Annotated in this window: 58 protein-coding genes and 1 tRNA gene (2 of these 59 cut by a window edge); 42 read left to right on the top strand and 17 right to left on the bottom strand. The window is 72.2% G+C overall.

Going from position 1 to position 55,785, the window contains the following annotated elements:
• From pstC to Q5722_RS10585, 19 genes are all read left to right on the top strand, one after another.
• Window positions 1-387 carry the 3' end of a phosphate ABC transporter permease subunit PstC gene (pstC, locus tag Q5722_RS10495; RefSeq protein WP_305028362.1) on the top strand. The gene continues 660 nt to the left of window position 1, outside the view, so 387 of the gene's 1,047 nt are visible here — the last part of the coding sequence; its start codon lies beyond the left edge, outside the window; the stop codon is at window positions 385-387.
• Entirely contained in the window at window positions 387-1,610 is a 1,224-nt protein-coding gene (gene pstA / locus Q5722_RS10500) for a phosphate ABC transporter permease PstA (RefSeq protein ID WP_305028155.1), read from the top strand. Before pstC ends, pstA begins: the two co-directional genes overlap by 1 nt.
• Window positions 1,607-3,193 carry a phosphate ABC transporter substrate-binding protein PstS gene (locus tag Q5722_RS10505; protein ID WP_305028156.1) on the top strand — a complete coding sequence of 529 codons (1,587 nt, stop codon included), beginning with the start codon at window positions 1,607-1,609 and terminating at the stop codon, window positions 3,191-3,193. The genes pstA and Q5722_RS10505 overlap by 4 nt, the downstream gene beginning before the upstream one ends.
• Entirely contained in the window at window positions 3,193-5,634 is a 2,442-nt protein-coding gene (locus Q5722_RS10510) for a hypothetical protein (protein WP_305028157.1), read from the top strand. The genes Q5722_RS10505 and Q5722_RS10510 overlap by 1 nt, the downstream gene beginning before the upstream one ends.
• Entirely contained in the window at window positions 5,631-6,614 is a 984-nt protein-coding gene (locus Q5722_RS10515) for a class E sortase (protein ID WP_305028158.1), read from the top strand. Before Q5722_RS10510 ends, Q5722_RS10515 begins: the two co-directional genes overlap by 4 nt.
• Window positions 6,615-6,673: 59 nt before the next feature.
• Complete coding sequence (locus Q5722_RS10520; RefSeq protein ID WP_305028159.1) at window positions 6,674-8,584, top strand: Ig-like domain repeat protein; 1,911 nt, start codon at window positions 6,674-6,676, stop codon at window positions 8,582-8,584.
• A 74-nt stretch (window positions 8,585-8,658) separates the two neighbouring features.
• Window positions 8,659-9,597 (top strand): phosphate ABC transporter ATP-binding protein, encoded by a 939-nt coding sequence (locus Q5722_RS10525; protein WP_439652488.1) that lies wholly within the window; start codon window positions 8,659-8,661, stop codon window positions 9,595-9,597.
• A gap of 9 nt (window positions 9,598-9,606) precedes the next feature.
• Complete coding sequence (locus tag Q5722_RS10530; RefSeq protein ID WP_305028160.1) at window positions 9,607-10,365, top strand: lytic murein transglycosylase; 759 nt, start codon at window positions 9,607-9,609, stop codon at window positions 10,363-10,365.
• 93 nt (window positions 10,366-10,458) lie between these two features.
• Complete coding sequence (mfd, locus tag Q5722_RS10535) at window positions 10,459-13,959, top strand: transcription-repair coupling factor (protein WP_305028161.1); 3,501 nt, start codon at window positions 10,459-10,461, stop codon at window positions 13,957-13,959.
• 135 nt (window positions 13,960-14,094) lie between these two features.
• Window positions 14,095-15,660 (top strand): helix-turn-helix domain-containing protein, encoded by a 1,566-nt coding sequence (locus Q5722_RS10540; protein ID WP_305028162.1) that lies wholly within the window; start codon window positions 14,095-14,097, stop codon window positions 15,658-15,660.
• A 118-nt stretch (window positions 15,661-15,778) separates the two neighbouring features.
• Window positions 15,779-16,288 carry a hypothetical protein gene (locus tag Q5722_RS10545; RefSeq protein WP_305028163.1) on the top strand — a complete coding sequence of 170 codons (510 nt, stop codon included), beginning with the start codon at window positions 15,779-15,781 and terminating at the stop codon, window positions 16,286-16,288.
• Window positions 16,289-16,345: 57 nt separating this feature from the next.
• The gene (locus tag Q5722_RS10550) at window positions 16,346-17,014 is read left to right on the top strand and encodes a hypothetical protein (protein ID WP_305028164.1); all 669 of its coding nucleotides are present in this window, start codon (window positions 16,346-16,348) and stop codon (window positions 17,012-17,014) included.
• Window positions 17,011-17,439 carry a MazG nucleotide pyrophosphohydrolase domain-containing protein gene (locus Q5722_RS10555; protein ID WP_305028165.1) on the top strand — a complete coding sequence of 143 codons (429 nt, stop codon included), beginning with the start codon at window positions 17,011-17,013 and terminating at the stop codon, window positions 17,437-17,439. Before Q5722_RS10550 ends, Q5722_RS10555 begins: the two co-directional genes overlap by 4 nt.
• Window positions 17,440-17,584: 145 nt before the next feature.
• Complete coding sequence (eno, locus tag Q5722_RS10560; protein WP_305028167.1) at window positions 17,585-18,862, top strand: phosphopyruvate hydratase; 1,278 nt, start codon at window positions 17,585-17,587, stop codon at window positions 18,860-18,862.
• 7 nt (window positions 18,863-18,869) lie between these two features.
• Complete coding sequence (locus tag Q5722_RS10565) at window positions 18,870-19,400, top strand: FtsB family cell division protein (protein ID WP_305028168.1); 531 nt, start codon at window positions 18,870-18,872, stop codon at window positions 19,398-19,400.
• Window positions 19,397-19,930 (top strand): DUF501 domain-containing protein, encoded by a 534-nt coding sequence (locus Q5722_RS10570; RefSeq protein ID WP_305028169.1) that lies wholly within the window; start codon window positions 19,397-19,399, stop codon window positions 19,928-19,930. The genes Q5722_RS10565 and Q5722_RS10570 overlap by 4 nt, the downstream gene beginning before the upstream one ends.
• Window positions 19,927-20,856, top strand: a complete 930-nt coding sequence (locus Q5722_RS10575; protein ID WP_305028170.1) for a Ppx/GppA phosphatase family protein — start codon at window positions 19,927-19,929, stop codon at window positions 20,854-20,856. Before Q5722_RS10570 ends, Q5722_RS10575 begins: the two co-directional genes overlap by 4 nt.
• Window positions 20,857-20,937: 81 nt before the next feature.
• Window positions 20,938-21,288 (top strand): hypothetical protein, encoded by a 351-nt coding sequence (locus Q5722_RS10580; RefSeq protein ID WP_305028171.1) that lies wholly within the window; start codon window positions 20,938-20,940, stop codon window positions 21,286-21,288.
• A 55-nt stretch (window positions 21,289-21,343) separates the two neighbouring features.
• Entirely contained in the window at window positions 21,344-22,174 is an 831-nt protein-coding gene (locus tag Q5722_RS10585; protein ID WP_305028172.1) for a uracil-DNA glycosylase, read from the top strand.
• Here Q5722_RS10585 and Q5722_RS10590 read toward each other — a convergent pair whose 3' ends face one another.
• Window positions 22,175-22,972, bottom strand: a complete 798-nt coding sequence (locus tag Q5722_RS10590) for an alpha/beta fold hydrolase (RefSeq protein WP_305028173.1) — start codon at window positions 22,970-22,972, stop codon at window positions 22,175-22,177.
• Between the two features lie 67 nt (window positions 22,973-23,039).
• Here Q5722_RS10590 and Q5722_RS10595 point away from each other — a divergent pair.
• Window positions 23,040-23,113: transfer RNA gene (locus Q5722_RS10595), tRNA-Leu, on the top strand.
• Between the two features lie 19 nt (window positions 23,114-23,132).
• Here Q5722_RS10595 and Q5722_RS10600 read toward each other — a convergent pair.
• Both Q5722_RS10600 and Q5722_RS10605 read right to left on the bottom strand, forming a co-directional pair.
• Window positions 23,133-23,444, bottom strand: a complete 312-nt coding sequence (locus Q5722_RS10600) for a GNAT family N-acetyltransferase (RefSeq protein WP_305028174.1) — start codon at window positions 23,442-23,444, stop codon at window positions 23,133-23,135.
• A gap of 32 nt (window positions 23,445-23,476) precedes the next feature.
• Window positions 23,477-24,040 (bottom strand): YceI family protein, encoded by a 564-nt coding sequence (locus Q5722_RS10605; protein WP_305028175.1) that lies wholly within the window; start codon window positions 24,038-24,040, stop codon window positions 23,477-23,479.
• Window positions 24,041-24,152: 112 nt separating this feature from the next.
• Between Q5722_RS10605 and Q5722_RS10610 the strand changes: the two genes are divergently transcribed.
• Both Q5722_RS10610 and Q5722_RS10615 read left to right on the top strand, forming a co-directional pair.
• Window positions 24,153-24,605: a MarR family winged helix-turn-helix transcriptional regulator gene (locus tag Q5722_RS10610; protein ID WP_305028176.1), complete on the top strand. Its 453-nt coding sequence runs from the start codon at window positions 24,153-24,155 to the stop codon at window positions 24,603-24,605.
• Between the two features lie 145 nt (window positions 24,606-24,750).
• A complete protein-coding gene (locus Q5722_RS10615; RefSeq protein ID WP_305028177.1) occupies window positions 24,751-25,587 on the top strand; it encodes a Bax inhibitor-1/YccA family protein in 837 nt (278 codons plus the stop codon).
• A gap of 115 nt (window positions 25,588-25,702) precedes the next feature.
• Here the strand turns inward: Q5722_RS10615 and Q5722_RS10620 are convergent, their stop codons facing one another.
• On the bottom strand, window positions 25,703-26,716 hold the full coding sequence (locus Q5722_RS10620; RefSeq protein WP_305028178.1) for an SGNH/GDSL hydrolase family protein: 1,014 nt from the start codon (window positions 26,714-26,716) through the stop codon (window positions 25,703-25,705).
• A gap of 80 nt (window positions 26,717-26,796) precedes the next feature.
• Here Q5722_RS10620 and Q5722_RS10625 point away from each other — a divergent pair, with 80 nt between their 5' ends.
• Both Q5722_RS10625 and Q5722_RS10630 read left to right on the top strand, forming a co-directional pair.
• On the top strand, window positions 26,797-28,194 hold the full coding sequence (locus tag Q5722_RS10625) for a cystathionine beta-synthase (protein ID WP_305028179.1): 1,398 nt from the start codon (window positions 26,797-26,799) through the stop codon (window positions 28,192-28,194).
• Window position 28,195: 1 nt separating this feature from the next.
• Window positions 28,196-29,146 carry a hypothetical protein gene (locus tag Q5722_RS10630; protein WP_305028180.1) on the top strand — a complete coding sequence of 317 codons (951 nt, stop codon included), beginning with the start codon at window positions 28,196-28,198 and terminating at the stop codon, window positions 29,144-29,146.
• Window positions 29,147-29,148: 2 nt separating this feature from the next.
• On the opposite strand, the gene Q5722_RS10635 is transcribed toward Q5722_RS10630, so the two are convergent.
• Window positions 29,149-29,373, bottom strand: a complete 225-nt coding sequence (locus Q5722_RS10635) for a DUF167 domain-containing protein (protein WP_305028181.1) — start codon at window positions 29,371-29,373, stop codon at window positions 29,149-29,151.
• A 3-nt stretch (window positions 29,374-29,376) separates the two neighbouring features.
• Complete coding sequence (locus tag Q5722_RS10640; protein ID WP_305028364.1) at window positions 29,377-29,853, bottom strand: YchJ family protein; 477 nt, start codon at window positions 29,851-29,853, stop codon at window positions 29,377-29,379.
• 67 nt (window positions 29,854-29,920) lie between these two features.
• Here Q5722_RS10640 and Q5722_RS10645 point away from each other — a divergent pair, with 67 nt between their 5' ends.
• Window positions 29,921-30,832, top strand: coding sequence for an alpha/beta hydrolase (locus tag Q5722_RS10645; RefSeq protein WP_305028182.1), 912 nt, complete (start codon window positions 29,921-29,923; stop codon window positions 30,830-30,832).
• A gap of 156 nt (window positions 30,833-30,988) precedes the next feature.
• Here the strand turns inward: Q5722_RS10645 and Q5722_RS10650 are convergent, their stop codons facing one another.
• The 3 genes from Q5722_RS10650 to msrA all read right to left on the bottom strand — a co-directional run bounded on the left by Q5722_RS10650 (window position 30,989) and on the right by msrA (window position 32,111).
• A complete protein-coding gene (locus Q5722_RS10650; RefSeq protein WP_305028183.1) occupies window positions 30,989-31,126 on the bottom strand; it encodes a hypothetical protein in 138 nt (45 codons plus the stop codon).
• 91 nt (window positions 31,127-31,217) lie between these two features.
• The gene (locus Q5722_RS10655) at window positions 31,218-31,373 is read right to left on the bottom strand and encodes a DUF6131 family protein (RefSeq protein ID WP_305028184.1); all 156 of its coding nucleotides are present in this window, start codon (window positions 31,371-31,373) and stop codon (window positions 31,218-31,220) included.
• A gap of 99 nt (window positions 31,374-31,472) precedes the next feature.
• Window positions 31,473-32,111 carry a peptide-methionine (S)-S-oxide reductase MsrA gene (msrA, locus tag Q5722_RS10660; protein ID WP_305028185.1) on the bottom strand — a complete coding sequence of 213 codons (639 nt, stop codon included), beginning with the start codon at window positions 32,109-32,111 and terminating at the stop codon, window positions 31,473-31,475.
• Window positions 32,112-32,182: 71 nt separating this feature from the next.
• Here msrA and Q5722_RS10665 point away from each other — a divergent pair, with 71 nt between their 5' ends.
• From Q5722_RS10665 to ilvA, 4 genes are read left to right on the top strand one after another with little or no spacing between them, the layout of a single operon-like run.
• On the top strand, window positions 32,183-33,343 hold the full coding sequence (locus Q5722_RS10665) for a cystathionine gamma-synthase (protein ID WP_305028186.1): 1,161 nt from the start codon (window positions 32,183-32,185) through the stop codon (window positions 33,341-33,343).
• Entirely contained in the window at window positions 33,336-33,677 is a 342-nt protein-coding gene (locus tag Q5722_RS10670; protein ID WP_305028187.1) for a YidH family protein, read from the top strand. Before Q5722_RS10665 ends, Q5722_RS10670 begins: the two co-directional genes overlap by 8 nt.
• Before the next feature lie 10 nt (window positions 33,678-33,687).
• Window positions 33,688-34,998, top strand: coding sequence for an AI-2E family transporter (locus Q5722_RS10675; protein WP_305028188.1), 1,311 nt, complete (start codon window positions 33,688-33,690; stop codon window positions 34,996-34,998).
• A complete protein-coding gene (ilvA, locus tag Q5722_RS10680; protein WP_369415020.1) occupies window positions 34,995-36,194 on the top strand; it encodes a threonine ammonia-lyase in 1,200 nt (399 codons plus the stop codon). The genes Q5722_RS10675 and ilvA overlap by 4 nt, the downstream gene beginning before the upstream one ends.
• Window positions 36,195-36,309: 115 nt before the next feature.
• On the opposite strand, the gene greA is transcribed toward ilvA, so the two are convergent.
• Both greA and Q5722_RS10690 read right to left on the bottom strand, forming a co-directional pair.
• Complete coding sequence (greA, locus tag Q5722_RS10685) at window positions 36,310-36,804, bottom strand: transcription elongation factor GreA (RefSeq protein WP_305028189.1); 495 nt, start codon at window positions 36,802-36,804, stop codon at window positions 36,310-36,312.
• A 100-nt stretch (window positions 36,805-36,904) separates the two neighbouring features.
• A complete protein-coding gene (locus Q5722_RS10690; RefSeq protein WP_305028190.1) occupies window positions 36,905-37,300 on the bottom strand; it encodes a DUF4307 domain-containing protein in 396 nt (131 codons plus the stop codon).
• A 41-nt stretch (window positions 37,301-37,341) separates the two neighbouring features.
• Here Q5722_RS10690 and mca point away from each other — a divergent pair, with 41 nt between their 5' ends.
• Complete coding sequence (gene mca, locus Q5722_RS10695; protein WP_305028191.1) at window positions 37,342-38,223, top strand: mycothiol conjugate amidase Mca; 882 nt, start codon at window positions 37,342-37,344, stop codon at window positions 38,221-38,223.
• A 14-nt stretch (window positions 38,224-38,237) separates the two neighbouring features.
• Window positions 38,238-38,459, top strand: a complete 222-nt coding sequence (locus tag Q5722_RS10700; protein ID WP_305028192.1) for a hypothetical protein — start codon at window positions 38,238-38,240, stop codon at window positions 38,457-38,459.
• Between the two features lie 13 nt (window positions 38,460-38,472).
• Here the strand turns inward: Q5722_RS10700 and trxA are convergent, their stop codons facing one another.
• Window positions 38,473-38,844, bottom strand: a complete 372-nt coding sequence (trxA, locus tag Q5722_RS10705) for a thioredoxin (protein ID WP_305028193.1) — start codon at window positions 38,842-38,844, stop codon at window positions 38,473-38,475.
• 108 nt (window positions 38,845-38,952) lie between these two features.
• Here trxA and Q5722_RS10710 point away from each other — a divergent pair, with 108 nt between their 5' ends.
• The 6 genes from Q5722_RS10710 (at window position 38,953) to Q5722_RS10735 (ending at window position 44,396) form a co-directional block, all read left to right on the top strand.
• Window positions 38,953-39,681 (top strand): response regulator transcription factor, encoded by a 729-nt coding sequence (locus Q5722_RS10710; protein ID WP_305028194.1) that lies wholly within the window; start codon window positions 38,953-38,955, stop codon window positions 39,679-39,681.
• A complete protein-coding gene (locus Q5722_RS10715) occupies window positions 39,678-41,129 on the top strand; it encodes a sensor histidine kinase (RefSeq protein ID WP_305028195.1) in 1,452 nt (483 codons plus the stop codon). Before Q5722_RS10710 ends, Q5722_RS10715 begins: the two co-directional genes overlap by 4 nt.
• 111 nt (window positions 41,130-41,240) lie before the next feature.
• Window positions 41,241-41,813 (top strand): hypothetical protein, encoded by a 573-nt coding sequence (locus tag Q5722_RS10720; RefSeq protein ID WP_305028196.1) that lies wholly within the window; start codon window positions 41,241-41,243, stop codon window positions 41,811-41,813.
• A complete protein-coding gene (locus Q5722_RS10725; RefSeq protein WP_305028197.1) occupies window positions 41,810-43,147 on the top strand; it encodes a ferredoxin reductase family protein in 1,338 nt (445 codons plus the stop codon). Before Q5722_RS10720 ends, Q5722_RS10725 begins: the two co-directional genes overlap by 4 nt.
• A 5-nt stretch (window positions 43,148-43,152) precedes the next feature.
• Window positions 43,153-43,635, top strand: a complete 483-nt coding sequence (locus Q5722_RS10730) for an FMN-binding protein (RefSeq protein ID WP_305028366.1) — start codon at window positions 43,153-43,155, stop codon at window positions 43,633-43,635.
• Window positions 43,632-44,396: an FAD:protein FMN transferase gene (locus tag Q5722_RS10735; RefSeq protein ID WP_305028198.1), complete on the top strand. Its 765-nt coding sequence runs from the start codon at window positions 43,632-43,634 to the stop codon at window positions 44,394-44,396. Before Q5722_RS10730 ends, Q5722_RS10735 begins: the two co-directional genes overlap by 4 nt.
• Before the next feature lie 277 nt (window positions 44,397-44,673).
• Here the strand turns inward: Q5722_RS10735 and Q5722_RS10740 are convergent, their stop codons facing one another.
• Window positions 44,674-46,716, bottom strand: a complete 2,043-nt coding sequence (locus Q5722_RS10740) for a DUF2207 domain-containing protein (protein ID WP_305028199.1) — start codon at window positions 46,714-46,716, stop codon at window positions 44,674-44,676.
• A 57-nt stretch (window positions 46,717-46,773) separates the two neighbouring features.
• On the opposite strand from Q5722_RS10740, the gene Q5722_RS10745 reads away from it, so the two are divergent.
• Together Q5722_RS10745 and Q5722_RS10750 are read left to right on the top strand one after the other, a co-directional pair.
• The gene (locus Q5722_RS10745; RefSeq protein WP_305028200.1) at window positions 46,774-48,798 is read left to right on the top strand and encodes a thioredoxin domain-containing protein; all 2,025 of its coding nucleotides are present in this window, start codon (window positions 46,774-46,776) and stop codon (window positions 48,796-48,798) included.
• A gap of 42 nt (window positions 48,799-48,840) precedes the next feature.
• A complete protein-coding gene (locus Q5722_RS10750; RefSeq protein ID WP_305028367.1) occupies window positions 48,841-49,866 on the top strand; it encodes an Atu2307/SP_0267 family LLM class monooxygenase in 1,026 nt (341 codons plus the stop codon).
• Window positions 49,867-49,869: 3 nt separating this feature from the next.
• Here Q5722_RS10750 and Q5722_RS10755 read toward each other — a convergent pair whose 3' ends face one another.
• From Q5722_RS10755 to Q5722_RS10765, 3 genes are all read right to left on the bottom strand, one after another.
• Window positions 49,870-50,496: a TetR/AcrR family transcriptional regulator gene (locus Q5722_RS10755; RefSeq protein WP_305028201.1), complete on the bottom strand. Its 627-nt coding sequence runs from the start codon at window positions 50,494-50,496 to the stop codon at window positions 49,870-49,872.
• A 13-nt stretch (window positions 50,497-50,509) separates the two neighbouring features.
• Entirely contained in the window at window positions 50,510-51,751 is a 1,242-nt protein-coding gene (locus Q5722_RS10760; protein ID WP_305028202.1) for a serine hydrolase domain-containing protein, read from the bottom strand.
• 83 nt (window positions 51,752-51,834) lie between these two features.
• Window positions 51,835-52,683 carry a hypothetical protein gene (locus tag Q5722_RS10765; protein WP_305028203.1) on the bottom strand — a complete coding sequence of 283 codons (849 nt, stop codon included), beginning with the start codon at window positions 52,681-52,683 and terminating at the stop codon, window positions 51,835-51,837.
• Between the two features lie 103 nt (window positions 52,684-52,786).
• Between Q5722_RS10765 and Q5722_RS10770 the strand changes: the two genes are divergently transcribed.
• Complete coding sequence (locus Q5722_RS10770; protein ID WP_305028204.1) at window positions 52,787-53,656, top strand: DUF1353 domain-containing protein; 870 nt, start codon at window positions 52,787-52,789, stop codon at window positions 53,654-53,656.
• Here the strand turns inward: Q5722_RS10770 and trhA are convergent.
• Window positions 53,641-54,468 (bottom strand): PAQR family membrane homeostasis protein TrhA, encoded by an 828-nt coding sequence (gene trhA, locus Q5722_RS10775; protein ID WP_305028205.1) that lies wholly within the window; start codon window positions 54,466-54,468, stop codon window positions 53,641-53,643. The two genes, Q5722_RS10770 and trhA, sit on opposite strands and share 16 nt — an antisense overlap.
• Before the next feature lie 36 nt (window positions 54,469-54,504).
• Between trhA and Q5722_RS10780 the strand changes: the two genes are divergently transcribed.
• A complete protein-coding gene (locus tag Q5722_RS10780; protein WP_305028206.1) occupies window positions 54,505-55,305 on the top strand; it encodes an isoprenyl transferase in 801 nt (266 codons plus the stop codon).
• Window positions 55,306-55,704: 399 nt separating this feature from the next.
• On the top strand, window positions 55,705-55,785 hold the 5' portion of the coding sequence (gene phoH2 / locus Q5722_RS10785; protein ID WP_305028368.1) for an RNA 5'-3' helicase PhoH2. The gene runs 1,200 nt beyond the window's last position; only the first 81 of its 1,281 coding nucleotides appear in the window; the start codon lies at window positions 55,705-55,707; the stop codon falls past the right edge of the window.

Raw genomic sequence — 55,785 nt, forward strand, 5'->3', positions numbered from 1 at the left:
GTCTTCTCGCAGACTCCTCCGGGGGAGAAGGAGGCCGCACTCGCGCTGGGTTCCACCCACTGGGGCATGATCCGGGCCGTCGTCCTGCCCTTCGGTCGCGGCGGCATCATCGGCGGAACCATGCTCGGCCTCGGTCGCGCGCTCGGTGAGACGATCGCCGTCGTCCTGATCGTGTCGCCAGCCTTCGACGTGAAGCCCCGGATCCTCGAGATCGGCACGGCCACCGTGTCGTCGCTCATCGCGGCGCGCTTCGGCGAGGCGACCGCCGCGCAGCTCTCGGCGCTGCTCGCGGCCGGCCTGGTCCTCTTCCTGCTCACGTTCGTCGTCAACACGCTCGCCGCGCTGATCGTCGCGCGAAGCCGCTCCGGAGCGGGGGCCGACGCCTGATGACCGCCTTCGCACAGGTCGAGCTCACCACGGGCTCCACCCACCTCCCCGTCCGTGACCCGCACGCGCCCGCCCCGCGCCCGCTGGCGACGCTGGGCAGGCCCACCGCCGAGGACACGTTCCGCAGCTGGGGCTCGCTCGCCGGATCTGCTGCTCTGGCCTGGCTGGTCTGCGAGCGTCTGCTCCCGCTGCCCGGAGTCGCCTGGTTCCTCGTCGTCTGGTTCGTCCTCAGCGTCGGCCTGGGCGCCCTCGTCGCGCTCATGCGCGGCGGGGTGCCGGACATGGTCGACATGGTGGCCCGCCGCGTCATCCTCTGGGCCTTCCTGCTGATCGTCGGCGCGCTCGTCAGCGTGATCGGCTTCGTCATCGTGCGTGGCTGGCACCCGCTGATGCACCTGAACTTCTGGACCGACGACATGGCCGGCGTCGGGCCGAAGGACGGCATGGACAAGGGTGGCGTGCTGCACGCCATCGTGGGCTCGCTCATCGAGCTCGGCATCGGCCTGGCCATCACCGTGCCGCTGGGCATCGGCACCGCCGTGTTCATGAACGAGATCGGTGGCCGCTTCGCCGCCGTCGTCCGCACGGTCGTCGAGGCGATGACCGCCCTCCCGTCGATCGTCGCCGGCCTGTTCGTCTACACCGTGTGGCTGCTCGCCCTCGGACAGCAGCGGTCCGGCCTCGCCGCCTCCCTGGCGATCGCCGTGATGATGCTGCCGATCATCGCGCGCGCCTCGGACGTCGTGCTGCGCGTCGTGCCGGGCAGCCTGCGGGAGGCATCCCTCGCGCTCGGGTCGAGCCGGTGGAAGACCGTCTGGCACGTCGTCCTGCCCACGGCGAGGCCGGGCCTGGCCACCGCGGTCATCCTCGGCCTCGCGCGCGGCGTCGGTGAGACCAGCCCGGTGCTGCTCACCTCCGGTGCCGCCAACGCCCTCACCGCCGACCCGCTGAAGCTGATGAGCTCGCTCCCGCTCTACATCTTCACCCTCGTGCGCTCGGGCGAACCTGCGTCGATCGACCGGGGCTTCGCCGGCGCTGCCGCCCTGCTGCTGCTCGTCCTGACCCTGTTCGTCGCGGCGCGCCTCATTGCGCGGCCGCAGAGCGCCAAGCCGCGCCGTCGCCCCGTCCGGGCGCTCGTCCGCCTCACCACCCGGCCCTTCACCCTCCTGCGCCGCACGCAGGTCTCGGGCGAGGCCGACCTGAACCAGGAGACCACCCGATGAACCGCCGTACGCCGCTGCTGGCAGCCGTCCTCGCGCTGCTGGCCGTCTTCACGCTGAACCCCGGCGCCCAGGCAGTCACCTACTCCGCGATCGCCGGCACCGGCTCGTCGTGGTCGTACAACATCGTCCGCCAGTGGATGTCGGACGTGAACGCCAACGGCATCACCGTCGACTACACCCCCAACGGCTCCACCCAGGGCCGCAAGGACTTCGCGAACTACACCAACGACTTCGCGATCTCCGAGATCCCGTACCAGGGCGTCGATGAGTCCGGCCAGGTCGACAAGTCGGACCGTCCGTACGCCTACCTGCCGATCGTCGCGGGCGGAACCGCCTTCACCTACCAGCTCAAGATCGGCAACACGATGGTGCGCAACCTGCGCCTGTCGGGCGAGACGCTTACCAAGATCTTCACGAACCAGATCACCAACTGGAACGACCCGCAGATCAAGAAGGAGAACGGCGGCCGCACCTTCCCGAACCTCGCCATCACGCCTGTGGTGCGCGCCGACGGCTCGGGTACGACGGCCCAGTTCACCGCCTGGATGGCGGACCAGTACGGCTCTCTGTGGAAGGCCTACTCCGGCCGCTCCGGCCTGACCTCGTTCTATCCGAAGAAGGGGCGAATGCTCGGAGCAGCGGGCTCCGACCAGGTCATGAACCAGATCGCGGCCTCGACCGGCAACGGCACGATCGGCTACATCGAGTACTCGTACCCGCTCAACAAGACCGCGGCGGACGGCAAGCCGTTCCCTGTCGTGAAGGTTCTCAACAAGGGCGGCTACTACGTCGAGCCCACCGAGTACAACGTCGCCGTCGCCCTGACCAAGGCGCGGATCCGCACGGACCTCCCGCAGACGGACCCGATGTACCTGACCCAGGACCTCCGCGGGGTGTACACCTTCGACGACCCGCGGGCGTACCCGATCTCGTCGTACTCGTACATGATCATCCCGGTCTCGGGGACCGACCGCACGATGACGACGGCCAAGCGCCAGGCGCTCTCCGACTTCCTCTTCTACGGCCTCTGCTCCGGCCAGTCGAAGGCCGGCCCCTACGGCTACTCGCCGCTCCCGCTCAACCTCGTGCAGGCCGGCTTCGACCAGGTCAAGCGCCTCGCGACGGCGGACCCGAAGGTCGACCTCACCAACAAGGATGTCCGGTCCTGCGGCAACCCGACCTTCGACGGCAAGAACCCGAACCGCAACGTGCTCGCTGCCAAGGCGCCCATGCCGGCCGCCTGCGACAAGGCCACCGCTGCGCCGTGCGGCACCGACACCGGTACCAACACGCCGTCCACGGATGACAAGAACGCTCCGACCGCGGGTGGCGCGTCGACGGCTCCCGCTGCCGGTGCCGCGGCTCCGGTCGCCGGCGCGGTCGATCCCGAGACAGGCGCCGTCGCGGCGGCCGCGGGGGCGAGCTCAGGCGAGCCGGTCACGGCTGCCGCCACCCAGCTCTCCTCCGACCGCCCGGGCGAGAAGCTCCCGTTCGCCGTCGTGGCCTCGGGCGAGCTGATCGCTCTGGTCGCCGCCCCCGGCCTGTTCGCCGCGTACCTCCGTCGCCGGAAGGGTGCCCTCTGATGCGGACCTTCGTCAGGATCCTCCTTGCCTGCATCGCGCTCGCCGCGACGGCCCTCCTCGGGCTCGCCCCTGCGTCGGACGCCGCCGGCACAGATGCCTTCACGGCGACGAAGACCGTCTCGCGGGTGGTCGACGGCCGGACCACGGCGAACGACGTCACGGTGAGGGTCGACCACACGCTCAACCTGCGCGGACGCGAGCGACTCCAGATCTCGTGGAGCGGTGCGGTCGGCACCAGCGCACAGGCGACGAACCCCTACGGGGCTACGGGCCTGACGCAGGAGTACCCGATGGTCATCATGGAGTGTCGGGGCGCCCCGGCCACCGTTCGTCCCGAGACCTGCTACACCTCGAGCATCGCCCAGCGGTCCGCCGGCACGTTCGACGACGACTCCGCGATCTGGCGACGGGACCCGGCCTGGGCCGGTGGCACCGCGCCGACGGATCCGTGCGGGACGCCGGACAACTACACGGTTCCGTTCATCGCCGCCAACGGCACGAAGTTCGACTACTGCACCGACGAGCACATCGCCCCCGAGTCGCTTCTCCCTGCCGAGCTCCTCGGCTACACCGCGAAGGACGGCACCGGTGCGGCGAGCTTCGAGGTGCGCACGGACGTCGAGAACGAGTCGCTCGGCTGCAGCCACACGACGGCGTGCTCGCTGGTCGTCGTCCCGATCATGGGCACGAGCTGCGATGCGCGCCACGGCGACGACCTGCAGTTCGCCTACTGCTCGGCGAACCGCACCTACCCCGCCGGGACCGCATATGGAGAGTTCGAGGGCACGCCGGCGGTCAAGGGCAACTACTGGTGGACCGCGTCGCAGTGGAAGAACCGGATCACGGTTCCGCTGACCTTCGCGCTTCCCGCCAACACCTGTGACCTCCTCGACAAGCGTCCGCCGGTCGGCTTCTACGGCTCGGAACTGCTCGCCCAGGCCTCGTTGCAGTGGTCGCCGGCGTACTGCCTCGACGAAAAGCGCTTCAAGTACCAGCACAACCAGATGGGCGACGCCTCCGGCTTCGACCTGATGCTGCACGACCAGGCCGCCGGTGCCCTCGTCTCCTCGGCGCACGACGCCGGTGCCGAGCACGTCGGCTACGCGCCGACCGCAGTCACTGGCTTCGGGATCGGCTACGTCATCGACCGCCCGGCGTACGACGAGAACGGCAACCCGCAGGTGGGCGGCGAGATCCACACGCTCAAGCTCGACGCCCGCCTCCTCGCGAAGCTGCTCACGCAGTCCTACACGGGCAACGCCGTGGGCGCGCAGCACCCCGGGATCGAGGACAACCCGGTGTCGATCAACGCCGACCCGGAGTTCCAGAAGCTGAACCCCGACGCCCCGCGTGTCGGTCGGATCGAGGGCGCCACGCTGCTCAGCCTCTCCGAGGCGTCGGACACGGTCGCGCAGCTCACGGACTACATCGCCCACGACAAGGACGCGATGGCGTTCATCGCCGGCGCCAAGGACCCCTACGGCATGGTCGTGAACCCCAGCTACAAGGGCTACCGAGTGCCGACCTCGACGTGGGAGCTCAAGGACTCCTTCGTCGGCAACACCGACTGCTGGAAGGCGAACCCCTCGCCGTTCTTCTCGCTGATGGCAGCCCCGGTGAGCCGGATGTATGCCATCACCCAGGCCCTGATCGACGCCCAGCCGAACATCCAGACGCGCTGCGAGGAGCAGGTCAACGCCGCCACCAAGTGGAAGCTCGGCAAGATCGACCGTCAGGGCTACGGCAACCGCTTCATGCTCGGTCTGGTCAGCCTCGGCGACGCCGAGCGCTACGGCATCGACGTCGCCAGGCTGGAGACCACCGACGGCACGTTCGTCGGCCCGGACCGGGCATCGGAGTCCGCCGCCGTCTCGCTCATGAAGCAGAAGGCGCCGCAGCAGCCGTTCACCCTGGACCAGGCCGCGGTGAAGCGCTCCGGCACGGCCTACCCGGGCACGATGGTCGTCTACACAGCCGCCAAGACGTGCGACCTGAAGGTCGACGTCGCCCACGACGTCGCCAGCTTCGTACGGATCGCGACGACCGAGGGTCAGGTCCCCGGCTCCGGCAACGGGCGCCTGCCCGACGGCTTCCTGCCGATCGCGAAGACCGGTGCCACGGCACCGTTGTTCAAGGCCGCGCAGGTGACGGCATCCGCCGTCGAGGCCCAGAAGTGCGGCAACCGTGCTGCCGCAGTCCCCGCGGCAGGTACCTCCACGCCTGCTGCGGCTGCGCCCGCCGCTGCTGCGCCGCCGGCTTCGGCAACGGCGGACAAGGCTGCAGCGGTTGCTCCGACGGCCACCACGCCGGTGTCCATGGGCACGACCAAGGCACCGTCTGCCGCCGTCGGGTTCGTCCTGCTGCCGGTGCTCTTCGCGCTCGCGCTCGCCGGTGCGCTCGCGTCGCTCGTGGCCCGCTTCCTCGTCGCGAGCCGCGCATGAGCACCGTGGTCAGCGGCCGCCGTATCGCCGAGCCGGCCTCCGTGCGTCGACGCCGCTTCCGCCTTCCCGCGCGCAAGCCCCGCGCTCCGCGCCAGTCGCGACCCCGGGTGCCGCTCACACGGGAGCAGGAGCGGCTCGTCCTCATGTCGTCGGTGCTGACGATGGTCGCCATCGTCTGCCTCTGGTCCCTCGCGCAGATGTTGCTGCTGGGGCGTCTCTCCGAGGACCGCGCACAGGGCCTCCTCTACCCGGAGTTCCGCCACGAGCTGGCCGCCCAGACAGCACCGACAGGGCCGACCACCGTGGACGCCGACGGCGCGACCGTCGCCGTGGCGCCCGGAGAGCCCGTGGCCGTCGTCTCTGCCCCCGCCATCGGCCTGTCACAGGTCGTCGTGGAGGGCACCGCCTCCGGTGACCTCCTGGCCGGTCCCGGGCACCGCCGCGACACCGTCCTCCCCGGTCAGGAGGGCACGTCCCTCGTCTACGGCCGGGCGACCACGTACGGCGGCCCGTTCGGCAAGCTCGAGGACCTCCGCGCCGGTGACCACGTCTATGTGGTGGTCGGACAGGGTCGCCTTGACTTCACGGTCCTCGGCGTCCGGTACGACGGCGACCCGCTGCCGCCGGCCCCCGCAGCGGGGAAGGCGCGCCTGGTGCTGACCACGGCCGAGCGCGTGCGGTGGGGGATGAGCCCCGGCCGTGCCGTCTACGTCGATGCGGAGGCGCCTAAGGCGTTCCCCGCCCCCTCCGGGCGGCCCGCCGCCGTCCCCGAGCCCGAGCTGGCGATGCAGACCGACACCGGGGCGTTGCCGCTCCTGGTCCTCTGCCTCGCCGGACTCGTGGCGGTGACCATCGGGGTCATCGCCGCCCGTCAACGTTGGTCGACCGCGCTGGTCTGGGTGGTCGCCACCCCGATCGTGATCGCGCTGTCGTGGGGGACCACGGATGTGGTGATGAGGCTGCTGCCCAACCTGATCTGACGTTCGACACCCGTTGTTACACCGCCCTGCAACAACATCCCTTCACCAGGAGAACAGCAATGTCCATCCGCACCACCTTTGCGGGTATCGCCACGGTCGCGGCCAGCGCCACCGTGCTCTCCATCGCCGCTCCGGCGATGGCCGACTACACCGCGGCTCCGAACGACTCGGTCCAGGGTCAGGCCGCCAGCGCCGACGTCGTGGGCTTCGGCTCCGACACCACGGAGATCTCCGTGTTCAAGGTCGCCGACGCCTGGAACACGCAGGCGACGCCGCCGGCGTTCCGCATCGCGACGTACCAGGCCGGCGCCCAGCCGGCCGCCCCCGCGCCGGCCAACACGGTCACGCTGCCGGACGGCACCGTCATCAACCGCCCCAACGGCTCCGGCCAGGGCAAGGCCGTGCTCTTCGGCGCCAGCAACCAGGCCGAGGCCGACTTCGCGCGCTCCTCCAGCCAGCTGAGCACGGGCACGGGCTCCGAGCAGGCCGCTGGCCTCCTCCAGATCCCGTTCGCCGTCGACACCCTCGCGATGGGCGTCTCCTCGGCGGCGACGAACGCTCCGGCGTCCCTGACGATCGACCAGATCTACAAGATCTACTCCGGCCAGGTGACCGACTGGTCGCAGGTCGGCGGCAAGGCCGGGACCATTCACGCGTCGGCCCTCCAGGGTGGCTCGGGCACCGGCAAGTTCTTCAAGGAGCAGCTGACCACCTACGCCCAGGCCCGGGGCACGACGTTCTCCTTCGGCCCGTCGATCGACACGACGTGGCAGGAGCACTCCGACACCAACGTGAAGAACGACCCGAACGCGATCGCGCCGTTCTCGGTCGGTCGCGCCGGCCTGCTGGGCGGCACGATCCACATCGAGTCGGGCTGGTCCAAGAAGCGAGCGGTCTACAACGTCGTCCGTGGCTCGCAGAGCACGGATGCCGGCATCAAGTGGGGCGCGGACAACAACGTGCTCGAGTCGCTCTTCGGCACCGACGGCTACTTCTGCGACCCGGCCAACGCCGCCGCGATCGCGGCCGGCGGGCTCCAGCAGATGCTGAAGCCGGCGGATGGCGGCGCGTGTGGCCAGGCCATGACCACGGCCCCGGCCGCGTCGCAGCTCGTGTCGGACAAGGTCGCCACCACGACCAGCGTTGCGGACACCGGTGACACCGCGGGCACCCTCGGTGTCACGGCAACCGTCGTCGGTGACGGCGTGAACGCCCCGGCCGGCACGGTCGACTTCTTCGTCGACGGCTCGTCGACCGCTGCCGTGTCCAACGTGACCGTGACCGACGGCAAGGCCGTCGCCGCGATCGACGGCCTCGCTGCTGGAGCGCACCAGGTCGTCGCGAAGTTCACGAAGTCCTACGGAACCGCGTTCGTGAACTCGCAGTCCGGCTCCACCGCGGCCACCGTCCGCACCGCCTCCTCCGTGGCCCTGGCCGTGTCCCCGTCGACCGGCAAGTACGGTACGGCGCGCACGCTCACCGCCACGGTCACCGGTGCCACCGACGGCACGGTCGCGTTCAAGGTCGGCTCCGCGGCTGCGGTCAACGTGGCCGTCACCAACGGCGTCGCTACCTACACCGTGTCCTCCTCGAAGTCGGCCGGCACGTACGCCGTCTCGGCGACCTACCTGCGCACGGCCACGGTCGCCAGCTCGGCGGCGACGGGCAGCCTGGTCATCGCCAAGGCCTCGCCGGTCATCTCCGAGACCTTCCCGAGCGCGACCCTCGCCGGCGCCGCCGGCAAGGGCTACGTCAAGGTCGCGATCGCGAACTCGACGGTGAAGCCGACCGGCACGGTGCGCATCTACAAGGGCACCACCCTGCTCCGCAGCGCCACGCTGTCGAGCGGCCAGGCGCTCATCACCCTGCCCAAGTTCACCAAGGGCTCCACCGTGACGCTGACGATCAAGTACCTCGGCTCGGCGAACGTCCTCGCCGGCTCGAAGTCCTTCACCATCACGCAGCGCTGATCCACCTCCGTTCCCGCCGGGGCCCCGGCCCCGGCGGGAACGGACGCCCATCTTCCGCAGAGAAACGCAGGCCCATGACCAACGAGACGCTCGACGACGACCGCCCCACCACGACCATCCCGGCTGTCGCCGGCTTCGCCCCGGACAGCACCCTCGCCCCGGCCGTCGCTGCCCCGATCCTCGCCGGCTCGCTCCCCGCACCGGCAGCCGACCGCACGGTGGCTCCCGCGCCGGTCGGCCTGGCCGAGTTGGAGGCCCGCGACATCACGGCCTGGTTCGGCAACCGGATGGTCCTCGACCGCGTCTCCCTGACCATGCCCGCGGGCGGCATCACCGCCCTCATCGGCCCCTCCGGCTGCGGCAAGTCGACGTTCCTCCGCATCCTCAACCGGATGCACGAGCTGGTGCCGTCGGCCCAGCTCGCCGGGCAGGTCCTGCTCGACGGCGCCGACATCTACGACCCGCAGATGCGGCTCATGGACGCCCGGCGCTCGATCGGCATGGTCTTCCAGAAGCCGAACCCGTTCCCGGCGATGTCCATCCGGGAGAACGTCCTGGCCGGCCTCAGGCTGACCGGCACCAAGGCGTCGAAGGCCGACAAGGACGACCTGGTCCAGTCCTGCCTCGAGAAGGGCGGCCTCTGGAACGAGGTCAAGGACCGGCTCGACGCACCCGGCGGCGGCCTGTCCGGTGGTCAGCAGCAGCGTCTCTGCATCGCCCGCTCGCTCGCGATCAAGCCGCGCGTGCTGCTCATGGACGAGCCCTGCTCGGCCCTGGACCCGACCTCGACGCGCGTCATCGAGGAGACCATGCTCGAGCTCGCCAACGAGGTCACCATCGTCATCGTCACCCACAACATGCAGCAGGCCGCCCGCGTCTCCGACACGTGCGCCTTCTTCCTCGCATCGCAGGGCACTCCGGGTGTCATCGTCGAGCACGGTGACACCAACGCGATGTTCACGAACCCCCAGGACGAGCGGACCGCGGACTACGTCAACGGTCGGTTCGGCTGACGGGCACCGATGCGCACCTGGCTGACTGTCGCCGTGACGGGTGGCATCGGGATGCTGGCGGCCCCTGCTCTGGTTGCAGGGGCCGCCAGTGACACCGTCGTCGACCCGGTGGTCAGCACGCGCACGCCGGTCTACGTGACCGCACCGGTGGCGCACGCCAGTGCCGCGCCCGGACCGCGCACCGCGACCGTCCGGGGTCGTGTCGACGTCGATGCGACCTGGGCCAGCGACGCCGCCGTGCGCGCCGGCGTTCCGGTGGTGGCCGTCCGTGCCTATGCGCGCGCCGAGCTGATGGTGCGCGCCGAGGACCCGTCCTGCGGCCTCGGGTGGACGACCCTCGCCGGGCTCGGGTACGTCGAGTCGCAGCACGGCACCATCGGCGGCAGGTCGCTCCTGTCCGACGGGCACTCCTCGGCGCCGATCCTCGGCCCCGCGCTCGACGGCTCCGGTGACTTCGCGGCGATCGCGGCCTCGCCCGCCTCCACGCAGTGGCACGACGACCCGCGGTGGGACCATGCGGTCGGTCCGCTGCAGTTCATGCCGTCCACCTGGGCGCGGTGGAGCTCCGACGGAGACGGGGACGGGGTCGGCGACCCCAATGACATCGACGACGCGGCGTACGCCGCCGGCCGCTACCTGTGTGCGGGTGGACGCGACCTGACCTCGGGGACGGGCTGGGGCGCTGCCGTCTTCAGCTACAACCACTCCGCGTCGTACGTCGACCAGGTCTACTCAGCCGCCTCGGCGTACTCGTCACGCACGCGGTGACGCCGAGGGCTGTCAGCGGGCGCCCGTAGAATCCGGGTACACCCCGACTCCCGCTGGAGATCGGGCTTTCGTGCTTGTCCCCAGGAGCTCCACGTGGCCCAGCTGACCGCCCTGACCGACGCCGTCCTCGCCGAGCCGCACCTCGCGCGTGCGCTCAGCGAGGCCGGTGACACGACCGCGCTCGAGATCACCGGTCCGGCGGCGCTGCGCCCGTTCACGGTGGCCGGCCTGGCGCGCGCCGGTCGCACCGTGCTCGCCGTGACCGCGACCAGCCGTGAGGCCGAGGACCTCGTCGCCGAGCTCGGCTCCCTGATGAAGCCCGAGCGGGTCGCCTACTACCCCAGCTGGGAGACCCTCCCGCACGAGCGGCTCAGCCCGCGCAGCGACACCGTCGGCCGCCGCCTCGCGGTGCTGCGGCGCCTGGTCCACCCCGAGGGAGACGACAAGGTCACCGTCGTCGTCGCGCCCGTGCGCTCGGTCCTCCAGCCCCAGGTCACGGGCCTGGGAGACCTGGTCCCGGTCGAGCTGCGTGCGGGGGAGAGCCACGACGTGGACGACGTCGCGCGCCAGCTGGCCGACGCCGCGTACACGCGGGTCGACCTGGTCGAGAAGCGCGGTGAGTACGCCGTGCGCGGCGGCATCGTCGACGTCTTCCCGCCGACCGAGGAGCACCCGGTCCGCGTCGAGTTCTGGGGCGACGACGTCGAGGAGATCCGGTCCTTCTCCGTCGCCGACCAGCGCACCCTGGAGAAGGTCGAGCGGCTCTGGGCCCCGCCGTGTCGCGAGCTGCTGCTGACGCCGGAGGTGCGGGCGCGGGCAGCCGCGCTCGGTGACGCGCACCCCCAGCTGCGCGAGCTCACCGAGAAGCTCGCCGAGGGCATCGCGGTCGAGGGCATGGAGTCGCTCACCCCTGCGCTCGTCGACGACATGGAGCTGCTGGTCGACCTGCTCCCGCAGCAGAGCACGGTGCTGGTCCTCGACCCCGAGCGCGTGCGTGCCCGCGCCCACGACCTGGTCGCGACGGCTGACGAGTTCCTCGCCGCGAGCTGGGCCGCTGCAGCGAGCGGCGGTGAGAGCCCGATCGACCTCGGCAAGGCGTCGTACCGCGAGATCAGCGAGGTGCGTGACGCCGTCCTCGGCCGGGGCAAGGCCTGGTGGACGCTCAGCCCCTTCGGCATCGCGGGGGAGGGCGACGACCTCGAGGGCGACATCGTCGTCCCGGCGCAGCCGGCCACGGCGTACCGCGGCGACATCGAGGCGGCGGTCCGCGACATCCGCGGCTGGCTCGACTCCGGCTGGACGGTGGCCGTCGTGCACACCGGCCACGGTCCTGCCCAGCGCATCGTCGAGGTGCTCGCCGAGCACGACGTCGCCGCGGTGCTCGGCGAGCCCAAGCCCGGCGTCGTCGGCAGCCTCACCGGCTGCCTCGACCACGGCCTGGTCCACGCCGGCAGCAAGCTGGCCATCCTCACCGGCGACGACCTGACCGGACAGAAGTCCTCCACGCGGGACATGCGGAAGATGCCCGCGCGCCGCAAGAAGCAGATCGACCCGCTGGAGCTGAAGGCCGGCGACTTCGTCGTGCACGAGCAGCACGGTGTCGGCAAGTTCATCGAGATGAAGCAGCGCGAGGTCGGCGGCGCCACCCGCGAGTACCTCGTGCTCGAGTACGGCGCCTCGAAGAAGGGCCAGCCCGCCGACCGGCTCTACGTCCCCGCGGATGCCCTCGACCAGGTCACCCGGTACGTCGGCGGCGAGGCGCCGAGCCTGGACCGGCTGGGCGGTGCCGACTGGACCAAGCGCAAGGCCCGCGCGCGCAAGGCGGTCCGCGAGATCGCCGCCGAGCTGATCAAGCTCTACGCCGCGCGCCAGGCGACCAAGGGCCACGCGTTCGGCCCCGACACCCCGTGGCAGCGTGAGCTCGAGGACGCGTTCCCGTTCCAGGAGACGCCCGACCAGCTGAGCACGGTCGACGAGGTCAAGGCCGACATGCGCAGCGTCGTCCCGATGGACCGGCTGGTCTGCGGCGACGTCGGCTACGGCAAGACCGAGATCGCGGTGCGGGCGGCGTTCAAGGCGGTGCAGGACGGCAAGCAGGTCGCGGTGCTGGTGCCGACGACGCTGCTCGTCACGCAGCACCACTCGACGTTCGCCGAGCGGATGTCGGGCTTCCCGGTGAGGCTCGCGCAGCTGTCCCGCTTCCAGACCGACAAGGAGGCCAAGGAGGTCCTCGAGGGGCTGGAGAACGGCTCGATCGACATCGTCCTCGGCACCCACCGCCTCCTCGGCAGCGAGGTGCGGTTCAAGGACCTCGGCCTGATCATCGTCGACGAGGAGCAGCGCTTCGGTGTCGAGCACAAGGAGCAGATGAAGCGCCTGCGCACCTCCGTCGACGTTCTCGCCATGTCCGCCACCCCGATCCCCCGCACGCTCGAGATGGCGATCACCGGCATCCGCGAGATGTCGACGATCCAGACCCCGCCGGAGGAGCGCCACCCGGTCCTCACCTACGTCGGTGCCTACGAGGACCGCCAGGTCATCGCCGCCGTACGCCGCGAGCTGCTGCGCGAGGGCCAGGTCTTCTACATCCACAACCGGGTGCAGTCGATCGAGAAGGCGGCGGCACGCATCCGCGACCTCGTGCCCGAGGCGCGCGTCGCCACCGCGCACGGCCAGATGAACGAGAAGCAGCTCGAGCAGGTCATGCTCGACTTCTGGGAGAAGCGCTTCGACGTGCTCGTCTGCACCACGCTCGTCGAGTCCGGCCTCGACGTCTCCAACGCCAACACCATGATCATCGAGCGGGCCGACATGCTCGGCCTCAGCCAGCTGCACCAGCTGCGTGGCCGCGTCGGCCGCTCCCGCGAGCGGGCCTACGCCTACTTCCTCTACCCGGGGGAGAAGCCGCTCACCGAGACTGCCCACGAGCGCCTCGCGACGCTCGCCCAGCACTCCGACCTGGGTGGCGGCATGGCGATCGCCATGAAGGACCTCGAGATCCGCGGTGCGGGCAACCTGCTCGGCGGCGAGCAGTCCGGCCACATCGCCGACGTCGGCTTCGACCTCTACGTGCGCCTCGTGGGCGAGGCCGTCGCGGAGTTCAAGGCCGACGGCGCGCAGCCCGACGTCCTCGAGGAGGTGCGCATCGAGCTGCCCGTCGACGCCCACCTGCCCCAGGACTACATCCCGACCGAGCGGCTCCGCCTGGAGATGTACAAGCGCCTCGCCGAGGTGCGCAGTGACGAGGACGTCGTCGCCATCTCCGAGGAGATGCTGGACCGCTACGGCAACCCGCCGACGTCGGTGACCAGCCTGCTGCAGGTCGCCCGCTTCCGGGCCCGCGCGCGCCAGGCCGGCATCTCCGAGGTGACCATCGCGGGCAAGCACGTGCGCTTCGCACCGGTCGACCTGCCGGACTCGAAGGTGGTCCGCCTCAACCGGATCTACAAGGGTTCGCTGGTCAAGCCGGCGACCTCGACCGTGCTGGTGCCGCGTCCGCTCACCAAGCCGATCGGCGGCCAGCCGATCCGTGACCTCGAGCTCCTCGAGTGGGCCCGGCTGGTGATCGACACGGTGCTCGACGCCAGGGACTGACGCCAGGGACTGACGCCAGCCGCGGCGCGGCACGTCCCCGGGGGCAATGGCCCATCGGTACCGGACAGTGCTGGTGACCGTGGCTGGTGACCCTGCCGGGGGTCGGACCTCCGCCGGCAGGCCTACCGTGGGCGCATGGACCCTCGGCCGGGCCAGGACTCCGAGCTCCAGCGCCTGTGGGCGGAGATGGAGAGCGGCCGCATGGAGGAGGCCGCGACGACGGCAGCGCGGCTCCTCGTCGGTACGCCGGACCGGGCCGTCCGCGCGGAGGTCGAGGGCGTCATCGGCCTGATGCTGCTGCGTACGGGCAGGCTGGCGGAGTCTGCCGCCCGGATGCGTGTCGCGGCCGACCTGGCCACCGCGCCCGCGGTGAAGGGGCTCTGCCTCGCTCGTGCCGCGTCGGCGAACTTCCTCAGCGGTGACGTGGACACGTGCCACCTGCTCGCGGCCCAGGCACGGATCCTCGGCGAGCGCGGCCACGACCCGAACGTGGTCGCGGAAGCGCTTGCCGCCGAGGCGGCGGTCGTCCACGCGCGGGGCGACCCGGTGACGGCGGCCCGGCTCGCGCACCGGGCACGGGACGCCGCCGGCCGGGAGGGGCCCGGAGCGGTGTCGCACGCGGTCACGGCGATCATGCTCTCCGCCGCCTGGCTCGACGCGGACCGCGTCGCCGACGCGGAGAAGGCCCTCGACGACGCGATCGAGGTGGGCCGTCTCGCCGGCATCGACCTCGCGCTGCCGTGGCTGCTCGGCTTCCGCGCCGTCACCCGTTTCGTGGCGGGTGACTGGGGTGGTGCGGAGCGCGACTGCAGCCAGCTGGTCACGCTCGCCGAGGCGACCGGCAACCTCGTCGCCAGCCCGATCGGCTGGGGAGTCGCCGCGCTGGTCGCAGCCGGCAGGGGCGACTCGGTCTCCGCCCGCCAGCTGGTCGCGACCGCGGGATCCCACCGGCTGAGCGCCGTCGGCTCGTACGGCGAGGACTGGCTGCTCCTCGGGCGCGCTGTCGCGGCCGCGTCCGCTGCCGAGGGGCACCGGCACCTGGTCGGCGCCTGGTACTGCAGCCGCCAGCGTCCGTGGTTCCTGATGTGGCGGCTGATCGCCCCCACGCTGGTCCGGTCCGCGCTCCGGTTCGGCGACCTGCAGCTGGCGCAGGACGTGGCGCGGGTCGCCGCGGACGGGGCGGCCCTGGCCCACGGTGTCCCCGGAGCGCAGGCCTGCGCCGACCAGTGCGCCGGGCTCGTCGGCGACGACCCCGACCGTCTGGCCCGCGCGGTCGCGGCGTACGCCGTTGCGGACCGCCCCTACTGGAAGGGCAAGGCGCTGCTCGACCTCGCGCGCTGCTGGACCGGTCGCGGCGAGGCCTCGCGCGCCCTGCCGCTGCTGCGCGAGGCGACCGACATCTTCCACGACCTCACCGCGACCCGGGCTGCGGCGCAGGCCGGCCTGCTGCTGGCGCACGCGAGCGACGCCCCGGCCCGGCGCGCGCCGGCAGCCGACCCCCTCGCCCGCCTCACCCGTGCCGAGCGCGCCGTGGCGGCCCGTGCGGGTCGGGGGATGACGAACCCCCAGATCGCGGAGGAGCTGTGCCTGTCCACACGCACCGTCCAGGCGCACCTCTCCAGCGTCTACACGAAGCTGGCGATCGGCTCGCGGGTGCAGCTCGCCGCGCTCGTCGCCGCGGCCGAGGGCCTCGGGGGCTGACCCCAGTGCCGGGGACCCCCGGCGGGACTGGGGGGGGCGGCAGTTACGCCATCCGGCGGATGCCGGCCAGCCTGCGCGAAGAGGACGGTGGGACCACGCCCCGACGAGGAGACCCCCGATGCCCCACGAGATCCCGACCTATGTCGCCACCGCCACGACCGGCTCCGGTCCGCTCGCCCCGCCCGCTGCGGCGACCGTCATCTCGCCCCGCCAGCCGGCCGACGCGGTCGCCGACGAGCGGCCGCTGCGGACCCTGCACCAGCGGTGGGTCACCGTGGTCGACGGCTGCTTCGAGACCGAGATGGAGTGTGGCGACGGCGAGCCGGTCGACGCACTGCGGACGGCCTGGGCGCACGCCCTCCGGCACTCCGCCGAGATCAAGCGCGAGCTCGACACGTGGATCGGCAACCCGCTGCACGACCACCTGACCGAGCACCACCTGCTGCGGCTGGCGCAGGCGACGGGGATCCTCCGCCCCGGTCACTCGATGCACGAGGCGCTCGACGAGATCGAGGGGCTGCTGCGGTCCGTGACGGCGGCGGCCGAGGAGCGCACCACCTGGCTCGGTCGGCGGCGCCGCGCTGCCGAGGAGCGTCGGCTGATCTTCGCCTCGATGCGCCCGTCCTGACGGACGCGCCGACGCGGATCGCGTGCACTTCGTGGGCGCACCGGGTTTGATGGCACGGTGACCCACGTACGCCGGGCGGCGCTCGCCGCCGTCGCCCTCGCCGTCAGCGCCACCTCCGCCTGCTCCGGCGGACCGGCCCTCCATCCCGGAGACGCCGCGGTGGTCGACGGCCACGCGATCCGCCTGTCGGCCGTCGACGACCTGGCCGCGGACTTCTGCGAGCTGGAGGAGCCCGGGCTCGCCCAGCAGGGCGCCGTCCTCCCGATGGCGCTGCTCCGCAGCGCCGCGGTCGAGACGCTCGTGACCGCCCGGCTGCTGCCGGTGTTCGCGAAGGAGGCGGGCATCGACATGGCCAAGGTCCGTGCCGGCGTCCGCCAGGAGGCGGCCAAGACGGTGGCCACGGCGCCGGACGAGATCCGCACCGTGCTCTCCGAGCGGCTCGAGCTCGAGGGCACGCGCCAGGCGGTGCTCCAGCTGGTCGGGCGCGCCTCGGCCCAGTCGCCGCAGCAGGCGGTCGCGCTGGGCGCGCAGGTGTTCAAGGCCTGGCGTGCCAAGCACGACGTCGACATCGACCCGCGGTTCGGCACCGTCGACCTCGACGCGGTCACCTGGAACGGTGCGAACGGCTCGCTCTCGGTCCCCGCCGACGACGCCGCCGCGCCGCTCGACCAGAAGGCGGCTGCCGCGCTCCCCGCCGACCAGCGCTGCGGCTCGCTGCCGGGATGAGCGGGGCAGTCGGCGCGCCCGGGCCGGCCGGGGGAGAGGGGCTGGTCGAGTTCCTCGCGCTGATGCGCACCATGCGCGAGCGCTGTGCCTGGAAGGGCGCGCAGACCCACGAGAGCCTCGCGCCGTACCTCCGTGAGGAGGCCGACGAGGTGCTCGAGGCGATCGCGGAGGGCGATCCGCACCACCTCTGCGACGAGCTGGGCGACCTGCTGCTGCAGATCTACTTCCACGCCGCGATCGCCGAGGAGGCCGGCGCCTTCACGATGGACGACGTGGTCGCGGGCCTGACCGCCAAGATGCGTCGCCGCAACCCTCACGTCTTCGGTCCCGAGGCGGAGTCGGGGCGTACGTTCACCCTCGAGGAGATCGAGGAGATGTGGCAGGCCGCCAAGGCGGCCGAGCGCGCGGAGCGCGGCGACCCGTAGCCGGGGTCCACGCGCCCGGATGCTGCGCATGCGCCGCCGGCGTGGCGTGGGGCGCCGTCCCACCCGCGCGCGTGCCTCCCGAAGCCGGCCCGGTACGCCGATAGGCTGGCCTCGACATCATCCCTGTCGTAACCCAGGAGCAAGAGTGGCTTCCATCGCTGCCGTCGGCGCCCGCGAGATCCTCGACTCGCGTGGCAACCCCACCGTCGAGGTCGAGATCCAGCTGGAGGACGGCGCGTTCGGTCGCGCCGCGGTCCCGTCCGGCGCCTCCACCGGTGCCTTCGAGGCCGTCGAGCTCCGTGACGGCGGCGACCGCTACGTCGGGAAGGGCGTCGTCAACGCGGTCAAGGCCGTCGTCGACGTCATCGCCGACGCGATCATCGGCCTCGAGGCCGAGGACCAGCGCCTCATCGACCAGACGATGCTCGACCTGGACGGCACCGCCAACAAGGGCAAGCTCGGCGCCAACGCGATCCTGGGCGTCTCGCTCGCCGTCGCGCACGCCGCTGCCGACTCGGCCGGCCTCCCGCTCTTCAAGTACGTCGGCGGCTCCAACGCCCACGTGCTCCCGGTCCCGATGATGAACATCCTCAACGGCGGTGCCCACGCGGACACCAACGTCGACATCCAGGAGTTCATGATCGCGCCGATCGGCGCCCCGTCGTTCGCCGAGGCCCTCCGCGTCGGTGCCGAGGTCTACCACACGCTCAAGGGCGTCCTGAAGGAGAAGGGCCTGGCCACGGCCGTCGGCGACGAGGGTGGCTTCGCGCCGAACCTCGAGTCCAACCGGGCCGCCCTCGACCTCATCGCCGAGGCGATCGCCAAGGCCGGCTACGAGCTCGGCAAGGACGTCGTCCTCGCGCTCGACGTCGCCGCCACGGAGTTCTGCGAGGACGGCGTCTACACGTTCGAGGGTCAGTCCAAGACCAGCGCCGAGATGATCGCGTACTACGCCGACCTCGTCGCCAACTACCCGATCGTCTCGATCGAGGACCCCCTCGACGAGGAGGACTGGGACGGCTGGAAGCAGATCACCGACGAGCTCGGCTCGAAGACCCAGCTGGTGGGCGACGACCTCTTCGTCACCAACACCGAGCGCCTCGTCCGCGGCGTCACCGGCGGCCAGGCCAACGCCATGCTGGTCAAGGTCAACCAGATCGGCTCGCTCACGGAGACCCTCGACGCCGTCGAGTACGCCCACCGTGCCGGCTACCGGAACATGATGTCGCACCGCTCCGGTGAGACCGAGGACGTCACGATCGCCGACCTCGCCGTCGCCACGAACTGCGGCCAGATCAAGACCGGCGCCCCGGCCCGCTCCGAGCGCGTCGCGAAGTACAACCAGCTCCTGCGCATCGAGGACCAGCTCGGCGACGCCGCCCGCTACGCCGGCGCCTCGGCGTTCCCGCGCTACCAGGGCTGATCGAGCAGTGGCTGCGCAGCGTCGTACGCCGGCCCGCGGTGTGAACCGCGGGCAGGCCGGACCGGGCCGAGGCCTGGCCGCCGGCCGTACGACGCTGCGCAACGCCGCCGCCGCGGCAGCCGCAGGAGCGCGTGAGACGCCGCGGATCACCAGCCGCGCCGTCGTCCTCCTGCTCGTGCTCGCCGTGCTGGCGGTCTCCTGGGCCTCCAGCTTCCGCGCGTGGTTCCAGCAGCGCGCCGAGATGGACCAGCTGCGCACGCAGATCACGCAGACCCAGGCCCAGATCGACAAGCTCCAGGACGAGAAGAAGCGCTTCAAGGACGACGCGTACGTCCGGCAGCAGGCGCGGCTCCGGTTCGGCTACGTGATGCCGGGCGAGGACAGCCTGATCGCCCTCGACGAGAACGGCCAGCCGATCGGCTCGGTCGAGAAGCTCGCCGACCCCGCCGACGCCCCCGGCACCGACCCGGTCGCGTGGTACTCCACCGTCTGGGACTCCGTGGAGGCCGCCGGCAACCCCGAGGAGAAGCAGCAGTGAGCCCCGAACCCCTGGCGCCCCAGGACGTGAAGGCCGTCGAGGCCCAGCTCGGGCGCCTGCCGCGGTCCATCCACGAGATCGGCCACCGGTGCCCGTGCGGCAACCCCGACGTGGTGACGACGCCTCCGCGCCTGGAGGACGGCACGCCGTTCCCGACGACGTACTACCTGACCTGCCCGCGCGCTGCGTCCCGCATCGGCACCCTCGAGGCCGATGGCCTGATGAAGGAGATGCAGGAGCGCCTGGCGACCGACGCGGAGCTGGCCGAGCGCTATCGCGCGGCCCACGAGGACTACATCGCCGCCCGCACCGAGATCGGCGAGATCGCCGGCTGCGACGTCCCCGAGATCGCGGGGATCTCGGCCGGCGGCATGCCGGACCGCGTCAAGTGCCTGCACGTCCTCGCCGGTCACTCGCTGGCCCGCGGTCGCGGCGTGAACCCCCTCGGGGACGAGGTGCTCGACATCCTCGGTGAGTGGTGGACGTCCGGCCCCTGCGTCGGCCCCGGCACCGAGAAGCCACTGTCGTGAGCAGGGTCGTCGCGGCGGTCGACTGCGGCACCAACACGATCAAGCTGATGATCGCCACCCTCTCCCCGGAGGGCGGCGCCGACGTCCACGTGCGCACCTCGCGGATGGTCCGTCTCGGCCAGGGCGTGGACCGCACCGGCGAGCTCGCCGACGAGGCGATGGACCGCGCGTTCGCCGCCATCGACGAGTACGCCGACCTGATCCGGCAGTCCGCGGCCGATGGACGCCCGGTGGAGGCGATCCGGTTCTGCGCGACCTCCGCCACGCGTGACGCCTCCAACGGCCACGTCTTCGCCGCCGGCGTGAAGCAGCGCCTCGGCATCGAGCCCGAGGTCGTCGCCGGCCACGAGGAGGCGCGCCTCTCCTTCGACGGCGCGGTCCGCAACCTGCGCTCGGTCCCTGCCTCGCCGGTCCTCGTGCTCGACATCGGCGGAGGCTCGACCGAGATGATCCTGGGCGACACCGCGCCGGAGGCCGAGGACTCCATGGACATCGGGTCGGTCCGGATGCACGAGCGCCACCTGCACACCGATCCGCCGACCGAGGCCGAGATCGCGGCCGCGGTCGCTGACATCGACGCCCACCTCGACGCCTGCCCGGTCGACCCGTCCCTGGCGCAGACCGTGGTGGGCGTCGCGGGCACGATCATCACCGTGGCCGCGGGGGTCCTCGAGCTGACCTCCTATGACCGTGACGCGATCGACCAGGCCGTGCTGGAGCGGGCCGACGTGCACGCCTTCGCCGAGCGCCTGCTCGCGATGAGCGTCGAGGAGCGGCTCGCGCTGCCGTTCATGCACCCCGGCCGGGCCGACGTCATCGGGGCGGGTGCGCTGATCCTCGACCGCATCCTGCGGCGTACCTCCGCGGAGAGCATCGTGGTCTCCGAGGCCGACATCCTCGACGGGATCGCCTGGTCGATGGCCTGAGATCTCTCTCGTGTTCGCACCGTTTGCCCCGCGCCTGAGGGGGCAAGGGGTAGGAGACGGACGCAACGAAGGGAGATCGTCATGCGCTTGCACCGAATGAGCATGCTCGCCGCCGGCGGGGTCGGCTACGTCCTGGGGGCGAAGGCCGGCCGCGGCCGCTACGAGCAGATCCGCCACGTGATGAAAGAGGCGCCGCACGCCACCGAGGTGGCCCGGGAGAAGGTGATGGCGACGGCCGACAAGGCCCGCCACCTGATGCACAAGGACGACGAGACCGGGCGTGACCCGTTCGCCGTCGACCCGATGGAGCCGGAGTCGTACGACGCTCCGCGGCTCGCCGACGCGGAGGCCGCTGCGATGCCGCAGCGTGGCCCGGCGGCGCCGACCTTCACCGAGACCTGGAAGGACGACGACCCCGCGACGCGACTCTGAGCCGCGACTCTGAGCCGCGTCCCAGGCTGCCCGGGCGGCGTAGCAGGATGTGCGGGTGGCTTCCGAGTTTCCCCACCCGCTGACCGGCGAGCTCTTCCCGTCGCCGGTGCCGCCCGGGACGGGGTGGCCGGACGACCCCTTCCTGCGCAAGACGGTCCCGGCCACCTCCGCTGTCGGCGTCCGTGAGGGCGCGGGCGTCGGCAGCCTTCCCCTCCTGGACTCCGCCGTCTCGGTCTGTGCCGCGTGCCCGCGCCTCGTCGCGTGGCGCGAGAAGGTCGCGGTCGAGAAGCGGGCGTCCTTCTCCGACCAGCCCTACTGGGGCCGGCCGATCGCGGGGTGGGGGAGCGAGACACCGCGTGTCCTGATCGTCGGCCTCGCGCCGGCCGCGCACGGCGGCAACCGCACCGGCCGGATCTTCACGGGTGACCGGTCCGGTGACTGGCTGTTCGCCGCGCTGCACCGCGTCGGCCTCGCCGCGCAGGCGACCAGTGAGCACGCGGGTGACGGCCAGCGACTCCTCGATGCGCGGATGGTGGCGGCAGTCCGCTGTGCTCCGCCGGACAACAAGCCGACCACAGAGGAGCGCGACACCTGCGCCCCGTGGATCGAGGCCGAGATCGTGCTCGTGGCCCCGCACGTCCGGGCGGTCGTCGCACTGGGCTCCTTCGGCTGGGAGGCCGCCCTGCGCGCCTTCAAGGCCGCGGGCTTCGGCGTGCCCCGCCCCAAGCCCCGTTTCGGTCACGGCGCCCGCGCGGTGCTGACCGCGCCCGACGGCCGTGAGGTGGTGCTGCTCGGCAGCTACCACCCCAGCCAGCAGAACACCTTCACCGGCAGGCTGACCGAGGAGATGCTCGACGCCGTGCTCGGCGAGGCCGCGCGCGCCTGATCAGGCCGAGGTGTGCGCCAGCACCACCTCCGCCGAGCGGGAGGGTGCTTCCCAGAAGAACATGTGGCCGACGCCCTCGAGCAGGGCGAGCCCGGCGTCGGGCACGAGGTCGGCGATGCGCTGGCCGGCCTCGACCTTGATCACGTCGTCGACGGTGCCGTGGACGACGAGCGTGGGCAGAGCCAGCCCGGTGAGCCGGTCGCTGGCGTGGTGGGCGATCGCCGCGCCCATCTGCATGAGGATCACCGGACCCGGCACCTTCACCGCAGCGGCGTCCTCGCAGAAGGCCTCGAACCGCCCCGGCACCGCCGCGCACGCGGGGGAGACGTTCGCCTCGAACATGAGGCGGGCCGAGGACAGGGCATCTCCGGCGTTCGCCGCGTCGGCGAGCTTCGTGACCCCCGGCGCCCACGCGTCGTCGCCGTCGGGCCACGTGCAGCCCAGGACCAGCGTGCGCACGCGGCCCGGGTGGGTGAGTGCGACGACCTGGGCGATCGCGCCGCCCATCGAGATGCCCATGAGATGTGCGGTCTCCCAGCCCAGGTGGTCGAGCACGGCGACCGCGTCGGCGGCGAGGTCGTCGAGCGTGAAGCCGGGCTCGGCGCGGAAGCTCTGCCCGATGCCGCGGTTGTCGAATGCCACGACGTCGTGCTCCTCCGCCAGGGCGTCGAGGAACTCCTCTGACCACATCCGGTGGTGGCCGGCCACGCCCATCACGAGGAGCAGCGGTGAGCCGCTGCCGCGGCGGACGTAGGCGAGGTCGCCGGCGGGCGTGGGCGCGAACTGGATCTCGGGCATGTCCGCACGCTACCGGGGCAGGAACGGGCTACGGGGGCGGCGCCCGCCTGTCACTAGGCTGGGCGCCGCCCCCGTGGCCCAATCGGCAGAGGCAGCCGCCTTAAAAGCGGCACAGTGTGGGTTCGAGCCCCACCGGGGGCACCGCTCGGGTGACGGCGGATCAGGCCAGGTCGAACCGCGCCCGCTGGTCGGCCGGGACCAGGTCGACGTAGTCGGCGTTCTTCTGGATGAAGCCGCGCACGAACGGGCAGAACGGCAGCACCGCGAGGCCGCGGCTGCGCACGTCGTCGAGCGTGGTGCGGATCAGGATCTTTGCGAGGCCCTGACCGGCGTACGCCTCGTCGATCTCGGTGTGGACGAAGGCGAGCAGGCCGTCGCCGGGCTCGTAGACGGTGAAGCCGGCCAGGCTGCCGTCGACGTGGATCTCGTAGCGGTGCTCGCTCGGGTTCTCCCGGACGACGATCTCGCTCATCTTCGCTTCCTTCGCTGCTGGTCGGTGATCGGTCAGGCGGCCTTGACCGCGGAGACCTCGAACTCGAGGACGATCTTGTCGCTGACGAGGACGCCACCGGTCTCCAGGGCTGCGTTCCACGTGATGCCGTAGTCGCTGCGCTGGATCGCGATCGAGCCCTCGAAGCCGGCGCGGACGTTACCGAACGGGTCCAGTGCGGCGCCGTCGAACTCGAACGGGATGGTGACCGACTTCGTGACGTCCTTGATGGTCAGGTCGCCCGTGACCTCGAGCGTCTCACCGGCGGCCTTGACCGACGTGGAGTGGAAGGTGATCGTGGGGAACTTCTCGGCGGCGAGGAAGTCGCCGGTCTTCAGGTGCCCGTCGCGGTCGGCGTTGCGGGTGTCGATGGAGGCGACCTGGATCGTGAGGTCGATCTGGGCGGAGTCGATGCCGCCGTCGCCGACGACCGCGCTCCCCTCGAACTCGTTGAACGCGCCGCGGACCTTCGTGACCATCGCGTGGCGGGCGACGAAGCCGACGCGGGAGTGCGCGGTGTCGAGGGTCCAGGAGCCGGTCAGCTCGGCGAGCGAGGCGGGAACGGTGGTGGTGCTCATGACTATCTCCTCTTGTTGGTGGGGCGCTCACCCGATTGAGTGACGCATCAACTACTTTCACCATACTCCCGCTTTAAAGGTGATGTGTCAACCAACGTTGTATGATGGGTCCATGACGACCCCGTGGCTCTCCGACGAGCAGCAGCGCATCTGGCGCAACTGGCTGCGCCTCAACCGCGAGCTCACCGCGACGCTCGCCCGCGACATGTCCGCGAGCTCCGACCTGTCGATGGCGGACTTCGGGGTCCTCGTGCAGCTCACCGACGTACCCGACGGGCGCGTCCGCATCTCCGAGCTCGCCGACAACCTCGGCTGGGAGCGCAGTCGCGTCTCTCACCAGCTCAAGCGCATGCAGGGGCGGGGCCTGGTCGAGCGCTCGGAGTGCGCGGAGGACGGCCGCGGCTCGTTCGTCGGCATCACCGCGGCCGGTCGCGAGGCGATCGCCGAGGCCGCGCCCGGCCACGTCGCCGCCGTACGCCGCCTCGTGATCGACCACCTCGACGCCGATGAGCTCCGCGACTTCGGTCGTCTCGTCGACCGCCTCCTCGAGCCGTTCGAGGGCTGATCGACGGATCAGGCCGCAGGCTGGCGCCGTCCGGGAACTCGATGCCCCGTTCGCCCGTTGTCCCCGGTGTCGTCCCACCTAGACTGGTGGGGCAGGACGGCGCGTCAGATGGGCGCCCGTCACGAGATCTCCAGGAGGGACCTCGATGAGGAGCAACAACCCGGTCTTCAACAACAGCCCGGAGTTCAACGGTCAGGGCGGCTACGTCCAGCAGGGCTACGGCTACCAGCAGGGCGGCTACCCGCCGCCGCCTCCGGGCTACGCACCGGCGGCCCCGCAGGCGACGCGCACCATGTCGATCGACTCCGTCGTCCAGAGCACGGGCATCTCGCTCGGTGTCGTCGTCCTCGTGGCCGCCGCCACCTGGGTCCTGACGGGGGACCTCAACGACCCGGTCACCGGCACCGACAGCCAGGCGAAGCTCTACGCCGCCTCGATGATCGGTGGCCTCGCCGCGTTCGCCCTGTCGCTGGTCAACTCCTTCAAGCGCCAGATCAGCCCCGCGCTCGTCCTCGCGTTCTGTGCGGCCGAGGGCCTCGCGATGGGCGCGATCTCCAAGGTCTTCGACGCGTACGCCGGCCAGGGCGTCGTCACGGGCGCCGTCCTCGGCACCTTCGGCGCCTTCGCGGGCACGCTCGCGGCGTACAAGTTCCTCAACATCAAGGTCGGTGACAAGTTCCGTCGGGGCGTCACCGCGGCGATGTTCGGCATGGTCGGTATCGGCCTGATCGAGATGGTGCTCAGCCTCCTCGGTCACCCGATCGGCCTCTTCGACAACGGCGGCGTCGGCCTGATCTTCGCGATCGGCGGCCTCGTGCTCGGCGTGTTCATGCTGATCATGGACTTCGACTTCGTCGAGCGCGGCATCGCCTACGGGCTGCCCGAGCGGGAGTCGTGGCGCGCGTCGTTCGCGATGACCGTGAGCCTGGTCTGGATCTACACCAACCTGCTGCGGATCCTCTCGATCCTCAACCAGGACTGACGTCCAGGTTCCGCGCGCGAGCTCGACCACGGACGAGCGGCCCGCCCGGAATCCGCGAAGCCCCCGTTCTCCGGAACGGGGGCTTCGTGCGTCGTGGGGAGAGGTCGTCGCTCGCTCAGGCGGGCTCGGCCGGCTCCAGCTCGGCGGACGGCTTCTCGACGGCGACCTGCGGCTCGCGGCGGCGGTGGCGCAGCTCGACGAGCAGGCCCCGAACGCCGCGGGCGGGCTGGTGCGTGCCGTCCAGCTCGGTGCCCGGAGTGCGCGCCGCCTCGGAGGCCGCGCGGGTCAGCGAACGGACACCCTCGCCGCGGGCGGCCTGTGGCGTGTCGTCGACGGGGCCGAGGCCCAGGGCTGCGAGCGCGGAGGGGAGGAGGGCGCCGGCCAGGGCGGCGTACCCTGCGGCGGACGGGTGGAACCGGTCCGGGCCGAAGAGGTCGGTGGGCCGGGCGGCGAACTCGGGGCCGAGCATGTTGCCCAGCGAGACCGAGCGTCCACCGGCCTCGACGATCGAGATCGCCTGCGCCGTCGCCATGCGACGCGACATCAGCCGCGCCCACTGGCGCAGCGGCGGGTTGATCGGGCGGACCGTGCCGAGGTCGGGGCAGGTGCCCATGACGATCTCGATGCCGGCGTTGCGGAGCCGGCCCAGGCAGGCGTCGAGCTGCTTGACCGAGGTGCTGGGCAGGACGCCGTGGGTCACGTCGTTGGCGCCGATGGAGATGATCACGAGCTCAGGCTCGATGAGCAGGGCGCGGTCGATCTGGTCCATGAGGTTGGAGGTCTGTGCCCCGACGACGGCGAAGCAGCCGAGGTAGACGCGCCGGTCAGCCGCCGCCGCGATGCCGGAGGCGATGTGGGCGCCCGGTGTCTCCTCGACGTCGTCGACGCCGTAGCCCGCGGCGGCCGAGTCGCCGAGGAGGGCGATCCGGATCGCGGGCCCGGGGCGCTTGCGTCCGTACCAGCCAGAGGCGTTGGGGGGCGGCTCGTCGAGCGGGTCGCCGATCGCGCGACGGGCCAGCAGTGCCTCGGCGCGCAGGACGCCGTACAGGCCGAGCCCGAGTGCGGAGACACCGCCGCCGCCGACGGCGGCTGCGGAGGCCACCTTGCGCACGGTCTCGGTCCTGGACATGTCCACCACTGTAGGTGACCGCTCCTTTCCCCTCAGAGGTTCCGGTACCCCTCTTGCCGGGCCGCCCTAGCCTGTGTGACGTGGACTACGCGAACTCGCTCCTGGAGCTGATCGGCAACACCCCGCTCGTCCGGATCACGCGCGCCCTGGACGCGGTGGGTCAGGCCCCCGGCCCCCTCGTCCTGGCGAAGGTCGAGTACCTCAACCCCGGCGGCTCCGTGAAGGACCGGATCGCGACCCGGATGATCGAGGCCGCGGAGGCGTCGGGCCGGCTGCAGCCCGGCGGCACGATCGTGGAGCCGACCTCGGGCAACACCGGCGTCGGGCTGGCGATGGTGGCGCAGCAGAAGGGCTACCAGTGCGTCTTCGTCTGCCCCGACAAGGTCAGCGAGGACAAGCGCAACGTCCTCAAGGCGTACGGCGCGCGCGTGGTCGTCTGCCCGACCGCGGTGGCCCCCGAGCACCCGGACAGCTACTACAACGTGAGCGACCGCCTCGTGCGCGAGATCCCGGGCGCGTGGAAGCCCGACCAGTACTCCAACCCCGACAACCCGCGGTCGCACTACGAGACCACCGGGCCCGAGATCTGGGAGCAGACCGACGGTAAGGTCACCCACTTCGTCGCGGGTGTGGGCACGGGCGGCACGATCAGCGGCATCGGGCGCTACCTGAAGGAGCGCAACCCGGAGATCCAGGTCATCGGCGCGGACCCGGCCGGCTCGGTGTACTCGGGAGGCAGCGGGCGTCCGTACCTGGTCGAAGGCGTGGGGGAGGACTTCTGGCCGGAGACGTACGACCGTGAGATCGCCGACCGGATCATCGAGGTCTCCGACGCGGACTCCTTCGCCTTCACCCGTCGGCTGGCGCGCGAGGACGCGCTCCTGGTCGGTGGCTCGTCCGGCATGGCGGCGTACGCCGCGAAGCAGCTCGCCGAGGAGCTGGCGGCGCAGGGGCGCACCGACGCCGTCATCGTCGTCCTGCTGCCGGACTCGGGCCGCGGCTACCTGACGAAGGTCTTCAACGACGAGTGGCTGGCGTCGTACGGCTTTCCGACGGGCGTCGAGGCCGCGGCCGAGAAGACCGTCGGCGAGGTGCTGCGCGGCAAGTCCGGCCAGCTGCCGGACCTCGTGCACACCCATCCCACCGAGACGATCGCGGACGCCGTCCACATCCTCCGGGAGTACGGCGTCTCGCAGATGCCGGTCGTGCGCGCTGAGCCGCCCGTGGTCGCCGCCGAGGTCGCGGGATCCGTCGACGAGCGGACGCTCCTCGATGCCCTCTACGCCGGCGACGCGAAGCTGACCGACTCCGTCGAGAGCCACATGTCGGCGCCGCTGCCGACGATCGGCTCCACGGCTCCGGCATCGGAGGCGGTCGCCGCCCTCGAGCACGCCGACGCCCTGCTCGTGCAGGAGGACGGCAAGCCGGTCGGCGTCGTCACGCGTCAGGACCTCCTCGCCTACATCGTGCGGGGCTGAGGTGGTCGCCGCTGACGAGGTCGCCTTCCGGCTGGAGGAGGCGCGGCGCAGGGTCGCCGAGCGCGACCGCCTGCGCGAGCGTGTCGAGTCGACCCTGGCCGCTCGTGACGAGGCTCGCCGGGCGGCTGACGCCTCCGCCGCCGAGCTGGTCGAGCAGCAGGCGGGCGTGACCCGCCTCGAGACGATGTCGCCCACGCGGATCTGGGCCGCGCTCACCCTGCAGCGTGACAGCGCACTCGCCCGCGAGCGTGCGGAGCGCGACCGCGCCTCCTACCTGGCGGCGGAGGCGCACGGGCGGCTCGCGGCTCTCGACGCGGACCTGTCGCGGCTCAACCAGCAGCTGTCGGCGTACCGCGCCGTGGATGACGAGCTCGAGGCGGCGCTGATGGCGAAGGAGGAGCTGCTGGCGGCCACGGGAGCGAGGTCCGGGGCCGAGCTCGCCGGCATCGCCGAGGAACGTGGCACGCTCTCGGCCCGGCTCAAGGAGCTGCACGAGGCCGCGGTGGCGGCAGTCGACGCGCGACGCGCCCTCGCGGATGCCGACCGGCTCCTGGGCAGTGCCCGCAACTGGTCCAACTGGGACACGTTCATGGGCGGGGGGCTCTTCACCGACATGGTGAAGTACGACCGCATCGACGAGGCGACCCGCGCCATCGGTGCGGCGCAGCGTGCGCTCGCCGCCCTCGAGCGCGAGCTCGCCGACATCGGGTCCCAGGCCGCCCTCAAGCTCGAGGCGTCGCTCGGCGCCAAGCTGTTCGACACGCTCTTCGACAACATCTTCTCGGACCTCGCGATGCGCTCGCGGATCGTGGACGCGCACGACACGGTCCGCCGCGTGCTCCCGCGGGTCGTGGAGCTGCTGCCACCGATCGACGAGGAGATGCGGGCGGTGGAAGCGCAGGTCGCGGCGCTGGACTCCCGGCGTACGACGATCCTGGGCGAGCTGCTCTGAGGTCAGTCGACCTCGACCAGCTTGGAGCGGCTGGTGTGCCCGCGGACGATCGTGATCCGTGACTTCGGCACTCCGAAGTGGTCGCTGAGCAGCTTCACGACGCCGTCGTTGGCGGCGCCGTCGACGGCGCGCTCGCGGACGAAGAGGGTCAGCGCACCGTCCTCGCCGACCTCGACCAGCGGGCCCTTCTTCGAGCCGGGCTTCACGGTCACGCCGTAGCGCGCCATCGGTCAGCCCTGGCCGTGACGCGTGCTGCGCTGGACGGGCAGCTCGATGGTGCGCGGAGCGGGCGTGTCATCGGCCGCCGCCACGTCGGGCACGTTGCCGTCGACGTACATCCAGCGACCGGCGCGGCGGCTGAAGCGGCTCCGCTCGTGCATCTCGTCGGCGCCCTCCGGCGTCCGCATGCGCGCGATGAACTCGACGACGCCGAGGTCGTCGTCGGGCCCACCGGCGACGATGTCGAGGATGGTGAGGCCGATGAACTCCACGCCCGGTGCCGGGCTGACGTCGTCCGGACGGGTCCGCGGGTGCCAGGTGCGGAAGACGTGATCGAGCTCGCCGAGGGCGTACGCCGAGTAGCGCGACCGCATCAGCTCCTCGGCGGTGCGCGCTTGAGCAGCGCCGCTGATCAGACGACCGCAGCACACGCCGTAGTTGGACCCGGTGCCGCAGGGGCACAGTCGGGGGTAGCCGGTGAACTCCATCACGACCCACCCTAGGGGTCGCGGAGGCGGTCGTCACACGCGCACGCCGGGCGGCTACCGTCGCAGGGTGCCCAGCCTGTCGCATCGCCTCGTCGCCCTCGCCCTCCCGCGGCTCAACCCGCCCGTGGTCATCACCGACCCGGAGCGCCTGCGCGCGAAGCTGGTCGAGAAGAACCGGACGCGGCAGACGACCCCGCCGGCGTGGCTCGCGAAGGACTTCGTGGTCACCGAGGAGTGGATCGGCACCGGGGGCGGCTTCCCGGTGTACGTCGCGACGCCGCGCTCGGGCTCGTTCACGCGGACGCTGGTGCACCTCCACGGCGGCTCGTACACGGCGACGGCGCACGTGCGGCAGTGGAAGTTCGCGGCGGCACTGGCGCGGCGTACGTCGGCGCGGCTGGTCTTCCCGGCGTACCCGCTGGCGCCGGAGTTCACCTGGCGCGACTCGGTGCCGGCCCTGACCGGCTACGTCGCGGGGCTGTGCGCAGAGGGTGAGGTGGTCGTCTCGGGCGACTCCGCGGGCGGTGGGCTGGCGCTGGCCGTGGCCCTCGGCGTGCGCGACCTGGTCCGGTCGGGCGAGGCACCCGCCCAGCCGGCGAAGCTCCTGCTCATCGCGCCGTGGGCCGACCTGACCCGCTCCGCGCCTGGCACCGAGGAGGCGGCGGCGCGCGACCCCTGGCTGTCGATCGAGAACCACGACACCTACGCCCTGTTCTGGGCCGGCTCGGCGGCCGACCTGGTCCTGCCGCAGGTCTCGCCCGCCCTCGGTGACCTGACCGACCTGCCGCCCACGATGCTGCTGTGCGGAACCCACGACATGCTCTACGCGGGGGCCGAGGCGCTCGCCGCCCGTGCCGCGGCCGTGGGGTGGCCGGTGGTCTTCGAGATCGGCCACGGGCTGCTGCACGTCTACCCGATCCTGCCCGTCGCCGAGGCGCGTGGTGCGCTGAAGCGGCTCGCCGCGTTCGTCCGCGGCTGACCCTCAGTTGCCGCCCCGGCCGGGCAGCGCGAGGCCCGTGGCCGTTCGGGCAGCGACGTCGGTGAACGGCGAGCCCTCCGTGGGCCGGTGCCGGCCCCGCGTCGTGCCTGGTGGGCGGGACTTCCCGTCACCTGGTGACGAGGAACCACGTGGTGGTCAGCGGCGGAGACGCTCCTGCTTCACGGGCCGGTCGGAGGGCAGGACCTGCGGGTCGGATCCGGCGCGGGCGACGGCCCAGAGCGTTGCGGCGAGGGAGGCCACGAGGACCGCGGCCATCGCAAGGGCGAAGTACATGCCATGACGCTACTGCGGCCCTCAAGCCGGAAGCTCCCGGTCAGCAGCTGACCAGGAGCTTCCGATGTGATGAGCCGGGGGTCACCCGGCGTCACCAGTAGTGCGGCCTCGGGCCGATCGAGTGGCCCATCGAGCCGGCGAGCCAGAGCACCACACCGACCAGGACGAGGATGATGCCCAGCGTCCACAGGATCGAGATGTTGAAGATGGCTCCGAGGATGAGAAGGACGAGACCAAGGACGATCACGGCTACTCCTTTCCCGGCACCGGCCGGCGGCCGGTGGTCGTCGCGATCTGCGACAGGAGTCAGGTACCCCGATCGGTCGCGACGCATGACACGGCCCGGTCAGGTCGTCGGGACCTTGATGCCCGTCGCGGAGTGGCAGCGGTAGCCGTTCGGGTTCTTGTAGAGGTACTGCTGGTGGTAGTCCTCGGCGTAGTAGTAGGTCGGCGTGGGCCGGATCTCGGTGGTGATCGCGCCGTAGCCCGCGCGCTCGAGCACGGGGGCGTACGCCGCGGTGATCTCGCGGGCCACCTGCTCCTGCTCGGGGGAGTCGTAGTAGATCGCCGAGCGGTACTGCGTACCGATGTCGTTGCCCTGGCGATAGCCCTGGGTCGGGTCATGCACCTCGTAGAAGGCGCGGACCAGGTCGGCGTACGACACGGCGTCGGGGTCGAAGACCACCCGCACGGCCTCCGTGTGCCCGGTCATCCCGGAGCAGACCTCCTCGTACGTCGGGTGCGGGGTCGTGCCGCCCGCGTAGCCGACCGACGTCGACCAGACCCCGGGGATCCGCCAGAAGACCTCCTCGGCGCCCCAGAAGCAGCCGAGGCCGAACAGGGCGACCTCCAGGCCGGCAGGCACGTCGTCGGTGACCAGCGGCGAGCCGAGCACGAGGTGCTTCTCGGCGAGCTGGAAGGGCTGGGTCGCGCGCCCCGGCAGGGCGCGCTCGGGTGACACCATCTCGGTCTTCTTGAAGAACATCGGGGCCTCCTTCAGGCAGGTCAATTCTGCCGGTCCGGGCAAGGCGTGGGCAGGGGTCTAGGCTCGCGAACGTGAGCCAGGACCACACGCAGAAGGCGGGGTTCGAGACCCGCGCCATCCACGGCGGCTACGAGCCGGACCTGACGACCGGCGCGGTCATCCCGCCGATCTACGCGACCAGCACCTACAAGCAGGACGGCGTCGGCGGGCTCCGGGGTGGCTACGAGTACAGCCGCTCGGCCAACCCCACCCGCACCGCCCTCGAGGGTGCGCTCGCCGCCGTCGAGGAGGGGGAGCGCGGCTTCGCGTTCGCCTCCGGGCTCGCCGCGGAGGACACCGTCCTGCGCGCGCTCACGAGCCCCGGCGACCACGCCGTCATCCCCGATGACGCGTACGGCGGCACGTTCCGCCTCTTCGACAAGGTCGCGCGCCCCTGGGGCCTGGCACACACGCCCGCGCACCTCGCCGACGTCGACGCCGTCCGCGCGGCGATCCGGCCGGGTGAGACGAGGCTGGTCTGGGTCGAGACGCCGACCAACCCGCTGCTCTCCATCGGCGACATCGAGGCGCTGGCGGCCGTCGCCCACGACGCCGGAGCCCTCCTCGTGGTCGACAACACCTTCGCCTCGCCGTACCTCCAGCAGCCGCTCACCCTGGGCGCCGACGTCGTCGTCCACTCCACCACCAAGTACGTCGGCGGGCACTCCGACGTCGTCGGTGGAGCGGTGGTCGTGCGCGACCTCGAGGTCGCCGAGCGGATCGGCTTCCACCAGAACGCCATGGGTGCGGTCGCGGGGCCGTTCGACAGCTTCCTGACGCACCGGGGCCTCAAGACGCTGGGCGTCCGCATGGACCGGCACTGCGACAACGCCGAGCGGGTCGTCGACTTCCTCTGCAGCCACCCGGCTGTGGGCACGGTCATCTACCCGGGCCTGGAGACCCACCCTGGGCACGACGTGGCGGCCAGGCAGATGAGGCGCTTCGGCGGCATGGTCAGCTTCCGGGTCCACGGCGGAGAGGAGGCGGCGCTCCGGGTGTGCGAGTCGACCCGCGACTTCACGCTGGGCGAGTCGCTCGGCGGCGTCGAGTCGCTGATCGAGCATCCCGGCCGGATGACCCACGCCAGCGTCGCGGGCACGGCGCTCGAGGTGCCGGCGGACCTGGTCCGGCTGAGCGTCGGCATCGAGACCGCCGACGACCTCCTCGCCGACCTGGAGCGGGCACTTGGCTGAGCGGACCGGCCAGCAGACCGGCCAGCAGCCGGACGTCCGCTTCTTCCTGGCCAACGAACGGACCTTCCTCGCCTGGCAGCGCACGGCCCTGGGCATGCTCGGCGCGGGCGTCGCCGTGCTGCACCTGTTCGTCCGCGACGCCGCCGTCTGGCTGCTCGGCACGGTGCTGCTCGTGGCCGGGGGATGCTGTGCGGTCCTGGGCTGGTGGCGCTACCGCGACGCCGAGCGGGCGATCGAGCGCGGGGAGCGGATCGGGGCGCTGGTGATGGCACCGGTCCTCGCCGGCGCGCTGGTCGTCGCGGTCGTCGCGGCGCTGGCTTCGGCACTCCTCTAGCCTGACCAGCGTGAAGGACGAGCACCCGAGCGACGAGCCCGCCCACAAGGCGCCGCTCTCCGCGACCGAGGCGGACCAGACGTCGGACGAGCAGGCCCAGGCAGAGGCTGACGAGAGCCGCACGGAGAAGCTGGCCCACCTGCTCGCCCACCAGTGGGCGCAGCTGCGTGCCGAGCGCCGCAACGACGTCGAGCCGATCCGTACCGGCCCCTCCAACTTCAGCCGGGCGCAGGTGCCGTGGGGCCTCGACCTCGCCGCCGCCTGGTCCTGGCGCCTGATCGTCATCGCCATCGCGGCCGGTGGCGCCGCCGCGGCGATCTGGCACTTCCGGGTGCTGACCATCCCCCTCGTCATCGCGCTGCTGATCAGCGCCCTCGTGTCGCCGTTCGTGCGGCTGCTGGCGCGCCTCGGCATCCCGCGGGGGCTCTCCGCGGGCGTCACCGTCCTGCTCGGGCTGGCGACCGTCGTCGGGCTGCTCTCGTTCGTCGGCAACCAGGTCGCCGCCGGTGCCAGCGACCTCGCCGACCAGGTCGCCGGCGGCCTCGGGGAGATCCGTCGCTGGCTGCAGACCGGCCCGATCGACGCCAGCGACTCGCAGATCAACGACTGGATCGCGAGCGCGCAGAAGGCCATCACGGAGCGCTCCAAGCACATCCAGGTCGGGCAGGTCACCGAGTGGACGACCGCGGTCGGCCACGTGGTCGCCGGCATGTTCATCGTGCTCTTCTCGACCTACTTCTTCCTCGCCGACGGTCACCGGATCTGGGCCTGGCTGGTCCGGATCTTCCCGCGCGCCGCGCGCGAGGCCGCCGACTCCTCCGGCCGTGTCGCCTGGGTCTCGCTCACGCAGTTCGTGCGGGCGACGGTCATCGTCGCGCTCGTCGACGCGGGCGGGATCATGATCGGTGCCGTCATCCTCGGCGTACCCCTGGTGCTGCCGATCGGCGTCCTCGTCTTCCTCGGTGCCTTCGTGCCGATGGTCGGTGCGACGCTCGCCGGCCTTGTGGCGACCCTCGTCGCCCTGGTGACGGTCGGACCGGTCAAGGCGCTGATCATGCTGGCCGTCGTGGTCGGCGTGCAGGAGGTCGAGGCCCACGTGCTGCAGCCGCTCGTCCTCGGCCGGTTCGTGTCCGTCCACCCGCTCGGCGTCATCGTCGCGATCGGCGCCGGCGTGATCCTGGCCGGGCCGGCGGGCGCGCTGATCGCCGTCCCCCTCGCCGCTGTCGCCAACGCCGTCGTCGTGCACCTCGGTCGGCTCTCCGACCCCGAGTACGCGGCGGAGATCCATGCCATCGAGGGACCGGCTGGAGGCGCGCCGTGATCCTCGGGCTCGCCGACGTCGAGGCGGCACGCGACATCCTCGCCGGCACGGCCGTGCGGACCCCGGTCGTGGAGTCGAGGTGGCTCTCCGACCTGACCGGCCAGCAGGTCCACCTCAAGTGCGAGAACCTGCAGCGCACCGGTTCGTTCAAGCTGCGTGGCGCGTTCGTGCGCATCGCGCGGCTCTCCGCTCGGGAGCGCGCCGCCGGTGTCGTCGCCGCGAGTGCCGGCAACCATGCCCAGGGTGTCGCGCTGGCCGCCCAGCAGCTCGGCATCCCCGCGACGGTCTTCATGCCGGAGGGGGCACCGATCCCCAAGGAGCGCGCGACCCGCGCGTACGGCGCGGAGGTCGTCTTCGCGGGCCGGTACTTCGACGACGCCCTCCGCGAGGCCCTGGCGTACGCCGACCGCACGGGCGCCACGTTCATCCACCCGTTCGACCACCCCGACGTGGTCGTCGGACAGGGCACGGTCGGCCTCGAGATGCTCGACCAGGTGCCCGACGCGGCGACCATCCTCGTCCCGGCGGGCGGTGGCGGCCTGGTCGCCGGCGTCGCGCTGGCGGTGAAGGCGGTACGCCCCGGCGTACGGGTGGTGGCGGTGCAGGCCGAGGGAGCCTCCGCGATCGCGCCGTCGCTCGACGCAGGGGCTCCGGTGCGGCTCGACAGCATGAGCACGATGGCCGACGGCATCGCCGTCGGACGGCCCGGTGAGGTGCCGCTGGCGCTGATCCGCGAGCACGTCGACGACGTCGTGAGCGTCTCGGAGGAGTCGCTCTCGCAGGCGCTGCTGAGCCTCGTCGAGCGCGCCAAGATGGTCGTCGAGCCCGCGGGCGCGGCGGCGGTCGCCGCCCTCGTCGACCGGCCCGACGCCTACCAGGGCCCCGTCGTCGCGCTGCTCTCCGGCGGCAACATCGACCCGCTGCTGCTCGGGAAGGTGATCAGGCACGGCCTCGCGTCCGCGGGCCGCTTCCTCAACCTCGCCGTCTCACTGCCCGACGTGCCGGGGGCGCTCAACGGGCTGCTCACCGAGATCGCGGCGTCGCAGGCCAACATCCGCACGATCGGGCACGACCGCACGTCGTCGTCGCTGCGGCTGGACGAGGTCGAGGTCCGCATCGAGTGCGAGACCCGCGGCACGGAGCACGCCGAGGCCCTGATCGCACGTCTGCGCGACCTCGGCTACAAGGTCCTGTAAGGCGGAGGGCACGCGCCAGCCGAGTGCAGACGGGGCCCGTGCCGCCGAGACGGGGCTTGTGCCCGGCACAAGCCCCGTCTCGGCGCCGCACGGGCCCCGTCTCGAGACGCGAAGGTCAGCCGGTGAAGGGCTCCGCGTCGAGGATCACGACCTCGAGGGTCTTGCCGTTGGGCGCCTCGTAGGAGACGGTGTCGCCCTTCTTGGCGCCGATCACGGCGCCGCCGAGCGGGGCCTGGGGGGAGATGACGGCGAGGCCGTCGGGGTCGATCTCGCGGGCGCCGAGGAGGAACTTCTCCGCCTCGTCGTCGTCGTCGCCGACGAACTTGTAGGTCACGACCATGCCGGGGCCGATCGTGCCGTCACCGGCCTCGGCCTGGCCGACCTCGGCCTTCTCGAGCATCGCGGTCATCTGGCGGACCTTGCCCTCGAGCTTGCCGAGCTCCTCGCGGGCGGCGTGGTAGCCGGAGTTCTCCTTGAGGTCGCCCTCGTCGCGCGCGGCGCTGATGCGGTCGACGATCTCCTGACGCAGCGGGCCCTTCATGTCCTCCAGCTCGGCCGCGAGCTTGTCGTAGGCCTCCTGGGTGAGCCAGATGGTGTCCTGCTCGGTCATGTCATCACTCCTGCAACGTTGGTGCGGATAGAGGTACGCCGCGGCGCGTGGCCGCGGCGGACTCCGGTGAAAGCAAAGGACAAGACTACCAAGGCCGCGCTCAGCGGGCCTGGTTCTGCCCCTCCGCGGTGCAGCCGACGAGGTCGATGGCAGTGGCCTCGCGCTCGGTCTTGATCTTCACGTGGTTGGTGCCCGCGACGGGTGTGAAGGTGAGGTCGCCGACCGGTGTCTTGTCCGCGGCGAGCGCCTGGACCCGGCAGCTCGGGTCGACTGCGTCGTCGGAGAGCGTGACGACGATCTCCGCCTCGGTGAGGTGGGCGCTCACGACCGAGAAGCCGGCGTCCTGCGACTGCACGTCGGGGGTCGAGTAGGTCCACCAGACCCAGGCGACCCAGGCCAGGAACGGCGCCCCGACCACGATGCCCACGAGGAGAGCGGGGGAGAGGCGGCGCCTGCCGGTGCGCCGGCCGTAGCGGTCGTCGAGTGCGTCGGTCACGCGGTCATGCTCCCATGCCGCCCTGCTCCTAGAATCGCCGCATGTCTGTTGAGCCCCTGCGGCTGATGCACGTGCACGCGCACCCCGACGACGAGTCGAGCAAGGGTGCGGCCACCACCGCGAAGTACGTCGCCGAAGGCGTCGACGTCACGGTCGTCACGTGCACGGGTGGTGAGCGCGGCGACGTGCTCAACCCGAAGATCGACCCGGCCACGATCGACGACATCCAGGCGGTGCGCCGCGCGGAGATGGAGGCCGCCCGCGAGATCCTCGGCGTCCACCAGGACTGGCTCGGGTTCGTCGACTCGGGCTGGCCGGAGGGTGACCCCAAGCCGCCGCTCCCGGAGGGGTGCTTCGCGCTGGTCCCGGTCGAGGAGGCCGCCGAGCCGCTGGTCCGGCTGATCCGTAGCGTCCGCCCGCACGTGATGACCACCTACGACGAGCGTGGCGGCTACCCGCACCCCGACCACATCGCGTGCCACAACGTGTCGATGGAGGCCTACCGTGCCGCCGCCGACCCGGAGCGCTACCCCGACGCGGGGGAGCCGTGGCAGGTCGCGAAGCTCTACTTCCACCACACCTTCAACCGCCCGCGTGCCGTCGCCATCGGCGAGGCGATGGAGGCCGCCGGCCTCGTCTCGCCGTACGCCGAGCGGCTGGCGCAGTGGAAGCCGGACCCGGCCTGGGACGCCCGGATCACCACGCGGGTCCCGTGCGGTGAGTACTTCGAGGTCCGTGACCGCGCACTCCTCGCCCACGCGACGCAGATCGACCCCGACGGCTTCTGGTTCGCGGTGCCGATGGAGATCCAGCAGGCGACGTGGCCCCACGAGGACTTCGAGCTGGTCGAGAGCCACGTGCCCACCGAGCTGCCCGAGACGGACCTCTTCGCGGGCCTGCGGGACGCGCCGTGGCCGGCGTGAGGGACAATGAGGGCATGTACGCGCTGCTGACCATCCTCACGAAGTCCAACTGGAACGGTGACGACGACAAGATCGTCGCCGGCTGGATCGGCTTCACCGTCCTGATGGCGCTGATCGTCGCCACCGCACTGCTGTGCTGGAGCTTCACGCGCCAGATGAAGAAGGTTCGCTCCGCCGACGCCGCCGGCGTCTACGGCACCGACGAGGACACGACCTCGGACGACGAGCAGGCCTGAGCCTGCCCGACGGTCAGCCCTGCTGGCCGTTCTGCTCGGCGATCTGTCGGCGTACGTCGTCCATGTCGAGCCCGCGGACGGCTGCGATGACCTGCTCGAGTGCCTGCTCCGGCAGGGCACCGGGCTGTGCGAAGACCAGCACGTTCTCACGGAAGACCATCAGCGTCGGGATGCTCGTGACCCGGAAGGCGCCCGCGAGCTCCTGCTGCTCCTCGGTGTTGACCGAGCCGAAGACGATGTCGCCGTGCTTCTCCGAGGCGGCCTCGTAGATCGGGGCGAACTGGCGGCACGGGCCGCACCAGCTGGCCCAGAAGTCGACGAGGAGGATGTCGTCGCCCTCGACGTGCGCGGTGAAGTTCTCGGCGGTCAGCTCGATGGTGGCCATGAGCTCCACGCTACGCGGTCCGCGTTCGGACGACACGCAGTGGCCGTTCACAGGTGACGCACAGGTTCCTCATGGCCGCCCGATGCCGGCGCACGGCATGCTGGCGCCATGAGCTCCCCTGCCGCCGCTGCGCTCACCCGGGCCGACGGCTCGCCGCTGCGCGTCCTCGTCGTCGACGACGAGGTCAACATCGCCGAGCTGCTCGGCATGGCCCTGCGTTACGAGGGCTGGGAGATCTCGACCGCCCACACCGGCCGGGAGGCGGTCGCGCTGGCCAGGGAGGTGCGTCCCGACGCGATCGTGCTCGACTGGATGCTGCCCGACTTCGACGGCCTGGAGGTCATGCGCCGGGTTCGGCAGCAGCAGCCTGACGTGCCGGTGCTCTTCCTGACCGCACGCGACGCCGTCGAGGACCGCGTGGCGGGCCTGACCGCCGGCGGCGACGACTACGTGACGAAGCCGTTCTCGCTCGAGGAGGTGGTCGCGCGCCTGCGGGGCCAGCTGCGCCGCTCCGGTGCGACGCAGCGTCGGGAGAACCCGGTGCTCGCGGTGGGCGACCTGACCCTCGACGAGGAGAGCCACGAGGTGACCCGGGCAGGGGAGGAGATCTCGCTCACCGCGACGGAGTTCGAGCTGCTCCGGTTCCTCATGCGCAACCCGCGTCGCGTGCTGTCGAAGGCGCAGATCCTCGACCGGGTCTGGAACTACGACTTCGGCGGCCAGGCCAACGTGGTCGAGCTCTACATCTCGTACCTGCGCAAGAAGATCGACGCGGGCCGGGAGCCGATGATCCACACGATGCGGGGTGCGGGCTACGTCCTCAAGGCGGCCCAATGACCCGCCTCGGGCGGCTCGTCCCCACCTCGCTGACGGCCCGCCTGACCGCGACGGTGGTGCTGCTGGTCGCGCTCGTCGGCATCCTGGTCTCGGGGCTCACGACCGCGGTCCTCGGCCGCCACCTCGACAGGCAGCTCGACGACGACCTGGCCGCTGCGCACGCCCGGGACGTGCGGGCGCTGACGCACCGCCTCGGCCCCGACGAGTACATCGGTCCCGGCGTGCCGCCGCAGGTCGGTGACGCGCGTGCCCAGGGTGCGGGCACCCTCACCGCCTACTACGCCAGCTACGGATCGACGGGCATCGTGCTGACCGGCCGTGGCGACGAGCAGGCGCTCAGCGAGGACGAGCTCGCCGAGATCGACGCCGAGGTGCCGGACACCGAGCGGCCGACCAGCCATGACATCGAGGGCCTCGGCGACTACCGGTTCACCACCTCCGTCGTCGCCGGGATCACGGTGGTCACGGGCGTCCCCACCCGCGATGTGCGGGAGACGGTCACGGAGGTGGCGGCCTGGGGTGCGGCGTTCACCCTGCTCGCCGTCGGCGTCGCGGGCGCCTTCGCCGTCGTCGTCGTACGCCGCCAGCTCCGTCCACTGCGCGAGGTGGCGCGCACGGCGCACGAGGTGGCCGGCCTGCCGCTGGAGAGCGGCGAGGTCGGGATGACCGCCCGGGTGCCGGCGACGCTCACGGACGAGCGGACCGAGGTCGGGCAGGTCGGGTCGGCACTCAACGTGCTGCTCGGCCACATGGAGAGCTCGCTCGACGCGCGTCACCGCAGCGAGCAGCAGGTCCGGCAGTTCGTCGCCGACGCCTCGCACGAGCTGCGCACGCCGCTCGCCACCATCCAGGGGTACGCCGAGCTCGGCCTGCGCCCGGACGCCGACCCGGAGCGCGTGCTCCACGTCCTGGGCAAGGTACAGGGCGAGTCGCGGCGGATGACCTCGCTGGTCGAGGACCTGCTGCTGCTGGCGCGGCTCGACGCCGGGCGACCGCTGGCGCGCGAGGACGTCGACCTCACCCACCTCGTGCTCGAGGCGGTGGGAGACGCCCGGGTCGTGGCCCCGGACCACCGCTGGAAGCTCGACCTCGCTGACGAGGCCGTCGTCGTACCCGGCGACGCGCAGCGGCTGCACCAGGTGCTCGCGAACCTCCTCGCCAACGCCCGGCGGCACACGCCCGCGGGGACCACGGTGACCGTCGCCGCGTGGCGCTCGGCCGACGGTGCGACGGTCACGGTGCACGACGACGGTCCGGGTGTGCCGGTCGAGCTCCAACCGTCGCTCTTCGAGCGGTTCACGCGCGGCGACGCGTCACGCACCCGTGACTCCGGAGGTGCCGGCCTCGGCCTGTCGCTCGCGCACGCGATCGCGACCGCGCACAGCGGCACGCTGAGCTGTGACTCGAGGCCCGGGAGCACCACGTTCACGCTCACCCTGCCGGCCTGAAGGCCCGGACGGTCTCATGGGTGAGGCTCACAGGAAGCGCACAGGTCGCGCGCAGGGTGCACCCAGCGGGGAGGGGTTGGCTGAAGCCACACCAACCCGAGGGAGAACCCGATGAGCACGAAGAACCCCGACGCCCCGCAGCCGGAGCAGCAGCCCGGGAGCAGCGGTTCGCGCTGGGAGCCGACCGCCGCCGAGGCGAACGCCCCGACCGAGCAGGTCGCCAGCCCGCCGGCCGCGGAGGCGGCCCCCGCACCGGCCTCTGCGCCGGCCTCTGACGCGGCACCCACAGCGGCGGCCCGGCAGTACCCGGACGCCGCGGCGACCCCGGCCGCGCAGGCGCCGAGCAGCACGACGTTCGCCTCTCTCAAGGCACTCTCCACGGGCGCCAGGGGTGCGCTCGCCGGCGCGGCCGCCGTGCTCGTCCTCGGCAGCGGGGTGACCGGCTTCGCGATCGGCCAGGCCGGGGACGACGGCCACCAGCGCATCGACGTCCGCTTCGGCCAGGCCGGCTTCGACCGGGACGGCGACAGCGGCCGCGGCGGCTTCCCGGGACAGATGGGGCAGCTGCCGGGTCAGCCGGGCCAGCAGGATGGCGCCGGCCGGTTCGAGGGTCAGCTCCCGCAGCCGGGAGGGACGACCGACGGCCAGGGCGGCCCGACGCAGAACGACGGCTCGGAGTCATGACGCCCGCCCAGCTGGACACCGTCGTACGGCGTACGTCGGTGACGGTCGTCGTCGCTGCGCTCGCGGCGGTGACCGGCTGGTGGTTCGTGGGCAACCACCCGACGGGGCTCGTCGGTGCGATGGGGCTCGGCCGGCTCTCCGGCCTGCTCTCCGCGGCGCTGCTCCTGGTCCAGGTCGTCCTCATGGCGCGGGTGCCGCTGCTCGAGCGGGCCTGGGGCCAGGACGAGCTCGCGAAGCAGCACCGGTGGGTCGGCTTCGCCTCGTTCAACCTGCTGCTCGTGCACCTCGCCCTGATCACCTGGGCCTACGCCGGCGGCGCCTCAGCCCTGCTGACGACCGCCTGGCACCTGGTCGTCGACTACCCGGGCATGCTGCTGGCCGCCGCCGGCACCGCGTGCCTGGTCATGGTCGTCGTGACCAGCGTGAAGGCGGCCCGGCGTGCGCTGCGCTACGAGTCGTGGCACCTGCTCCACCTCTACGCCTACCTCGGAGTCGGGCTGGCGCTGCCGCACCAGCTCTGGACCGGTCAGGACTTCGTCGGCCACCCCGTCGTCACCGCGACCTGGTGGACCGTGTGGGGCGCCGCGCTCGGTGCGGTGCTGCTCTGGAGGGTCGGGCTGCCTCTGGTCCGCACGGCCCGCCACGGGCTCAGGGTCACCTCGGTCGTCGAGGAGGGCGAGGGCGTGGTCTCGGTCTACCTCTCCGGCCGTCGCCTCGACCGGCTCGGTGCGGAGCCGGGGCAGTTCCTGGTCTGGCGCTTCCTCGGCCGGGACGGCTGGACCCGGGGCAACCCCTACTCCCTGTCGGCCGCTCCCGACGGGCGCAGCCTGCGCATCACCGTCAAGGCCCTGGGAGACGGCTCCGCCGAGCTGCGGTCGCTGCGGCCCGGCATGCGGGCCATGGTCGAGGGACCCTACGGCCGCCTCTCGCCCCGAGTCCGTACGTCGCGGCGCGTCGCCCTGATCGGCTCGGGGGTCGGCATCACGCCGCTCCGGGCGCTGGCCGAGGGACTCGACTACGCGCCCGGTGACGCGGTGCTGCTGCACCGCTTCTCCCGTGAGCCGCTCTTCACCCGCGAGCTCGAGGTCCTCGAGCGGGAGCGTGGCCTCGCCGTCGTCGGCCTGCCGGGTCCGCGGCGCTCGGAGGGCTCCTGGCTCGGCACGATCACCCCGGCCGTCGACGACGCCGCCGCCCTGCGGGCATGGGTACCGGACATCGCCGAGCGCGACGTCTACGTCTGCGGCCCCGCGGCCTGGGCGGGCGCCGTCCGCCGGTCCGCACGGGCCGCCGGCGTACCCGCGCGGCGGATCCACACCGAGGCTTTCGGGTGGTGACCGGGATGCGACGGATCATCTTCTGGCTGGCCTCGACGGCCACCGTGCTGGTGCTGCTCTTCAGCTACCACACCTCCCTCGGGTTGAGCACGGCGACGGCGACAGCCGCGGCGTACTCCGGCTCGGTGGCGGGCTCCACGACCACCCCGCCGGGCACCCCGAGCGGGTCGTCCTCGGCAGGGACCTCCGGCAGCGGCTCAGGGTCGGCGAAGGGCACGACCACGACCGGCAACGTGGTCTACACCCGCTACGGCCCGGTCCAGGTGCAGGTGGTGACCAGCAGCGGCAGCATCACCTCGGTGAGGGTGCTGCAGTATCCGAGCAGCGACCCGCGCTCGCAGCAGATCAACGCCGAGGCGCTCCCGGTGCTGGTGCAGGAGACCCTGGATGCCCAGAGCGCCAGCATCGACATGGTGAGCGGGGCGACGTACACCTCCGACGGCTACCTCCGGTCGATCCAGTCGGCCCTCGACAAGGCGGGCGCATGAGCACCGCCCTGAGCTCCCCGGCCCGGTACGTCGAGCAGGTCATGGGGCTGCCGTTCAGCCTGGCCCTGCGCGGCCGCCACGCCTCCGACGCCCGGGCCCGGGAGGCGTGGGCGGCCGTCGTGGCCGACCTGCGCGAGGCCGACCGGGTGTTCAGCACGTGGCGCCCGGACTCGTGGGTGGCGCGGCTCGCGCGGGGCGAGGTGGAGGTGAGCGACTGTCCTGCCGAGGTGGCGGAGGTGCTGGCCCTCGGCAACGCGGCCGCGCACGCCTCGGGCGGCGCCTTCGCCCTCACCCGGCCGGACGGCACGGGGCAGACGGTCTTCGACCCGAGCGGTGTCGTGAAGGGGTGGGCCGCCGAGCGTGCCGCGCGCCACCTCGCGGAGCTGCCCGAGACCGACCACTGCCTCTCGGCCGGCGGCGACGTGCTGGCCTGGACCGCGGATCCGCTCGGCCGGCCCTGGACGATCGGTGTCGAGGACCCGGAGGATCCTCGGCGGATCATCGCCCGCGTCCCTCTTCGGCGGGGTGCGGTGGCGACCTCCGGGAGTGCGCACCGTGGCGGGCACGTCGTCGACGCGCGGACCGGCCGGCAGCCGGCGGGAGTGCGTCAGGTGACCGTGATCGGGGGCGGCCTGACGGCCGTCGACATCGAGGCGACCTCGGCGTACGCGCTCGGGCCCGATGCTGCGCGCTGGCTTCGCGCGCAGCGGCGCACGGGGATCGTCGTCTGGTCCGACGGGCGGGCCGAGCTGGTCGGCTGAACGGTCGACCCCGGCAGCCGGGCCCAGGTCAGTGCTGCACGGCGGCGTGGGCCGGAGCCGGTGCAGGAGGGGCGTCGGTCGTCGTCGCAGTGAACGTCGCGGCCGCCACGATGGCGACGGTGCCGAGCACGATGTTGGTCATGGGTTCCCCCGAGTGGGTAGGCGGGCAGGCCGAGTCCTGCGTGTCCGTACGCCGGTGGAACGGTTGCATCGCGCACCCATGACGCGGTGGCGTCCACGATGTGGTGTGATCCGGCCCACGCTGTGGGCCGCGGTGTCACCAGGTGCCTCCGCCACCTCCGCCACCGCCTCCGCCGCCGGAGAACCCACCGCCGCCCGACGAGGACGATCCGTCGCCCGAGGAGGAGCTGCTCGACGAGCCCGAGCTCCACGACTCTCCGGCGCCCCGGAGTGACGCCAGGCGCGACGTGCGGACGAAGGCACCGATGCTCTCCCTGATCGCGGACTCGCCCGAGGCTGCGAAGGAGTGCAACGAGCTGACCAGGTCGTCGGTCGACGGAGCGGGCGCGACCGACCGAGCCGACCCATCCGACGCGATCCGGTGTCCATCGGCCTGGTCCGCGACCCGCGGCACCAGATCGGCGACGTCGGGGAACTTGTCGGCCCAGGCGTCCGCACAGCCGAACGCGACGGCGTACGGCAGCCACTGGAGGTAGGTGCTCTCCGTGCTGGCTGCGAAGGTGCTGCGGGCCTCGGCGCTGTCGGTCGCGAGCATCCGCCGGAAGCCGCCGGCGCGGCTCCACGCCTCGCGCCCCTCGGGGGTGGCGCGCAGGTACACGCCGCCCGTCGGTCGCTCCGTGCCGACCAGCGTGACGACGCCGAGGGTCGCGATGCCGCCGCCGACTCCCGTGAGGAACGAGGCGAAGCCGTGGCCGGTCAGTGCGCCCCAGACGAACACCGCTCCGGCACAGACGGACAGGACCCAGATGGCGAAGGTCGTCATGGCCAGGCCCCCTCGCTCCAGGAGCAGGCTCGTGCCGCCCAGGAGAGCGATGGCGGCGAGCGGCAGCGCCCACACGATCGGCCCGGTCGACGCGACGACCACGGCGAGCACGAGACCGAGCCCGGCAGCGACGCCCTGGCTCCAGCGCAGCCAGGCGGGCGGTGTCCAGCCGACGAGCAGGCCGGAGTCGGCGGCCCACGACGCGGTCGCCTGCGTCAGTGCCCGGTGGGCACCGCCGAGGCGCGCTCCGCCGGACCGGTCGAAGGAGACGTCGCGGTCTCCCAGGCTGCTCGACAGGCGACGCGTCACGACGTCGTCCACCTGCCAGTCGTCGGTGCCCGGACGCGAGCGCCAGGTTCCCTTGCGGCCGCGGCCCAGCGTGATCATCCCGGCCACGGCGGCCTGGAGGAGCGACCCGGCGAACATGGCGCGCGTGAACCGGCGCTCCAGCAGGTAGGCGGCCTGCGCCGGCCCGACGCCGCGGGGCGGGCCGGCGACCAGCGGGAACGGCGGCCGGGCCTCGCGCATCCTCCAGACCACGAAGCCGCCGCCGAGGACGATCGCCGCGGTCAGCAGCAGCGCGAGCGCCGCCGCTTCCCTGCTCGACCCCCAGGTGCGCTCGGCCTCGACGGACCACGGGCGGAGCTGCTGGGCCAGCGGTGGGCGGCGTACGTCCACGAGGGTGCTGACCGTGACCGGCGTGCGGGACCACAGGTGGTGCTGGGTGATGGTGAACGAGTCGCCGTCGGCGCCGGGCATCACCTGGTCACATCCGTCGCCGGGTCCCCACCCCACCGTGCAACGCACGCGGCCGATCCCGGCCGGCAGGTGCACACGCAGCGTGGTGGCGTCGATGGTGTTCTGCCAACCGCCGGGCACGAGGTCCCAGTAGAAGCGCGAGCGGCTGCCGGCGGGCAGCAGGACGTCGTCGACCGTGTACCGCAGCACGTAGGTGTGCTCGCCGGCGGGAAGCGTCCGGTCGGGGCTGCCGACCCGGTAAACGACGAACCGCCCGTGCCGCTGGGTCGAGCGCTCCACCACGGCGTGGGCGCCGCGGCGGTCGTCGACCGTGACGCTCATGTCGTGGGGCGCGCGACGGAGCCCCGGGGCGTTGGGGTCGTCGAGGTCGAAGTACCGGTAGATGCCGTGGCTCCCGTCGTCGCGGAAGTCGACCGTCACGCGCTCGACGACCGCCATCGACCCGTCGGCGTGCACGTCGAAGTCGGCCACGTAGCGGCTGATCGGGTGGGCATCGGAGCCGCCGGCCTCGCTCTCGTCGTGCCACCAGCGCGGCGCCAGCAGGAGGGCCGGAAGCAGCAGGAGCCCCAGGACGTACGCCGCGAAGAAGCGCCTCATGTCGCGCAACATAAGCCACCGCGACGTCGGGAGGGTGACGGCTGGCAGGCTGGAGGCATGTCGAACCGCCTTGCCGCCGCGACGAGCCCCTACCTGCTGCAGCACGCCGACAACCCGGTCGAGTGGTGGGAGTGGGGGCCCGAGGCGTTCGATGAGGCGCGGCGTCGTGGCGTCCCTGTGCTGCTGAGCGTCGGCTACGCCGCATGCCACTGGTGCCACGTGATGGCGCACGAGTCCTTCGAGGACGAGGCGACCGCGGCACTGATGAACGACTTCTTCGTCAACGTCAAGGTCGACCGCGAGGAGCGCCCCGACGTCGACGCGGTCTACATGGCGGCGACCCAGGCGATGACCGGCAGCGGTGGCTGGCCGATGACCTGCGTGCTCGACCACGAGGGCCGGCCCTTCTTCGCCGGCACCTACTTCCCGGACCAGCCGCGCCACGGGCAGCCGGCGTTCCGGCAGGTCCTGACGTCGCTGGCGGAGGCCTGGTTCAAGAAGCCCGACGACGTCGCGTCAGCGGCGGCGGCCGTGGCCGAGCACCTGCGGCAGGGTGCGCTGACCGCGTCCGCGACGCTGGGTGCTGCCGACCTCGACCAGGCGGTCCGCGGGCTGGCGGCCGAGTTCGACCCGCTCGCGGGTGGTTTCGGAGGTGCGCCGAAGTTCCCGCCGTCGATGGTGCTCGAGTTCCTCCGGCGGTACGTCGACGCCCGCGACTCCGGCACCGCGGCGGGCGATGACGAGCTCGTCCGCCAGGCCCGCCACATGCTGGTCCGCACGCTGCACGCGATGGCGGGGTCCGGGATGTACGACCAGATCGGCGGCGGCTTCGCGCGCTACGCCGTGGACCGCGGCTGGGTGGTGCCGCACTTCGAGAAGATGCTCTACGACAACGCCCAGCTGCTCGGGCTCTACGCGCGCCGGGACAACGACCTGTCCCGGAGGGTCGCCCAGGAGACTGCCGACTTCCTGCTGCGTGAGCTGCGTACGCCGGAGGGCGGCTTCGCCTCCGCGCTCGATGCCGACTCGCTCACGCCGGAGGGCCACTCCGAGGAGGGGGCGTTCTACGCCTGGACCCCGGCGCAGCTCGTCGAGGCGCTCGGCCACGACCGCGGCGCATGGGCGGCAGAGCTCTTCCACGTCACCGAGGAGGGCACCTTCGAGAAGGGCATGTCGACGCTGACGCTGCGCCACGTGCCGACGGCGTCGGGCGAGCAGGCCCGGCTCTCCGAGGTGAAGGCGCGTCTCCTCGACGCCCGCGAGCTGCGGGCCCGGCCGCACCGCGACGACAAGGTCGTCGCCGCCTGGAACGGCCTGGCGATCAGCGGGCTCTGCGCCGCCGGCACCTTCCTCGGGCGCGACGACTACGTCGACGCTGCCGCCGCCGCGGCCCGGCTGCTGCTCGACGTCCACCTCGTCGACGGGCGACTCCGCCGGGTCTCGCGCGACGGTGCGGTGGGCTCCCACGCCGGTGTCCTCGAGGACTACGCCTGCGTGGCGCTCGGCTTCCTCGACCTGCTCCAGGCGACCGGCGACCCCGCGTGGCTCGGCCACGCGCGGGGGCTGCTCGACGTCGCGCTCGGGCAGTTCCGCGCGGACGACGGCGGCTTCTTCGACACCGCGGCCGACGCCGAAGAGCTCGTGACCCGGCCGCGCGAGTTCAGCGACAACGCCAGCCCGTGCGGCCAGTCCGCGGTCGTCCATGCGCTCGCGACGTACGCCGCCCTCACCGGGTCCGGCGCGCATCGCACGGCGGCCGAGGAGACGCTGGCCGTGCTCGGACCCCTGGCCACCCGGGCGCCGCGCTTCGCCGGCTGGTCGCTGGCCGCCGCCGAGACGATGCTGTCCGGTCCCGAGGAGGTCGTGGTGGTGGGGGAGCCGGGCCCGGAGCGCGATGCCCTCGCGCTGGCGGCGCGCCGCCGTCCGGGCGCGATCGTCCTGGTCGCCTCGCCCGCGGAGACCGGAGACGATGCCGCCCTCGACCTGCTGCGCCACCGGCCGATGGTCGACGGGCGGCCCACGGCGTACGTGTGCCGCGGGATGGTCTGCGAGCGCCCGGTGACGGACCCCGCGAGCCTGTGACGGGCGGGGAATCAGCCCCGGACGAAAGTGGTTGACGTGTCCATGACCAAGAGGGAGTTCGGACTCGACACCTTCGGCGGCGTCACGCGCGATGCCGACGGCAACCCGCAGCACCATGCCCGCGTGATCCGCGACATCGTGGACGAGGCCGTGCTCGCCGACCAGGTCGGCCTCGACTTCTTCGGCGTCGGCGAGCACCACCGCAGCGACTTCGCCGTCTCCAGCCCGGAGATGGTGCTGGCCGCCGTCGCCTCGCGCACCGAGCGGATCCGGCTCGGCTCGGCCGTCACCGTGCTGAGCTCCGACGACCCCGTCCGCGTCTTCGAGCGGTTCGCCACCCTCGACGCCGTCTCCCGGGGCCGTGCCGAGATCGTCGCGGGACGTGGCTCCTTCACCGAGTCGTTCCCCCTCTTCGGCTTCGACCTGAGCCAGTACGAGCTCCTCTTCGAGGAGCGGCTCGAGCTGCTCGCCGCGCTGCTGAAGGAGCAGCCGGTGACGTGGTCGGGCACGACCCGGGCCCCGCTGCGCGACCAGGAGGTCTTCCCGCGGACCGAGGGCGGCATGCGGGCCTGGGTGGGCGTGGGCGGCAGTCCGGAGTCCGTCGTCCGCACCGCACGCCACGGCTTCGGGCTCTTCCTGGCGATCATCGGCGGCTCGAGCGACCGCTTCGCGCCGTACGTCGACCTCTTCGAGCGCGCCCAGGACGAGTTCGGGGTGGAGCGGCAGGCGGTGGCGGTGCACTCGCCGGGGCTCGTCGCCACGACCGATGAGGAGGCCCGCGCGATCGTCCACGACGGGTGGCTGGCGATGCGGACGAGGATCGGCGCGGAGCGGGGCTGGCCGCCGCCCCGGTCGGGCGACTTCGAGCGCGAGGTCGTCGACGGTGCTCTCTACGTGGGCTCGCCCGAGACGGTGGCGCGCAAGATCGCGGCGACGGTGCGGACGCTCGGGCTCGACCGCTTCGACCTGAAGTACGACCAGGGTCGGGTCCGGCACGGCGACCTGCTGCGCTCGATCGAGCTCTACGGCTCGCAGGTCGTCCCGCTGGTCCGGGACATGCTCGCCTGAACCTCAGTCGTCGACGCCGGCGAGGACGTCGGCGACGACGTCGCTGGTCAGCGCGATCAGCGCCTCGACCGGCTCGGCGTAGTCGTCCAGGGCCCAGCGGATCGCGCTGCCGGCCAGCAGCGCCCAGACGGCGGCCGCCACGAGACGGGTGTCGTGGCCGCGATAGCGGCGGCCGTCGAGTGCGGTGGCGACGAGGGCGGTCCAGCTCGCGGTGGCGCCGCGGATCGCGTCGCGGGCGCTGCCCGCGAGCGGAAGGAGCTCGCTGAGGATGACGTTGGCGGTCGGCCTGTCGGTGTCGATGACGTGGAAGTACGCCGCGATGCCGGCCGCGGCGCGGTGTCGCACGTCGTCGCCCGCCACGAGGATCGCCTCGGCGACCTGCCCCTGCACGCGCGCGGTCGCGTCGAGGTAGACCGCCGTCAGCAGCTCCTCCGCCGAGCCGAAGCTCTCGTAGAAGTACCTCTTGGTCAGCCCGGCCTCGGCGCACACGGCGTCGATCGAGGTGGCGGCGAAGCCGCGGGTGCCGTAGAGGGCCAGCCCCGCCTCCAGCAGCCGGGAGCGCCGCTCGCTGGTGCGCTGGGCCGGCGAGGCGCCGCCGTAGGTCCGCCCGGTCCTCTCAGCGGAGCTCATGCCGCGGATCCTTTCACGCCTGCGTGCGGGGGATCGCCTTGCTGATCGCCCAGTTCACGGCCGCGAGGCGGACCACCGCCTCGGGCGAGGCGGACTTGCCGGTGTTGAGGAACGCCACCGAGAGCTCGCGCGCCGGATCCGCCCAGCAGGTGATGTTCATGAAGCCGAGGTGGCCGAACGCCTCCGGGGTGTTCCAGCCGTAGAGCGACGCGGTCGGCTCGCCGAGCATGAAGCCGGCCGAGAAGCGGATCGGGACCGGCAGCATGCCGTCCATGACCAGTGGGCCCGCCGGGCGCACGGCCTCGGCGTACGTCCCGGGGGAGAGGACGCGCGTGCCGGCGAGCTCGCCGCCCCGCATGAGCATCTCGAAGACGGTGGCGGCGTCGTGGGCGCTGGCCCAGATGCCGGCCGAGGGGAGGACGGACGACATCGCGCCCGGCGAGTTCAGGCCGTCCGGCACCTTGTGCGGCTCGACGCCGAGGACGCGGGTGATGACCGTCGTCAGCGGCGGTACGACGGTCGGTCCGGTCCAGTAGCTCAGGGCCACCGCGTCCCGGCGGTCCTCAGGGACGCCGTAGGTCATGGTGGGCAGGTCGAGCGGGCCGGCGAGGTACTCCTCGAGCAGCCCGGGGAAGCTGCGACCGGTGCGTCGCACGATCGCGTCGAGCAGGTAACCGCCGGTGACGGCGTGGTAGGCCTGCCGAGGCGACCGGGCGAGCCGGGCGTCGCACAGGGCCGCGACGACCCGGTCGATGTCGAGCAGCTCGTCGGTCTCCGGCTTCCGCAAGGGCAGGCGGGCGAGCCGCGCGCGGTGCGTGAGGAGGTCGCGGACGGTGACGGCTTCCTTGCCGTGCACCGCGAACTCGGGGAGGTGCGACGCGACGGTGTCGTCCAGCGCGAGGCCGCCCTCCTCGACCAGGCGGTGCACCAGCACGGCGCTGATCGCCTTGGAGCAGGAGTAGAGGCAGACCGGTGTGTCGGTGGTGATCAGGTCGTCGGCGCCGAGGCGGCGGTGACCGATGGCCCGGTCGACCACGACCTCGCCGCGGTGCTTGACGACCAGGCTCATGCCGGGCTGCAGGCCCGTCCGGTAGAAGGCCCGGACCGCCTTCCAGATCCGCTCGACGTCATCGGTGCGCAGGCCGACGGTCGTGGGGTCGACCTCGTCGCCGACGGTGGTCAGCGGCGAGAGCCGGCGGGGGACGGCGACCCTGGTGCCGAAGGGCCTGGTCAGCTGCGTCAGTGCTGCGTGCACGGTGCTCCCGGGTTCGTGAGGCGCCGTGTCCCGGGAGGCGCGCTCTATCTGACACGCGACAGTATCAAATGGATCCGCGGCGGTCAGCCCATCTGGTCGGGCGTGAGGCCACCGCGGGTCGCGAGGACGTACTCGGCCACCATGTCGCCGAGGAGTGCACCCATGCCGATGTCGGCGGGGGAGAGCGTGCGCGTGTAGAGACGGGACCAGGCGACCTGGCGCTCGAGGTCGACGTACGTGGCGGAGTCGCCGGTGTCGAGGGCGGCCAGGACGCCGCGGGCGGCGGCCGCCGCAGCCTCCTCCCGGGCCGGGAACGGGAACGGCGGGACGTGCGGGCCGTCCGCTGCGGCCTCCCCGGTCGTGCGGCCGGTCGTCGGGGTGGGCGTCGGGGTCGGCACGGTGGTGGACTGGGTGCGCAGCTGGTCCCGGAGCGTGTCGGAGAGCTGGGTCGCCAGGCTGATCGCCGTCGCGGTCGCATCCTTCAGGTCGGCCGGGTGGACGGTGCCGGCGTGCTTGTCGGCGGCGAGCATCCACACGTCGTAGGTCCCGTGGTTGTGGAGCCAGGCCGCGGCGACGTTGCCCGCGTGGCTCGTGGCGGTGGCGGCGGGCTGTGCTGCGTCGGCGTCGGGGGTGACCGGGAACGCGCTGGCGGCCCAGGTCATGAACTTGTCGTCGTGGGGCTTCGCGGTCCGCGACTGCTGCCAGAACCTGGCCATCAGCGCGTGTGCGCGCGCCGCCTCGGGGTCGATCAGGTGCCCGGCCCGGGCGACCGTCGTCGCGGGGTAGAGCGGCGGCTGCGGGTGGTCCGCCATGCGCTGCTCGAGGGTGCGACCTCCCCACCACCCGACCAGCCGGGTCTCGCCGGCCGCGGCGAAGCCGAGGAAGGCGACGATCAGCACGACGAGGATGAGGTCCTGGCGGCCCCGCTTCATGGTGTTTCCTTTCGGGCGACGCGCCTGCGGCGCCGCGCTCCGCGCGAAGGTAGGCGGCGGATCGTGAACGCTTCGTGAACCGTGTGCGGGCAGACTGGGTGGCATGGAGCCCGAGGCCCCCATCCCGCACGAGCCCCGCCGGTTCTTCGACGGCGGTGTGGCTCCGTCGCACGACCAGCCGGAGGTCCCGCCCGATGACCTGGCCGATCCCCGGATCGTCCTGGAGCGGCGGCTGGACCCAGCAGGGCGGGAGCGCCTCCTGATGCTGCGCAGGATCGGGTACCTCGACCGGCGGTTCGGTCCGCTCCTCGTGCCGGCGCGGGCCGACTTCCTCACCGACCTCGCCTCGGTCCCGGCGCTGTTCACCTGGTTGGTCCCGAAGACCGGGGCCCACCTGCCCGCAGCGCTGCTCCACGACGGGCTGTGCCACCAGGGCGCCTTCGTGTCGCCCGACGGGCGCCGGGTCGCACTGACGCGGGTCGACGCGGACCGGATCTTCCGCGACGCGATGGCAGACGCCGGCACGCCGCTGGTACGCCGCTGGCTCGTCTGGGCGGCGGTCACCACGAACACGCTCTGGCGGGGGCGCGACAACCGCTGGTCGGCGGCGCGGCAGTGGCGCTACCGGCTCGCCGTCGTCGGCACCCTGGGCCTCGTGGCCGTCCTCGGCGTCCTCGCCACGCTCGACCTCGCCGACGTGCTCGAGGTGGTGCCGTGGATGGGACACGGCTCGTTCCTCGCGGAGCTCGCGCGCGGCGGGGCGATGGCCGTGGTCCTGCCGGCGCTGCTCGGGCTGCTGTGGGGACGCTTCCGTGTCGCGGGCTGGATCATGTGCATCGGGCTGGCGCTGCTGCTGCACGTGACCATCGCGCTCGCGTTCCTCACCGGGCTCTACTGGGCGGCGGAGGCGGCCGCGGCGCTGCTCACCCGCCGACGTACGTCAGGGAGCAGCGCAGGTCAGCGCAGCGAGTAGGTCGCGACCGAGACCGCGATGTACTGGCAGATGAACGCGAGCACCGTGAAGAGGTGGAAGACCTCGTGGAAGCCGAACCAGGTGGGGGAGGGGTTCGGTCGCTTCGTCGCGTAGACCACGGCGCCGATCGTGTAGAGCACGCCGCCCACCGCGATGAGGGTGAAGGTCGTGACGTTGACCCACGTGGGGAAGTGGTGCGCCCCGGCGTGGAACTGCGGGATGAAGAAGACGGCGATCCAGCCCATGACGACGTAGAGCATCGCCACCCAGCGGGGCGCTCCCGGCCATCCGATCTTGAAGATCATGCCGGCCAGGGCACAGCCCCAGACGATGCCGATCAGCGTCCACCGTGCGGCGCCGTGCAGGTAGAGGAAGGCGATCGGCGTGTAGGTGCCGGCGATGAAGACGTAGATGTTGGCGTGGTCGAAGCGGCGCCAGAAGGCCCACATCCTCGGCGCCCAGGTGCCCCGGTGGTAGATGCCCGAGACGCCGAAGAGCAGCAGGGCGCTGGCGGCGTAGACGGAGGAGCCGACGGCCGTGATCGCGGACGGCGACAGCGCGATCAGGACAGCGAAGGCTGCGGTCATCAGCGGGATGCTGCCGGCGTGCAGCCAGCCGCGCATGTGCGGCTTGACCTCGGCCATCTTGTCGGCGATCTTCGCGGTGGCCTTGTCGCGGGCCTCGGCCGCCCTGTCACGCGCCGCGCCGGCGGCGTCGACCGCGCGGTCGACCACGGCCTCGGCGCGCTCCTTGGCGCGGTCCCGGCGGCTGGCGGGGGTGCCGTCGTGCTCTGCACGCCTCGTCTCGTTCACGGCAGCCACGGTACCGGCGCCGGTAGGCTGCGTGGCGTGGCAGGTACGCGGAGTGAACGGGTCGTGCGGGCGCGGCAGCGCGTCAAGCGCATGCTCTACCCGGCGTACGAGGCGCGCATGGTGCGCTTCCTGCCCGAGGAGGGCCTCCCCAAGCACGTCGGCGTGATGCTCGACGGCAACCGGCGCTGGGCCAAGGCCGTCGGTCGGGACACGGCCCACGGTCACCGTGCCGGAGCCGCCAACATCGAGCCGCTGCTGGAGTGGTGCGAGGAGTTCGGCATCGAGGTGGTCACGCTGTGGCTGCTCTCGACCGACAACCTCAACCGTCCGGAGAAGGAGCTCGTCCCCCTCCTCGGCATCATCGAGGAGGCAGTCGCCTCCCTCGCCGACCAGCGCCGCTGGCGGATCCACCCGGTGGGTGCGCTCGACCTGCTTCCCGCGCGCACGGCGCAGCGGCTCAAGGAGGCCGAGGAGGCCACCCGGGACGTCGACGGCATGCTGGTCAACGTCGCGGTCGGCTACGGCGGCCGCCAGGAGATCGCCGACGCGGTGAAGTCCCTCCTCGTCGAGGCCTCGGCCCAGGGCCTCTCGATCGACGAGGTCGCGCAGACGCTCGACGTCGAGCACATCGCCGAGCACCTCTACACCAAGGGCCAGCCTGACCCGGACCTCGTCATCCGCACCTCGGGGGAGCAGCGGCTCGGCGGGTTCCTGCTGTGGCAGAGCGCCAAGAGCGAGTTCTACTTCTGCGAGGCGCTGTGGCCGGAGTTCCGCCGCGTCGACTTCATCCGGGCCCTCCGGGCGTACGCCGCACGCGAGCGCCGCTTCGGCTCCTGAGCCTCGTCCGTCACACGCGTTTCACGGTGGCGTGACGGTTGCGTGAACGCCCCGCGCGCACGGGCGTGTCGCCGGAATCTGGGTACCTGAGGGTCGTACGTTCGCAGTAATGGCGAGTGGGGAAGCTCGCCTCACCGGAAGGCCCGCAACGTGAGTGATCACGGACTGAACGCCCGACAGCAGGGATGCTGCTGCCGTGCGGGAGGGGGCCGGCACCCCGGCCTGCGGACTGGCCGGTCCAACCAGCTGAGCTAGGACCGGGACGCGGGTGCGTGTGTCGGTTTCCAAGGGGTAGTCGTGGCCACGAGCAGCATCAGCACCAGCGCCCAGTCGACGTCGTCCGCCTCCAGGGCCGGCACGGCACGGCGTACGACGAAGAAGCAGGCGACCCGCACCTACGTGCTCGACACCAGCGTGCTGCTGGCCGATCCGGGCGCCCTGCGCAGGTTCGAGGAGCACGAGGTCGTCATCCCCGTCGTG

Origin of the sequence: Nocardioides jiangxiensis (assembly GCF_030580915.1) — a bacterium.
In the GTDB taxonomy this organism is placed as follows: Bacteria; Actinomycetota; Actinomycetes; order Propionibacteriales; family Nocardioidaceae; genus Nocardioides; species Nocardioides jiangxiensis.

Coding starts and splice junctions, on each gene's coding strand:
- Q5722_RS10700 (WP_305028192.1), top strand. CDS start 38,238: ATGTACGCGCTGCTGACCATCCTCACGAAGTCCAACTGGAACGGTGAC.
- Q5722_RS10605 (WP_305028175.1), bottom strand. CDS start 24,040: ATGAGCACCACCACCGTTCCCGCCTCGCTCGCCGAGCTGACCGGCTCC.
- Q5722_RS10545 (WP_305028163.1), top strand. CDS start 15,779: ATGCCCCACGAGATCCCGACCTATGTCGCCACCGCCACGACCGGCTCC.
- Q5722_RS10635 (WP_305028181.1), bottom strand. CDS start 29,373: ATGGCGCGCTACGGCGTGACCGTGAAGCCCGGCTCGAAGAAGGGCCCG.
- Q5722_RS10600 (WP_305028174.1), bottom strand. CDS start 23,444: ATGAGCGAGATCGTCGTCCGGGAGAACCCGAGCGAGCACCGCTACGAG.
- Q5722_RS10640 (WP_305028364.1), bottom strand. CDS start 29,853: ATGGAGTTCACCGGCTACCCCCGACTGTGCCCCTGCGGCACCGGGTCC.
- Q5722_RS10615 (WP_305028177.1), top strand. CDS start 24,751: ATGAGGAGCAACAACCCGGTCTTCAACAACAGCCCGGAGTTCAACGGT.
- Q5722_RS10755 (WP_305028201.1), bottom strand. CDS start 50,496: ATGAGCTCCGCTGAGAGGACCGGGCGGACCTACGGCGGCGCCTCGCCG.
- Q5722_RS10590 (WP_305028173.1), bottom strand. CDS start 22,972: ATGCCCGAGATCCAGTTCGCGCCCACGCCCGCCGGCGACCTCGCCTAC.
- Q5722_RS10580 (WP_305028171.1), top strand. CDS start 20,938: ATGCGCTTGCACCGAATGAGCATGCTCGCCGCCGGCGGGGTCGGCTAC.
- Q5722_RS10720 (WP_305028196.1), top strand. CDS start 41,241: ATGAGCACGAAGAACCCCGACGCCCCGCAGCCGGAGCAGCAGCCCGGG.
- Q5722_RS10525 (WP_439652488.1), top strand. CDS start 8,659: ATGACCAACGAGACGCTCGACGACGACCGCCCCACCACGACCATCCCG.
- Q5722_RS10725 (WP_305028197.1), top strand. CDS start 41,810: ATGACGCCCGCCCAGCTGGACACCGTCGTACGGCGTACGTCGGTGACG.
- Q5722_RS10555 (WP_305028165.1), top strand. CDS start 17,011: ATGAGCGGGGCAGTCGGCGCGCCCGGGCCGGCCGGGGGAGAGGGGCTG.
- Q5722_RS10765 (WP_305028203.1), bottom strand. CDS start 52,683: ATGAAGCGGGGCCGCCAGGACCTCATCCTCGTCGTGCTGATCGTCGCC.
- Q5722_RS10505 (WP_305028156.1), top strand. CDS start 1,607: ATGAACCGCCGTACGCCGCTGCTGGCAGCCGTCCTCGCGCTGCTGGCC.
- pstA (WP_305028155.1), top strand. CDS start 387: ATGACCGCCTTCGCACAGGTCGAGCTCACCACGGGCTCCACCCACCTC.
- Q5722_RS10530 (WP_305028160.1), top strand. CDS start 9,607: ATGCGCACCTGGCTGACTGTCGCCGTGACGGGTGGCATCGGGATGCTG.
- trxA (WP_305028193.1), bottom strand. CDS start 38,844: ATGGCCACCATCGAGCTGACCGCCGAGAACTTCACCGCGCACGTCGAG.
- Q5722_RS10745 (WP_305028200.1), top strand. CDS start 46,774: ATGTCGAACCGCCTTGCCGCCGCGACGAGCCCCTACCTGCTGCAGCAC.
- Q5722_RS10515 (WP_305028158.1), top strand. CDS start 5,631: ATGAGCACCGTGGTCAGCGGCCGCCGTATCGCCGAGCCGGCCTCCGTG.
- Q5722_RS10610 (WP_305028176.1), top strand. CDS start 24,153: ATGACGACCCCGTGGCTCTCCGACGAGCAGCAGCGCATCTGGCGCAAC.
- Q5722_RS10735 (WP_305028198.1), top strand. CDS start 43,632: ATGAGCACCGCCCTGAGCTCCCCGGCCCGGTACGTCGAGCAGGTCATG.
- greA (WP_305028189.1), bottom strand. CDS start 36,804: ATGACCGAGCAGGACACCATCTGGCTCACCCAGGAGGCCTACGACAAG.
- Q5722_RS10510 (WP_305028157.1), top strand. CDS start 3,193: ATGCGGACCTTCGTCAGGATCCTCCTTGCCTGCATCGCGCTCGCCGCG.
- Q5722_RS10730 (WP_305028366.1), top strand. CDS start 43,153: ATGCGACGGATCATCTTCTGGCTGGCCTCGACGGCCACCGTGCTGGTG.
- Q5722_RS10715 (WP_305028195.1), top strand. CDS start 39,678: ATGACCCGCCTCGGGCGGCTCGTCCCCACCTCGCTGACGGCCCGCCTG.
- Q5722_RS10740 (WP_305028199.1), bottom strand. CDS start 46,716: ATGAGGCGCTTCTTCGCGGCGTACGTCCTGGGGCTCCTGCTGCTTCCG.
- Q5722_RS10620 (WP_305028178.1), bottom strand. CDS start 26,716: ATGTCCAGGACCGAGACCGTGCGCAAGGTGGCCTCCGCAGCCGCCGTC.
- Q5722_RS10520 (WP_305028159.1), top strand. CDS start 6,674: ATGTCCATCCGCACCACCTTTGCGGGTATCGCCACGGTCGCGGCCAGC.
- mca (WP_305028191.1), top strand. CDS start 37,342: ATGTCTGTTGAGCCCCTGCGGCTGATGCACGTGCACGCGCACCCCGAC.
- msrA (WP_305028185.1), bottom strand. CDS start 32,111: ATGTTCTTCAAGAAGACCGAGATGGTGTCACCCGAGCGCGCCCTGCCG.
- Q5722_RS10770 (WP_305028204.1), top strand. CDS start 52,787: ATGGAGCCCGAGGCCCCCATCCCGCACGAGCCCCGCCGGTTCTTCGAC.
- Q5722_RS10710 (WP_305028194.1), top strand. CDS start 38,953: ATGAGCTCCCCTGCCGCCGCTGCGCTCACCCGGGCCGACGGCTCGCCG.
- Q5722_RS10650 (WP_305028183.1), bottom strand. CDS start 31,126: ATGTACTTCGCCCTTGCGATGGCCGCGGTCCTCGTGGCCTCCCTCGCC.
- Q5722_RS10540 (WP_305028162.1), top strand. CDS start 14,095: ATGGACCCTCGGCCGGGCCAGGACTCCGAGCTCCAGCGCCTGTGGGCG.
- Q5722_RS10750 (WP_305028367.1), top strand. CDS start 48,841: ATGACCAAGAGGGAGTTCGGACTCGACACCTTCGGCGGCGTCACGCGC.